The following is a 47,037-nucleotide window of genomic DNA, read 5'->3' as shown; positions in this document are numbered from 1 at the left end:
CCATCAATCCTCCTAGCAAGGGGACCACCGGCTTTAGCCGGTGGGGGAATTGCTTCTTTGGCCCGCTCTGACCTCGACTGTGTGCACGTATCTGCACTGTTCACCTCGGCCACGGCGCGACCTCCCTGTTAGACACGCGCCGCATATATAATCGACGCGTGACCGTGACCAGGAAGGTTCGCCGGTTCTCCGGCGGCGTGTACGACCTCGGGCTCCACATCGTGTGGTGTCCGAAGTACCGCCGCCCGGTCCTCGGCGGACGGGTCGCGGCACGCCTGGATGAACTGATCCGCCAGAAGGCCGATGAACGGGGGTGGGAGATCGTGGCACTCGAAGTCATGCCCGACCACGTGCACCTGTTCGTCAAGCACGACCCGAAGTCCTCGGCGTCATACGTCGCGAACCAGTTCAAGGGCTTCACCTCGCGCGTCCTGCGCGCGGAGTTCCCGCACCTCAAGACACAGCTGCCCACGCTGTGGTCGTCGTCGTACTTCGCGGCGTCGGTCGGCGCTGTCTCGGCAGACACTGTTCGCCGGTACATCGACACCCAGTGGGAACGCCCGTGGAAGAAGCAGAAGGGGGACGGCTCGTGATCCGGGCGTACAAGTTCCTCCTGCGGCCCACGAACCGCCAGGCAGTTGCGCTCGGCGAGATGCTGGCCGACCACTGCTCCCTGTACAACGGCGCGTTGCAGGAGCGCAGGGACGCCTACCGGCACGTGTCGAAGACGTCCGTGCGCCACGGCGACCAGTCCGCCCAGCTCAAGGAGATCCGGGCGTTCGACCCGGAGCGTCAGGGCCGCTGGTCGTTCTCCTCCCAGCAGGCCACCCTGCGGCGCCTGGACAAGGCGTTCCAGGCGTTCTTCAAGCGCGTCAAGGCCGGCCAGAGTCCGGGCTACCCGCGGTTCAAGGGCGTCGGTCACTTCGACACCGTCACCTTCCCCAAGGACGGCGACGGCTGTCGCTGGAACTCCACCCCGCACGACCGGCAGACCCGCGTCCGTCTCCAAGGTGTCGGGCACGTCCGCGTGCACCAGCACCGGCCCGTACAGGGCCGCGTCAAGACGATCACCGTCAAGCGCGAAGGGAACCGCTGGTACGTCGTCCTCGCCTGCGACAACGTGCCTGCCGAGGAGCTGCCGCCCACCGGGGCGATCATCGGCGTCGACATGGGCGTTACGCACTTCCTCACCACGTCCGAGGGTGAGCACACGCCGAACCCGCGCTTCCTTGGCACCGTGGCTGAGGAGCTGGCCGCCGCACAGCAGCACCTGGCGACGTTCCCCAAGCGCACCCGGCAGCGCACCAAGGCCCACCGGGCCGCCGCCCGTAAGGTCGCCAAGCTGCACGCCAAGGTGCGGCGGCAGCGCCTGGACTTCCACCACAAGACCGCCCGCGCGCTCGTCGCCGACAACGACGTGATCGCACACGAGCGGCTGAACACCGCCGGGATGACCAAGAGCCCGGCACCCAAGCCCGGCCCCAGCACCGACGGCGCGTTCCTCCCGAACGGTGCCGCCGCCAAGGCCGGGCTGAATCGAAGCATCCTCGACGCGGGTTGGGGACAGTTCTTCGCGATCCTGGCGAACAAGGCTGAGAGTGCCGGTCGCCTCGTGATCCCGGTGGACCCCCGCAACACCTCCCGCACGTGCCCGCCCAGCCTTGGCGGCTGCGGACACGTGAACGGCAAGAGCCGCCTCACCCAAGCGAAGTTCCAGTGCACGGCGTGTGGGTTCACCGCGAACGCGGACCACGTCGGCGCCTCGAACATCTCCGACAGGGCCGGGCTGGCCCTCTGCGCGGCGGCTTAGCCACCGACGCAGGAAGCCCGCGCGTTTACGCGTGGGTGGAGTCACGACGGAAGTCTGCCGAACGCCTCCGGCGCCCGTCGAGCTGTTCCGCCGCGCGGCGACCGCTCCCGGGAGTCCCCGGAAGCCCTCAGGAGCTGGACCACCCGCGCTCGCACAGCACCAGCCGGTAGCCGTCCGGGTCCTCGACGGTGACGCCCCACCGCTCCCAGTACGGGTTGGGGGACGCCACCCGCCTGCCGCCGTGCTCCGTCAGCCGGGCCACCAGTTCGGCGGGGACGGGCCCGTCGAGGTAGAGCACCAGCAGGTCCTCCTCGGTGGGGCGCGGCAGGACGGGCCGGCCCGGGGCGTGGACGAGCTCCAGATGCCAGGCGGCGTCCGGCCACCCCAGCATCAGCAGATCGTGCTCCCCGGGCCGTTCGCCCGCCGCCCGGTACAGCACGTCCAGTCCCAGGCCGCGGGCCCAGAAGCGTTCCGCCGCCGCGAGGCCGCGGGACGGGCGGGCGACACGGAGATGACTGCGGCCGTCGAGGGGCATGGGCTCCCTTTCGGGTGTCGTGGGTGCGTGCCCGGCAGCGTAGGGGTCCGGCCGCCCCGGCGCCTCGGTCCCGTGTCCCGCCCCGCCCCGCCCCGTCCTGTGGCCCTACGCCTTCCGCCCGCCCGGGAACCGGCCCCGCTCCGGAGCCGTACCGGGCGCGGGGTGTGGACCGTCCTCGGGGCGGGAGCGCCCCAGCCGTTGCCGGTGTCGTCGGCGCCGTGGCACGCGGTGGTGGCGGCGGCGGTCGCGGTTCCTACGGCCGCGCGCTCCGCGTCCGCGGCGCGGCGCGCGGCGCGCGGGTGCCGCCCGGCAGGATCTCGCCCGGCAGCAGCGTTCCCGGCGGGGCGCCCTCGGCGCGGCGCACCAGGGCGGCGGCGATGTCGCGGAGCTTGACGTTGGTGCGCTGGGAGATGTTCACCAGGATCTGGAAGGCGTCCTCGGGGCCGCAGCGCCGCTCGGCCTGCACGATGCCGACGGCCTGGTCGATGACCGCCCGCGAACGCAGCGCCCGCCGGAGCTGGTCCACCTCGGCCCGGAGTTCGCCCAGGCGCCGGGCGGCGTCCTCGGCCTGCGCCAGATGGCGCGCGTAGCCGCGCTGGGCGGACGCGGTGTGGGTGCGGGCCGTGGGGGTCCCGGTCCGCAGGTAGGCGCGTTCGACGCGGAGCAGTTCCTCGTGGACGCCGGTGACGTCCTCGACGTGGTGCAGCAGCCCGGTGATCTCCAGGCCGGGGCCCGGCAGCGGGCTGTTGACCGGGCTCCAGTACTTCTCCCGGAAGCCGGTCGGGCTGCCGGCGAAGGGCACGTCGTACTTCTGGACCCGCATCGGGTCCGGGCTGCCCCGCTCCAGGACCCGGCGGAAGGAGGCGCTCAGCCTGCGCACGCCGTCCGCGCCGGGGTCGTGCGGGTTGTCGGGGAAGGCGTCGAAGACGTGCTGTCCGATCAGCTCCTCCCGCTCGCGGAACGTCACGGTCGCGTAGGCCCGGTTGACGTCCCGGATGACCAGATCGGTGTCGAGTACGAGCAGGGGGGCGGCGGTGGAGTGGAAGACGGCCTCGAAGTCCGCTGGTCTCGTGCTGGGGGGGAGGGGCGGCACCATACGGGTATCCCTGCTCGGGTCCCGGCGAACAATGCGGCCCTTTGCGTGTCCTATACCTCACAGTTCCCTGCCCGTGGGGGAGTTGGGCCGTACGGCGGCGGTACGTGCCGCCGTGCCGGGTGCTCCCGGGGCCGCTGCTCCCGGGCCTCCCGTCCGGGCGGGAACGGTCCTCCCGCGCCTTGTGCACACGGGTGTGGGCGCGGGCGGGCGGGCTGCCGGGCCGGAGGCCGGAAAGTCCGCCGGAAAGTCCGCCGTGAGGTCATCGCGCCGCGGTGCCCGAGGGACCCCGCGACGGCGTCAGGAGCGGTGCACCGCCCCGCAACGGCCGGCCGCGCGGTCCTCGCTCCCGGTCGTCGGGCGGTCCCGGGCCGCCCTCCTCGCGCCGTCGCGGTGGACGATGAGGGCGGCGGCGAGTCCGATGCCCAGCCCGAGGACGGTCCGGGGGCCGAAGGGCTCGCCGAAGGCGGCGGCCCCCCACACGGCCGTGACCGGGGCCATGAGGAACATGAGGGTGTTGACCTGCGTGACCCCCGAGCGCCTGAGGAGCAGCCAGTACAGCCCGTAGGCGACGAAGGTGGCCACGGCGGCGAGCCAGCCGACCGCGAACCAGAACGAGGGATCCGCCGGCGGGACCGCGGAGCCGGTCCCCACCGCGAGGGCGGTGAACAGGACGGTGCTGGTGGCGCAGTGCACGGTCATCGACACGGCGGGGGCGACCCGCCGGCGGGAGCGCTCCTGGAGGAAGGTCGCCGCCACCAGCGAGAGCATGCCGAGGAACGGCACCAGGTAGGCCCACCAGGCCGCCCCGCTGCCCGCGGCGGCGTCGGCGGTCGCGACCAGGGCGGCGCCGCCCACCCCCAGCCACAGGCCGAACCACTGCCCGCGTGAGACGTACTGCCGCAGCAGGGGACCGGCGAGCGCCCCGGCGACGAGCGGCTGGATGCCGTCGATCAGGGCGGTGGTGCCGCTGGAGACACCGAGCTGGATCGCGTAGTAGACGGTGAACAGGTAGGCGCTCTGGGACAGCAGGCCGATCACCGCCTGCCTGCCCAGGACACCCGCCGTCATCCCCCGCCAGGCGTTCCTGGTGAGGAGGACGGACACGGCGGCCAGCACGACGGTCAGCGGCAGGAAGCGCCACATCAGGAGGGTGGCCGCGGGGGCGCTCCCCGTCCCCAGCTTGGCGCCGATGAAGCCGGAGCTCCAGCTCAGCACGAGCGCGACCGAGAGCAGGGCTTTCAACGCTGGTCCCTCCGCCGGGCAGACCGGCCCGTCGGCGCACCGGACTGCTGTATACAGATCGGTCTACTCGTCATGAGTATACAGATCGGTCTACTATCGGGGCATGGAGAACGGAACGCAGCCGCGGCGCATCACGCTGACACCCGCCGCGGCAAGGGTTCTGAAGGCGGCGGAGCGGCTCTTCTACGAGCGGGGGATCCACGCCGTCGGAGTGGATCTGATCGCCGCCGAGGCCGGGGTGGCGAAGAAGACGATCTACGACCGGTTCGGTTCCAAGGAGCAGATCGTCGTGGAGTACCTCGCGGCCCGCGACGAACGCTGGCGGGAGTTCCTGGCCGGCTTCCTCGACTCGGCCGCGCCGGACGGCGACCCGGCGGCGCGCCTCCTGGCCGTCTTCGACGCGTCGCGCCGGTGGGCGCGGGAGAACAACTCCAAGGGGTGCGGCATGGTCAACGCCCATGCCGAGATCAGCGACCCGTCCCATCCGGCGTACGCCGTCATCACGGGCCAGAAGCGCTGGATGCTCGCGCTGTTCACGGACCTCGCCCGCGAGGTCGCGGCCGGGACGGGCGGGACGGCCGACGGCGCCGGTGCGGCCCGGGACGCGGGGCACGCCCTGATGCTGCTGCACGAGGGCGCACTCGTCGCCCACGGTCTGCGCGTCCTCCCCGAGCCCTTCCGCCGTGCGCGGGAGCAGGCGGAGCGTGTGCTGGAGGGCCTTTACCGGCCCGTCACGCCCACGGCGGCGGAGGCGGCGGGGACGGCGGGGACGCCCGGGTGACGGCCGCCGCCCGCCCGACCGGCGCCGCGGCCCGCCACCGCGCCCCCGGCGAGCGCACCGTGCCGCCGCTCAGCGCGCCGTTTCCCGAGGCGGGTTCTTCCAATGGGACGGGCACTCGGTGCCCGCCGCCCGGGGCAGGTAGTACTCGAGCTGTTCGCGCTGGTCCGCCAGGGCGTCGCCGGTGAACACGTCGGCCGCCAGGTCGTCGCGGGTCGGCACCACGACCAGCGCGCGCCGCCCCTCGCGCCACGGCTCGCCGACGCCCGCCACCGACGGGTCCACCACGTCGAGTTCGACGCGCTCGGCGCCGCTCGCGGGCTTGATCCACTCCCGGACGTCCAGGGTGACCAGCAGCCTCCCCTCCTCCGGGGACCGGCGCACGTCGGCGATGCCGGCGTCGGCGATCATCCGGGCACAGGCGATGTACTCCTGGTAGGTCTGTCCCTGTCCGGCCCCCTCCCGGCCGGGCCCCCCGGAGCCGGACGAGCCGGCCCCGCCCGGTGGGCCGAGAACCAGCAGGAGCGCGGAGACGGCCGCCGCCGTGCCCAGCGCCCCGGCGAGCACACCGGGCCGTCGCCACACGGCCGTTCGGCGTGCGGTGTGCGGCGCGGGGGGCTCCGGCCGCCCGGCCTCGTCGCCGATCATCCCGAGGGCCAGCCGCAGTCGTTCCTCCTCCCGCCGGGTCGGCTCCACCGCGTCAGGTGTCTCGGGCACTTCAGATCGCCTCCATGTCGCGCAGTACGGTCCGCAGGGCCGCGACGGCCAGGTGGATCCGGCTCTTGACCGTGCCCTCGGGAACGTCCAGCAGCCGGGCGATGTCACGCACGGGCAGGTCGGCGTAGTACCGCAGCACCAGCACCTGGCGCTGTGCCGCCGTCAGGCGTTCCAGGCCGTCCGCCACCGTCAGTGCCAGGGCCCGGTGCTCCTGGGGGTGGTCGGCCGGGGGGCGCCGCGACCAGCGGGCGGCCAGCCGTTCACGCAGCCCCGTCTCCCTGGTCCTGCGGCGGTGCCAGTCGATCGCCACCCGGGAGGCGACCACCGCCAGCCAGGCGTCCCGGTCGCGGATCCCGGGCCGGTCCGGCCTGGCCCGCTCCTCCAGCAGCTTCAGCCGGACCTGCTGCACTCCGTCGTCGAGCTCGTCCCAGGGCAGCCCGCCCATCAGGAGCACCGCCCGTACGCGGGCGGTGCCGAAGGCCTCCTCCGAGGCCGGCGGGCCGTCCGCCGCGGACCGCCCGCCGCGCCATCCGTCCATCCGCAGCCCTTCCTCGTTTCCCTGACGACGGAGCCGCCCCCGGAAACGTTCATCCGGGCCGGGGGCGGCAGGGCACTCCCCGCCGCGGTGGCCGCGAACCGTCCGCCGCGCGTCGCCGGGCCGCGCGGCCTTCAGCTCCGCGACCAGCCCGGCGGCGTCCCGTCCGGCCGACCGCTCCTCCAGCCCGTCGCCGGCACCCGACGGGGACGGACTGCGCTACCGCCTGTCCGCACAACTCCTCGACACCGACCGCACCATGGCCGGAAACCCGGCCCCCGGACACCGCCGGACGGAGAAACCCACTCGGGGGACATTCCGCCGTGCGGAGGGCCGGCGGTTCTCCGTCTCCGGGATCCTGTCTTCCACCCGGGCCGGGGCCGTGACGGGTGCGGTGATCAGTGCGGGGGACGCTTTTCTCACCGAGGGGAAGGTCACGTCATGGGCATGGCAGCATTGGACGGGCCCGCCGGGGCGGGACTCGCCCTGGACCGGCCGGAGGACAGATTCCCGCTGGACCGGGGTACGGCACCGGCTCTGCCGGATCTGACCGGTCACCGCGGCCCGGCGCCGCTCGCGTTCCGGTTCCTCACCGTCGCCCGCGGGACGGGCGGCGTACTGCCGGGCGATGTCGAGTACGACGAGGAGACGCAGACCGGCACCTATCAGGGGCTTCCCCCGGGGGTGTTCATGACGAAGAACCCGCCCAAGACCTACGGGCCCACCGAGCCCGCCGGGCAACTGGACGCCCCGGACGACCCGGGGCCGAGTGACGACTGACGCCCGGCCACCGTGACGACCGCAGACCGGGACCGGCGACCCGTGACGGACCACCCATGACGGACGACGACCCATGACGGCGGCCGGGACCGTCCTGGTGCTGGCGGGCCGCTTCGACCCCACCGCCGACCTGGTGGTCGGGGAACTGAACCGGCGCGCCGTCCCCGTCTTCCGCACCGATCTGGCGGACTTCCCGCTGCGGCTGGCGCTGGCCGCCGACTTCACCGGCGGGGCCTGGCACGGCACGCTCCGCACCGAGCGCCGGACCCTGGACCTGCGGGCCGTGCGCTCCGTCTACTACCGCCGCCCCACCCGCCCGCGGTTTCCGCCCGACATGTCGCCGGACGCGCGCCGGGTGGCGGAGCGCGAGGCGCGCCGGGGCTTCGGCGGGCTGCTCGCGGCACTCCCGGCCCGGTGGCTCCCGCCCCCGGGCCGGGCGGCCGACGCCGAGTACAAGCCGCTGCAACTGCGCGTCGCCGCCGAGGCCGGGCTGACCGTCCCGCGCACGCTGATCACCAACGACCCGGCCGCGGCACGGGAGTTGGCGAGACGGTGGGCGGGCCGCTGGTGCACAAGCCGTTCACGCCCGTGCGCGGGACGGTCGGCGGGCGGACGGTGGCGGTGTACACCAGCGTCGTCCGCGCCGAGCACCTGTCGCATCCGGACATCGCCACCACGGCACACCTGTTCCAGGAGTGGGTGCCCAAGGCGTACGAGGTGCGGCTGACGGCCGTCGGCGGGCGGCTCTTCGCCGCGGAGATCCACACGGACTCGCCGGCCGGACGCGTGGACTGGCGCAGCGACTACGGCAGCCACCGCTACCGGGTGTGCGAGCCGCCCCCGGCGGTGGCCGCCGGGGTGCGCCGGACGCTGGACCGGCTGGATCTGCCCTACGGCGCGTTCGACTTCGCCGTCACGCCCGGCGGTGAGTGGTGCTTTCCGGAGGTGAACCCGAGCGGGCAGTTCGGATTCGTGGAACAGGCGACGGGGCTGCCGATCACGGCCGCCGTCGCCGACTGGCTGGAAGGGAAAGGGATGTGAGAGCGGCCGAGGACGCCGAGGAGGAGCGCATCCTCACCGAGGCGCGGGTGGGTCTGGTGCGGCGGATGGACGAGGGCGGCACCGTCCTGTCCTCCCGGCTCGCGGAGGCCTTCCTGAACGTGCCGCGCCACCCGTTCGTCCCGGTGTTCTACCGCCGGGACGGGGAGCGCTTCGTCCCCTGGCCCCGCCCGGACGGCGGCCTCGCGGCGTGGGCGGCCCAGGTCTACGCGGACGACTCCCTCATCACCGAGGTGGACGGCCTGCACGCCGAGGACGCGGGACCGGAACCCGTCACGGGCGTGCCCACCTCGTCCTCGACCGCGCCAAGCCTGATGGCCGACATGCTCGACGCCCTCGACGTGGAACCGGGCACACGGGTGCTGGAGATCGGCACGGGGACGGGCTGCAACGCCGCGCTGCTGTGCCGCCTCGCCGGGGCGGAGAACGTCGTGACCGTGGACACCTCCGAACGCCTCGTCGCCGCGGCCCGGGAACGGCTGGGCGCGCTGGGTCCGGCGCCGGTGGTGCGTACGGCCGACGGCGCGGCGGGCGTACCCGGCCACGCGTCGTTCGACCGCGTCATCGCCACCTGCTCGGTGCGGCGGGTGCCCGCCGCCTGGCTCGACCGGTGCGCGGTGGACGGGCTGCTGGTGGTGCCCCTCAAGGGGACGCTGGCCGGTGGGGTGCTGGCCCGGCTGACGAAGCTCCCGGACGGCACGGCCGCCGGGCACCTCCTGCACACCCCGGCGGCCTTCATGCCGCTGCTCCCGCCCGGCGCGGGCGCGCGGGGGGCGGCGGACGACCCGGGGACGGCGGCGGACGGACGGCACCGCGACTCACCGCTGTCCGGGCGGGTGCTGGACGACTGGACGTTCTCCTTCTTCGCCCAGCTCCACCTGGGTCCGGACACCGAACGCGCGTACCGGCACACCGGCGGCGGCGCGCACACCACCGTGCTGTACGACCCCGGCGACGGCTCCCGCACCCGGGTGACCGACCACGGCGGGCGCCCCGGCGCGGCCGTCACCGTCTTTGGCCCCCGGGACCTGTGGGCACCCGTCGAGCGCGCGTACGAGCGGTGGCGGGCGCTGCACCGGCCCCGCCGCGAGTGGTTCACCGTCCGCGTCGGCCCGCACGGCCAGACCCTCGCCTACACCGCCCCCGGCGGCCGTACGCACCACTGGGACCTGTGACCCGCACCGCCCCGAGGCAGCACCGCACAGCGCGTCCGGGCCACGGCGGTGTTCACCGCCGTGGCCCGGACGCCGCGCACGCGCGGAAGCGTCCTACGCGTCTACGCGTCCTTCGGCTCCTCCAGGCGCGGGAAGAGCACCGCGCCCTTCGTCACCGTCGAGCCCGCCGGGAGCTGCCCCCAGCGGGCGGCGTCCTGGACGCGCTGTTCGGCCAGGGGGCCCAGCGGGGCCTCCGCGCCCAGGGAGTCCCACAGGAGCTGGGAGGTGCGCGGCATCACCGGGTTGAGCAGGACGGCGCAGGCGCGCAGCGACTCGGCGGCGGTGTAGAGGATCGTCGCCAGCCGCTCCTGCGCCTCGGGCGAGGTGTCCTTGGCGACCTTCCACGGCTGCTGCTCGGTGAGGTAGCCGTTGACCTGCTTGACGAAGTCGAAGACCGCCAGGATGCCGCCGGAGAAGTCCAGCTCGTCGCCGATGCGCCGGTCGGCTTCGGCGACGGCCTTCGCCAGGCCGTCCCGGACCGCCTGCTCGGCCTCGCCCGCGCCCTTCGCCTCCGGCAGCGCGCCGTCGAAGTACTTGTTGACCATGGCCGCCACGCGCGAGGCGAGGTTGCCGTAGTCGTTGGCCAGCTCACTGGTGTAGCGGACGGAGAAGTCCTCCCAGGAGAAGGAGCCGTCCTGGCCGAACTGGATGCCGCGCAGGAAGTACCAGCGGTAGGCGTCCACACCGAAGTGCCCGGTGAGGTCCTGCGGCTTGATGCCCGTCAGGTTGGACTTGCTCATCTTCTCGCCGCCGACCATCAGCCAGCCGTGCGCGGCGACCTTCCCCGGCAGCGGCAGGCCCTGCGCCATCAGCATCGCGGGCCAGATCACCGCGTGGAAGCGGAGGATGTCCTTGCCCACCAGATGCACGTCCGCGGGGAAGGTCTCCTCGAACTTCGCCTGGTCCGAGCCGTAGCCGACGGCGGTGGCGTAGTTCAGCAGGGCGTCGATCCACACGTAGATGACGTGCTTGTCGTCCCAGGGGACCTTCACGCCCCAGTCGAAGGTGGAGCGGGAGATCGACAGGTCCTCCAGGCCCTGCCGGACGAAGCTCACGACCTCGTTGCGCGCCGACTCGGGCTGGATGAACTCCGGGTGCCGCTCGTAGTGCTCCAGCAGCTTCGGCCCGTACTCGGAGAGCTTGAAGAAGTAGTTCTCCTCCTTGAGGAGGTCCACCGGCTTCTTGTGAACGGGGCAGAGCTTCTGGCCCGCCCACTCCCCCTCGCCGTCCAGCAGGTCGCCGGGGGCCTTGTACTCCTCGCAGCCCACGCAGTACGGGCCCTCGTACGAGCCCTGGTAGATCTCACCCTTGTCGTACAGGTCCTGCACGAACTCCTGGACGCGGGCGGTGTGCCGCTCCTGCGTGGTGCGGATGAAGTCGTCGTTGGCGATCTCCAGGTGCTCCCAGAGGGGCTTCCACGCCTCCTCCACGAGCCTGTCGCACCACTCCTGGGGGGAGACCCCGTTCGCCTCGGCGGTGCGCATGATCTTCTGACCGTGCTCGTCCGTGCCGGTGAGGTACCACACCTTCTCGCCGCGCTGGCGGTGCCAGCGGGTGAGCACGTCGCCTGCGACGGTCGTGTAGGCGTGGCCCAGGTGCGGAGCGTCGTTGACGTAGTAGATGGGGGTCGTGACGTAGAACGCCTTCGCCCCCTGCTGCTCTTCTCCAGTGGCCGCCATGGAAGAAATCCTAACGGCCCGCACCTCGCCGGATCGCCCGCATATCGGCCGCACACCGTCCGTGCGGGACGGAGGCGGACGGCCGGGGGGTGGTGCAGGCTGTACCCGCGATCCGCCGTCTGGGCCCATGGGCGGACACCCCGCGGATTCCTAGGGTCGAGTACATGAGCACCAGGAATCGGGGAGCGGCCATGAGCAGGGAAGACGCCGTCACGGGCGGGGGCGCCGGGGACGCCGGGCGGGGCGCGTGGGCGCTGCGGCTGGCGGACGTGCACCGCCGCTACGGGAAGGACGACGCGGCCGTCGCCGCCCTCGACGGGGTGAGCGCCGGCTTCGCGCCCGGCACCTTCACCGCCCTCATGGGTCCCTCCGGCTCCGGCAAGTCCACCTTCCTGCACTGCGCCGCCGGGCTGGACCGGCCCACCTCCGGACGGGTCGAGCTGGAGGGGCGGGACCTGGCCTCGATGAGCGAGACCGAGCTGACGAAGCTGCGCCGCGAGCGGATCGGCTTCGTCTTCCAGGCCTTCAACCTGCTGCCCGCCCTCACCGTCGAGCAGAACGTGACCCTGCCGCTGCGGTTCTCCGGGCGCCGCGCCGACGGCGCGCTGGTCGCCGAGACGCTGGCGCAGGTCGGGCTCGCCGACCGGGCCCGCCACCTGCCCGCCCAGCTCTCCGGCGGCCAGCAGCAGCGCGTCGCCATCGCCCGCGCGCTGGTCGTGCGGCCCGCCGTGCTCTTCGGCGACGAGCCGACCGGCGCGCTGGACACCCGTACCGCCGCCGAGGTGCTCACCCTGCTGCGGAACGCGGTGGACGGGGCGGGGCAGACGGTGGTGATGGTCACCCACGACCCGGTGGCCGCCTCGTACGCCGACCGGGTGCTGTTCCTGGCCGACGGGCGGCTGGTGGACGAGATGCGCGCCCCGACCGCCGACGCGGTCGCCGAGCGCATGACCTCCCTGGGCGCCTGGGGCGAGCAGGCGCGGCAGGCCGGTCAGCAGGAGCGGCAGCGGGCGGGGGGCGCGTTCTGATGACGGACCTGGCACTGCGGATGCTGCGGCACCACAAGAGCGCGAACGTCGCCACCTTCCTGGCGCTGCTCGTCGGCACCGCCATCGTGATGGCCTGCGGCGGGCTGATGGAGACCGGGCTGCGCGGCGACGCGGACCCGAAGCGGCTGGTCCGGGCGGACGTGGTGGTGGTCGGGGACCGCTCCTACCAGCCGCCGGTCGAGCGACTGGCCTCCTCGGAGGGCGAGCTCGACGGCTTCGGGGAGGACCTCGAAGGCCTCGGCGAGACGGTCGTGCTGCCCGAGCGGGTGCCGGTGGACGAGCGGGCCGCCGGTGCGGTGCGGTCGGTCGACGGGGCGGGGACGGTCGTCGCCGAGCACACCGTCGAGGCCGCCCTGCTCGACGGCGCGAAGGGCGTGGCGGGACTGACCGGCCTCGGCTGGTCGTCGGCCGCCCTGACCCCGTACGAGCTGACCTCCGGCGGGCGGGCGCCCGGCGCCTCCGGCGAGGTGGTGCTCGACGCCCGTACCGCCCGCGCCCAGGGTGTGCGCGCCGGTGACGAGGTGCGGATCGCGGCGCGGGGCACCTCGCGCGTCTACCGGGTGAGCGGCCTCGCCGAGCCCGCCGCCGGTGATGCGCCGCAGACCCCCCGGAACACCGTCTTCTTCACCGACGCGCACGCCGCCGGCCTGTCGCCCGCCGTGTCCGCCGTCGCGGTGGTCGCGGCGGACGGCACCGACCCCGGCGCGCTCGCGGACCGGATCGCCGACGCGCTCGGCGGACTGTCCGGCGCCGCGCCGGTGAAGGTGCTCACCGGTGGTGAGCGCGGCCAGGCCGAGGACCTGTCGGTGCTCCCCAGTGGAACGGTCCTGGTCGCGCTGGCCGGTTCCTTCGGCGGGCTGGTCACCATGATCGCGGTCTTCACCGTCTCCGCCACCATCGGGCTGTCGGTGCGGCAGCGGCAGCGGGAGTTCGCGCTGCTGCGGGCGACCGGCGGCACCCCGGGCCAGCTCCGCAGGATGCTGCTCGGCGAGACGCTGCTGGTGGCGGTGCCCGCCGCCGCGCTGGCGATGGTCGCGGGCCCGCTGCTGGGCGAGTGGCTGTACGGCCGGCTGGTCGGCCTGGGGGTGGCCTCGGACGCGGTCGGGTACCGGCTGGGCTGGCTCCCGGCGGTGGTGGCGGCCGGTGCGCTGCTGCTCACCGCGGTGCTGGGCGGCTGGCTGGGCGCGCGGCGCGCGGTGCGGGTCCGGCCGGTGGAGGCGCTCGCCGAGGCGTCGCTCCAGCGGCGCTGGGCGGGGCCGTGGCGGATCGGCTCCGGGATCGTCTGTCTGGTCATCCCCGTCGTCCTGGGCGTGCTCAGCCTGGTGCTGGGCCAGGGGATGGTCGGCGCCGTGGCCGCGGGCCCGGCGGTGTTCGTCATGGTCGTCGGCCTGGCACTGCTGGGCCCGGCCGTCACCCGGTGGGCGCTGCGGCTCCTGGACGGGCCGGTGCGGCTGCTGACCGGCGTCGGCGGCGGGCTGGCCCTGCTCAACGCGCACGCCCGCCGTATCCGGATGGCGGCCGTCGTCGTGCCGATCATGCTGGCCACCGGTGTGACCGTCGGCAACGTCTACATCCAGACCACCCAGGTCCAGGCGGGCAAGGACGCCTTCACCGGCAACCTGCGCGCCGACGCCGTGGTGGGCACCGCGGCGGGCGGGGTGACGCCTGAGCTGCTGGAGTCCGTGCGGCGGACCGAGGGCGTGGCCGCGGCCGGTGCGTACGTCACCACCGCCGGATACGTCGAGAAGCCCCTCCCCGGCGAGCTGGACGGGCTCACCACCGGCACGGCGGAACTGCCGCTCCAGGGCGTCAGCCCCGAGGCGGCGGAGCGGACCACGGCCGTCACCGTCACCGAGGGCAGCCTGGCGGAGCTGCGCGGCCGTACGGTCGCGCTGCCCGAGGCGGCCGCCGGGCACATGGAGCGCGGTGTGGGCGACACGATCCGGGTGCGGCTGGGCGACCGCGCCGCCGTGGATCTTCGGGTCGTCGCCCTCTTCGAGAACCGGCGGGGCGGCCAGGCCGCCCTCGCCCCGGCCGACCTGCTCGCCGGGCACACCACGGGCGGGCAGCCGCAGCAGATCCTGGTGCGCGCCGCGGAGGGGGTGCCGGACGAGCGGCTCACCGCCAACCTCGCCGCCCTGGCCGAGGACCACCCCGAGCTCGTCGTCGCCGACCGGGCCGCCCTGATCAGGGAGAACACCCGGCAGCTTCAGACCCAGGCATGGGTCAACTACCTGGCGGCGGCCGTGATCGCCGGATACACCGCGCTGGCCTTCGTCAACACCCTGGTGGTCTCGGTGAACGACCGGCGCCGCGAGTTCGGTCTCCAGCGGCTGTCCGGCGCCACCCGCGCCCAGGTGCTGCGGATGATGACCGTCGAGGCGCTGCTGACGGTGGCGATCGGGGCGGGGCTCGGCACCGTCGCCGCGCTGACCTCGCTGGTCCCGTTCAGCTTCGCGCTGACGGGCAGCCCGGTGCCGGCCGGCCCGGTGTGGATCTACGGGCTGGTGGTGGGGACGGCCGCGGTGCTCACCCTGGCCGCCACCCTGGTGCCGACCTGGAAGGCGCTGCGGGTCCGGCCGGCCGCCGCGGCGGCGGTCGCCGACTGAGCCGCCGGCCGGATCACCGACCGAGCGCCACGGCACGTATCCGGGCCGTAAGGACGGTTGCCCACGTCAACCATCCTTACGGCCCCGGTCCCCTCCCGTTCACCGAGCGGTCGTCCCCCGTCACATCCGCGCCCATACCGTCCTGAGCTGCACGGACATGGGAAATACGGAGGGGACCATGCGCAAGCTGCTGCCGCTGATCGGTACACACCCGGGCGGGAGATCCGCCCTCACCTGTCGCTACCGCTGCGGCGACGCCTGCTTCCACGAGGTGCCCAACACCAGCGGCAACGAGTACGCGGGCGACATCATCGCCGAGGCCCTCTCCCGCCGCTCGGTGCTGCGCGCCGGCGCCGCGGCCGGGGTGGCGGCCGCCGCCGGAGCGGCCGTACTCGGCGGCCGGCCGGACCCCGCGGCCGCGGCCGTCCCGGGACACGGCAAGGACTGGGACAAGGGCTGGGACAAGGGGCGCGGGAAGAACCGCCCCGCGCGCGGTCTGCGCTTCACCCCTGTCGCGCCGAACACCGCCGACGCGGTGACCGTCCCCGAGGGCTACGCCCAGAACGTCGTCATCCGCTGGGGCGACCCCATCCTGCGCGGCGCCCCCGCCTTCGACCCGGACCGGCAGAGCGCCAAGGCGCAGGCCGGGCAGTTCGGCTACAACAACGACTACCTCACCCTGCTGCCGCTGCCCGGCGAGCGCGGCCGGCAGGTCCTCTTCGCCAACCACGAGTACACCGACGAGCAGCTGATGTTCCCCGGGTACGACGAGGACGACCCCACCCGCGAGCAGGTCGAGATCGCCTGGGCCGCGCACGGCCTGTCCGTCGTGGTGGTGCAGGAGGAGCGCCGCACCGGTCGCCTCACCGCCGTCCCCCGCCACCACCTCAACCGCCGCTTCACCGCCACCAGTGAGTTCCGCCTCACCGGCCCGGCCGCCGGCAGCGAGCTGCTGCGGACCTCCGCCGACCGCACCGGCCGGAAGGTGCTGGGCACCCTCAACAACTGCGCGGGCGGCACGACCCCCTGGGGCACGGCGCTGTCCGCCGAGGAGAACTTCAACCAGTACTTCGCCCACGCCGACGCCGTCGCCGACCCGGACACCAGGGCGCGGCTGAAGCGCTACGGCATGACCGGCGGCGCCTCGGACCGCAAGTGGGAGCGGTTCGACGACCGCTTCGACCTGTCCAAGGAGCCCAACGAGGCCAACCGCTTCGGCTGGGTCGTCGAGGTCGACCCGTACGACCCGCACTCCGTCCCGCGCAAGCGCACCGCGCTCGGCCGCTTCAAGCACGAGGCGGCCCAGCCGCGGCTGACCGCCGACGGCCGCCCGGTGGTCTACATGGGCGACGACGAGCGCTTCGACTACTTCTACAAGTTCGTCTCCAGCCGGCGGATGATGCGCGGCGGCAGCCGCCGCGCCCGCGAGCACAACCTCACCCTGCTCGACGAGGGCACCCTGTACGTCGCGAAGCTGACCGGCGACAGCGCCGCCGACCAGACCTTCGGCGCCGGGGACCTCCCCTCCGACGGCGAGTTCGACGGCACCGGCCGGTGGATCCCGCTGGCCACCGGCGACGTCTCGCACGTCCCCGGCATGACGGCCGAGGAGGTCTACGTCTTCACCCGGCTGGCCGCCGACAAGGTCGGCGCCACCAAGATGGACCGTCCCGAGGACGTCGAGCCCAGCCCGCGCACCGGCCGCGTCTACGTCGCGCTGACCAACAACTCCCGCCGCGGCACGGACGGCAACCCGCTCGCGGACGAGGCCAACCCGCGCAACGCCAACAAGCACGGCCACGTCCTGGAGCTGGCCGAGCGCCGGAGCGACCCGGCCGCGGACACCTTCGCCTGGCGGCTGTTCCTGGTCTGCGGCGACCCGGAGGACCCCGCCACCTACTTCGCGGGCTTCCCCAAGGACCGGGTCAGCCCGATCTCCTGCCCGGACAACCTCGCCTTCGACACCTTCGGCAACCTGTGGATCTCCACCGACGGCAACGCGCTCGGCTCGCACGACGGCCTGTTCGGCGTCGCCACCACCGGCGAACGGCGCGGTGAGGTACGGCAGTTCCTGACGGTGCCCACCGGTGCCGAGACCTGCGGCCCGATCGTCCAGGACCGCCGGGTGCTGGTCGCCGTCCAGCACCCGGGCGAGGTGGACGGCGCCAGCTACGAGCAGCCCGCCTCCGCCTGGCCCGACGGGCCGGGCCGGGCCGTCCGCCCGTCGGTCGTCGCCGTCTGGCGCCGGGACGGCCGGGACATCGGCGTCTGACGCCCTGCCCGCCTTCCCGTCCTCCTTTCCCCACCCTCCCCTCTCGTGCGGGTGTGTCCCCCCGTACGGACGCCGCCGCCCCGCCCGTTCCCGGGCGGGGCGGCGGCGCTTTCCGCGCGGCGGGCCGCCTGCCGGGCCGGGCTCCCGTCCCCCGCCGAACCGCCGCCCGCCCCGCGCACCGGCTCGCCGGGAACGCCGCGGCACCCGGCAGGGCGACCCGCTGACCGGCGAGAACACCACTCTTGACATGTCCTCGGTATGCATGCTCCGGGACCGGGAAGGAGGAAACCAAGCAACCGTCCCGAAAAGGTGAAGTCATGGAGATTACCGGCATCATTACCGCGATCATCATCGGTATCGTGATCGGTGTGCTGGGACGTCTGGTCGTACCGGGACGTCAGCGGGTGGGTGTGCTGCTGACCATCGTCGTCGGTATCGTCGCGGCCCTGATCGGTACGTTCATCGCCGCCGGTCTCGGTGTCGCCAGTACCGGGGGTGTCGACTGGATCGAGCTGCTGATCCAGATCGGGCTGGCCGCGGTCGGTGTCGCCGCCGTGGACCGCGCCAAGGTGCGTGCCTGACGTCCCGCAGCCCCGGACACCGGTAACCCCCCACGCTTCCCCCGCCTCCGGCGGGTACCCGGCCCGGCGGGAGGGCGGCCCTCGACGGCCGCCCTCCCGCCGGGCCTCCGGCTTGCCCGGGACCGGGACGTCCCCCGGCCGGGGCGGCGGTCGTGCCGGACGACGGCCGCGTGCTCCGGCATGTCCTCCACGCGGCCGTCGGGGCGCCCGGCCGAGATCTGCGCCGGTACGGCCATCCGCCGGTCCGGCAGGAAGCCGAGCCCGCACGGTGCGGACCTCCGGCGTCCGAAGTCCCTCGTCGAACCGGTGGCATATTCCTGAGGTCCATTCGCGAGGCGGGCCCTCCCCCGGGAATTCCGGAGCTCCCTGCGTAACGATGTTGGCGAAATGCTTTCGGGCGGTCTCGTGGAGTGGTCCGGTGATGTGCTGAACTGGTCGGCGGCGTTCGGGGGGCGTGGCGATGTTGCGTCTGATGACGGTTGTGCGGGTGGGTAACGTCCGTTGTCTCGGCCGTGCTGATCGGCATGTGGGTCAACGTGTTCACCGGCCAGTCAGTCCCGCACCGCCTCACTGTGTGGGGCCGGTCAGGCGGCCGGCACGGTGCCGGGCTGGTCATGCACGTTTGCTACCGCGTTGATCTGATCTGTGCCCGCCTGGGTGAGGAAGACCCACGTCCCGTAGACGCCCCACATGAGGCCGAGCAGCGAACTCGCGGCGTAGAAGCCCATTCCGTTGGTGGAGCCGACGGTGGCGAACAGTCCGGCGGCGGCGATACCTGCCGCGAACACGACGAGCGCGACGACGAGGATGGGCCGCGCATGCTGGGACGTGCCACGGCGGGCTGCGTGGTCGAGCACCGAGAGCAGACTTGCGCTTGCTGCTGCGGCGACCAACAGTTCGACCCCGAGCGCCCAGGTCGGTTGCGGCAGGGTGACCAGCGATGCGGTGACTGTGGTGGTCAGGAACAGGGAGACGGTTTGCGCGGCGCGGTTGCGGTATTCCTGGGAGGTGGCGACGACGTCGAAGCGGAAGGCGACAACGATGAAGGTGAGGCCGGTGAGGCCGGCGGCGCTTCCGCCGACGGTTGCAGCGAACGTGGTCCACATGGCGGTTGCTCCTGTGCGATCCATGCTGGGGTGGAAGGTCCCGGTGCGGTGAAGTGCGGTGGGCGGCGGCCGTCGCGCCGCCGCCCACCTCGCGGAACTACCTCGTTTCGACCTTGGCCATCGGGTCCTCACCGTTCTCCAGGGCGTTCACCGCGTTCTTCCAGGACGGGTCGGCCGAGTAGAGCTGGCTGCGCAAGTAGGCCCACACGAGAGCCCGCAGAGTCGCCACGCGCTCGGGATTTTCGTCGTCCGTCTCTGCCGCGTCGTATCCGGATATGCCACCGAAGATGTGACCAGCGCCGTACATGGTCACCATGGTTTTGTTGCCGCCGGGGCTGGCCGAGTAAGCGTCAGCACGGTAGCTGAGCCGATTGGAGAAGTTGGGGTTGAGGTCCTGATCGCCCACGATGATCAGGCCGGTGCCTGTCATCTGCTCGAAGTCGGTGTAATACAGCACCGGGTAGTTCGTCTTGGCCCACTCGGCGAAGTGCTCGTCGTTGCCGATGCCCGGAGCTCCGATGAGCACTCCCGCCTTGACACGAGAGTCGGAGAGGTCCTTCGGCCGGTCGTCGTCCGGGTCCAGCATCTGGGCTCCGAGGAGGAGGGAGACGGTGTTGCCGCCCAGGGAGTGTCCTACGGCACCGACACGGTCCCTGTCGATCCGCCGTTCGGCAAGACCAGGGACGGCGGCCTCGATGTCGTCGAGGCGGTCGAGGATGTTGTGCATGTCGGTGGCGCGGTCACGCCAGAACAGGGGCGCGTCCTTGAGGTCGGTGTCGCGCAGACCGAGGGCCGTCGAGTCCAGGTGGGTCGGCTGGATGACCGCGAACCCGTGGGCGGCGAAGAAGTTCGCCAGCGGCCCGTAGCCGTTGTAGGAGGACAGAAAGTTCGCCGGCCCGTGCCCGTGGGACAGGAGGATGAGCGGCAGGTCGGTGCCGGTCGCGGGGATCGACACCTTGACCTCCAGCGGCACGGGCCGGCCGGGAACGTCGAGGGTGACCGGGTGGTAGGTGAGGACGGGTTGCGACGCGTTGACCGGGATGTTGGCGGCGTCGCTGTACGGCTTGCTCATCGGAGCCCTCTTTCGAGATCGGTGTTGACATGGCGCCTGTCGTAACTGGCGGTAGGCATGGAACTGGCGGTCGTGGCCGCGAGCCTGATGGGCCAGGAACGGCCGCCCGGCACCTGGGCTGGTGTGGACGGTGATCTCCGCAGCGGTGCACAGATCTCGTCAGGTGCTCGTCCCGCGGTCTGACGGCAGGGGGAGGGCGACTGACTCAACCATCGACTGTCATGACTCCCTAGCCCGACGGATGCACTTGTCTTGCCGGGAACTGTAAGATCAACTGGACAAACCGAACTAGGGCGAAAGTGACATGACTGGGTCCGCAATCGATGGGCGTCGCAGAAGAGCACGGTTCGGAGTCGAGAGCCTGGTTGTGCGCGTTGCCGATGGTGACTTCCCGACCGTTGTGAACAGCGGGTTCACTGTCAAGATCACGCATGGCGGCTCTGCACCCCCTTTTCGGTACCTCGGGCGAACCCAGGGTCCCCCTGTTCCTGGCGCGGTGACGGTGATCGAGCCCCATGAGGTCGTGAGCTGCCTCGATCAGGACAAAGCCGCCGCTGACGGCCAGGCCATTGTGCAACTGATGTTCATTGACGCCGATCTCATGCCGGCCGGCACAGGCCGGCCGCGCTTTCATGAGGTGACCTATTCAGACCGCAGCCTCTTCAACGGCATTGCTGCGCTGCACAGGGGTCTGGCGCACGGCGAGGACGAGTTGGATCTCGAGTCGTCGCTGATCCGCCTGCTGAACGTCCTGCTCACCAGGCATGCGGATGCTCCCGGCGCAGTGAGTCCGACACTTCGTCCTCGAGCGCTTCGTCAAGTACGGGAGATACTCCACAGCCAACTGAACTCCAACATCAAGCTCGACGACCTCGCGGCAGTCGCCGGTTGCAGCAAACGCCACTTGATCAGGAGTTTCCAGCAGGCTTACGGGGTTCCACCGCACCATTACCGGACCCTGTTGCGCATGGCCCGCGCCAAGTCCATGCTGGCAGCGGGACGATCCGTGGCAGAGACCGCCGCCGAGCTTGGTTACTGTGACCAGAGCCAGCTCAACCGGCACTTTCGGCGGGAGTTCGGCATGAGCGCAGGTGGCTATGCCAGGACCGTGCGGTAGACCTGCGATGTCTTGGCTCAACTGCCACCTTGCCGGCCCCCATGGGAAAGCGCTGACCGGTGGGCCGGGTCACGTCCGCTGGAGTGGTGTATCGACGGCCACTCGGTGATCTCGGTCTGAGGCTATGCGGTGAGTTCGGTGGGCAGGGCCGGGTCGTCGGTTTCTGACTCGATCGGGTGGAGTCGGGCCTTGGCGAGGAGTTCGCGGCCCATGTAGCGGCGGGCTTCGGTCCACTCGTCGTTCTGCTCGGCCAGGACCGCCCCGACCAGCCGGATGACGGCGGTGCGGTCGGGGAAGATGCCGACCACGTCGGTGCGGCGGCGGATCTCCTTGTTCAGCCCGCTCAGACGCGGGTCGGCGAGCATCGTGAGGACCTGGGCCCTGGTTCGGTCGCGATCATTGATGCCGGGCGCGTTGTCGTCGGCGTCGGAGGTGGCTGAGATCGTGTAGTTCCAGGTCCCGTGCTGGTCATGGGGTGTGATGGGCAGGGAGTGCAGGTGGTCGCGGCTGACGGAGATGCCCACCGGGTAGGTGCAGGTGTCCAACTCGGCGTGTGCTCGCAGGCCCGTTCTGGTCCGGGTTGCGGCGATGCTGTTGACGACGACCTCGTGGCTGGTCAGGGGCCTTCCTCGCCAGTTCATGGTGATGTGGGAGAACAGCCGGTGCTCGATCTTGTTCCATTTCGAGGTGCCCGGTGGAAAACGGCAGACGGTCACGGTCAGGCCCGTCTGGGCGGCGAAGGCGGCGAGTTCGGCCTTCCATAACCGGTAGCGGTAGCTGTTGGATCCTCCGCAGTCCGCGGTGATCAACAAGCGTTCGGCGTTCGGGTGGTCCGTCAGGCCGCGAGCCTGCCACCAGCGGCGGATGGACTCGACGGCGAACACCGAGGTGTCGTGGTCGGTGCCGACGTTCACCCAGCCGCTGTCGTTGGCCAGGTCGTATATCCCGAAGGGGATCGCCACCTCGACGTCGGGGCCGATGAAGTAGAAGCTGTGATCCTCCACTTGCACCGGATCGCCTGCCGGGCGCCACTGCCGACCGGGATTGGGCAACTGCCCCAGCTGTTCCTTCTTCTCGGCATCGATGCTGATCACCGGCTGGCCGGCGGACTGGTGTTCCTTGACCTGCTCGTTGAGGTAGCGGCTGCGATCCGATCGGCCATCCCGAGATGGAGGCCATTCGCGCGGCCGCCGAACGCACCGGCTCCCGCTACCTCACCGGCGCCTACCTGCTGACGACGCTCGAGCCCTGCCCCATGTGCACCGCCGCCGCGATCTGGGCGAAGATGCGCGGCGTCGTGTTCGGCGTGACCCAGCTCGACGCCCGGCAGTGGGCGGCCGAGCACCCCGACCGGACGTTCACCTGGCGGCAGATCGGCATCCGGGCCCGGGACGTCGCGCGGGCCGGGCACCCCCGGCTGGACGTTCACGAGGAGGTCTGCCGGGAGGAGTGCCTGGAGCTCTTCCCGCTCACGGCCCGGCACGCCCCGGTGGGCGGCGGGGCCAAATCCGGCTGACACCCGCGCCGGGCCCGGCCGCACCGGCGTGCGGCGTGGAGCGGTCAGCCCCCGGCCGGGCCGCCCCGCGCGAAGGCGTCCAGGATGCGGCCCACGGCGCGCTCGAACGCCGCGTCGTAGTCGGTCGGCCCCGGGTTCTCCGCGAACGCCGCGGCCAGGTGCGGGTAGTGCCCGCTGCCCAGCTCACCGGCCAGATACGCGCCCCGTACCGCCTGCTCCTCCTCCGGCGACCAGGGCACGGCGCGGGCGCGTTCGGCCACGGCCAGCTCGTCGGAGACGAACGCGAGCACACTGCTGTTGATCATCGCCAGCAGTTCCAGCTTGGTGCCGCCGGGCGCGTCCAGCCCCTCCAGGGCCGCCATGCACCGCTCCAGGTAGCGCAGTGAGTGAGGCGTGAAGCCGTACGCCGAGGACAGCAGCCGGGTGAGCCAGGGGTGGCGGCGCAGCAGGGCGCGGGTGTCGCGGGCGACCGTCAGCATGTCCGCGCGCCAGTCGCCGGTGGGCAGGGACGTCAGGTCGTGCTCGGCGGAGACCGCGTCGACCATCAGCTCGTACAGGTCCTCCTTGCGCGGCACGTAGTTGTAGAGCGACATCGTGCCGCAGCCCACCTCGGCCGCCACCCGCCGCATGGAGACCGCCTCGATCCCGTCGGCGTCGGCGACGCGGACGGCCGCCCCGGCGATCTCGGCCCGGGTGTGGGCGGGGCGTGGTCCGCGGCCGGTCCGCTCGGGACGGGCCCAGATCACCTCGGGGCGGGGGGAACGTCCGCCGGCTGCCATCGGTCATCACCTCGCCCCCATCGTAGTTACGTACGACGTACGTAGTGGTGTACCGTGACGGCATGACTACTACGTACGCCGTACTTAGTGAAGGACTGGAGAAGCGTTTCGGCGAGGTGCACGCCCTGCGCGGGCTGGACCTGGCCGTCCCCGCGGGCACCGTCCGCGCCCTGCTGGGCCCCAACGGAGCGGGCAAGACCACCGCCCTGCGCGTCCTGACCACCCTCACCGCGCCCGATGCCGGTACCGCCCGCGTCGCCGGCCATGACGTCGTGCGCGAGGCGGCGGCCGTACGCCGGGCCATCGCCGTCACCGGCCAGGAAACCTCGGTCGACGACGACCTGAGCGGACGCGAGAACCTGCACCTGTTCGCCCGGCTGCGGCGGGTGCGCGGCCCGGCGGCCCGGGCGCGCACCGACGGTCTCCTGGAGCGCTTCGGCCTCGCCGAGGCCGCCGACCGCCTGGTGCGCACCTACTCCGGCGGCATGCGCCGCCGCCTCGACCTCGCCGCCGGACTGCTGCTCCCGCCGGAGGTCCTCTTCCTCGACGAGCCCACCACCGGCCTCGACCCGCACAGCCGCAACCGCATCTGGGAGGCCGTCGGCGAACTCGCCGGCGAGGGCACCACGGTGGTGCTCACCACCCAGTACCTGGAGGAGGCCGACCGGCTCGCCGACGGGGTGGTACTCCTGGGCGGCGGCCGGGCCCGCCTCCAGGGCAGCCCGGCGGAACTGAAGGCGCGGATCGGCTCCTGGGCGGAGATCGTCGTCCCCGACGAGACGGCGCTGTCCGCGGCGGCCGTCGTCCTCGGCCCGCTCACCGGCTCCGAACCCGTGCTGGACCGCGAACGGCTGGCCGTCGGAGCCGTCGCCACCGATCCCGCGCTCACCCTGCCCCGCATCGTCCGCGAACTCGACGCCGCGGGCGTGCCGCTCGCCGACGCCGCCCTGCGCCCGCCCACCCTCGACGAGGCGTTCCTGCGCCTGACGGGGGAGCACGCCGAGTCCGCCGGGAAGGGGACCGCCGCATGACCGCCCTCGCCCACACCGCGTACGACACCCGCGCGGTGCTCGGCCGCCATCTCGCCCGTGCCCGCCGCGCTCCCGGCCTGCTCGTCGTCACCCAGGCCATGCCGCTGGCCCTGCTGCTGTTCTTCGGGTACGTCTTCGGCCCCGCCGTCTCCCTCCCCGGCGGGGCCGACTACCGCGCCTACCTCGTGCCGGGCCTGTTCGCCGTCACCGCCGCCGGGGGCCTGGTCACCGGCATGCTCCAGGCCGCCCAGGACGCCGGGCGCGGGGTGACCGACCGGCTGCGCACCCTGCCGATCAGCCGCGCCGCCGTCCCCGCCGGACAGGCCGCCGCCGACGTCCTCACCACCGCCGCCGGACTGCTGCCGCTGCTGCTGGTCGGCTACGCGGTCGGCTGGCGGCCCGAGCGCGGCCCGGGCGCCCTGGCCGGGATGCTCGGCATCCTGCTGCTGTTCCGGCTGGCGACGGTCTGGGTGGGCATCCACCTCGGCCTGGTCATCCGCGACGAGGCGGCGGCCGGGCAGCTCGGCAGCTCCACCTTCATGGTCCAGCTCCTGTCCAACGCCTACATCCCGACCGCCGGGATGACCGACTGGCTGCGCGCCGTCGCCGAGTGGAACCCGATCAGCGCCGTCGCCGCCGCCTGCCGCGAGCTGTCCGGCGGCGAGGCCGCCGCGGCGAACGACGTCCCGGGCGCCGCCTGGCCGGTGTCGCATCCCGTGGTGGCGGCGGTCGGCTGGTCGGTGCTGCTGCTGGCGGTCTTCGTCCCGCTCGCCGTACGCCGCCACGCCCGCGGCGCGGACGGCCGCTGAGAGGCGGAGGAGGAGGTGCGGACGGCCCGCCCGGGGGGGTGGAGGCGGGCCGTCCGCAGCATGGGGTCGAGCGGGCGTCGCGCACCCGGGTGGACCTCGTCCATGGATTGTGGGCGCCGGAGCTCCCCGCGCCCGTGTCTCTGGTGTGCTTTAACCCGAAAGAGGCGGGTGTTCGAGGGAGGCGCCGGTGGGCGGGGGGCGAATTCTCCGCCCGAACCGATGAGTTGTGCGGCGCGTGGTGATCGAAGTGGGGGAGGGTGGTGGTAGCAGTGGTCCGGCCGCTCGCACGCCCTGCCGGACCAGGAACGGAGGCGCCCGTATGTCCACCCGCAAGGCCGTCGTCGAGAAGTACCTCGAAGGGTTCCGCCGTGGGGACCACGACATGATCCTGTCCTGCCTCACGGACGACGTGGTGTGGGACATGTACGGCTACACCACGCTGCAGGGCAGGAGGGCCTTCGCCGCCGAGATCGACAACGAGGCCTTCACGGGGCACCCCACGATCACGGTCGACAGCCTGGTCGAGGAGGGCGACACCGTCGTCGCCGCCGGCGGGGGCAGCGCGGTGCGGAAGGACGGCGATGTGCTGCACTTCCGCTTCGCGGACGTCTTCCACTTCGACGGCGATCTCGTCGGCCGCCTGGAGACGTACCAGGTCAACCTCGGCTGAGCGGGCCCGGGCTGCGCCCGTGCCCGGGGTGCGGGTGGGTGCGGTTTCTGTGGGGTGGTGGGGTCGGGGCCGGTCCGGGGCGGCCGTTCCGGACGGTACGATTTACGGCCGTTGCCGTGCCACGTTTCCTCGCCCGCTCATTGGCCGCAAATCGCTCCCCTGGCCTTCGGCATGGGGGACCCCAGAGTGTCCGGAACGGCCGCCCCTCCCCGTCCCCTCCCGCCGTCCCCCGACTGCGCCCGGTCACCCGGTGCGGACGCACCGGCGGCAGGCGCGGGCGGAGGCCGCCACCACGGTGTGCGACACGGTGGCGAGGACGCCGCTGACCGCCACCAGCGGCCAGTTCGCGGTCAGCGGTGAGGACACGACGAGCGCGAGCGCGGACAGACCCAGGGTCACGCCGGTCGCGGTGCCGGTCCACGCGGTCGCCAGCGGCAGCCGGCGTGCCGCGGACAGCCGGGCGGGCAGCCGGCGGGCCAGGGTGCCGGTGGTGATCAGCGCCGTCGCCGCGAGCAGTGCGGCCCCGGCGGCGGCCCCGGCCAGGGGCAGAGCAAGGAACCGCGCCACGGGCGGCAGTTGACCCCCCTGGCCGGTGACCAGGAACAGCCACCAGCAGGCGGCCAGGAGCGGCGCGGTCAGGGCGACGGCCCGCGCGGTGTGCCGTACCTGGGCGACGGTCAGCTCCCGCTGACAGGACGGCGCCACCTCCTCGACGGTGCCGAACTCGGCCACGGCCCGCCGGACGGCGAGCCGGTGCGGCAGTCCCTCGGCGGCGTACGCCGTCACCGTGTCCGCGAGACCGTCCCGCAACTCCGCGACCAGCCGCGCGCGGGCCCGCTCCGGGCCGTACAGGGCCGCCGCCAGCTCGGCGGCGTACTCCTCGACGTCTTCGATCTCCCCGGCCGTCCTCATGCGGTGGCCTGGCCCCGTCGTACGGGGGCGGGGTTCAGTACGGAGCCGATCGCCGCCGTGAACTCGCGCCAGGCCGCCCGCTCCCCGTCCAGGGCGCGCCGTCCGGCGTCGGTGAGCTCGTAGCGGCGTCGCCGCCGCTCGCCGACGGAGTCCCAGGTGCTGCGCAGCAGGCCGGTCCGCTCCAGCCGGTTCAGTGCGGGATAGACCGTGCCGGTGCGCAGTTCGAGCGTTCCGGAGCTGCGCTGCTGGACCGCGGTGATGATCGCGTAGCCGTGCAGCGGCCCCGGCTCGAGCACGGCCAGCAGCAGGCCGTCCAGGTGTCCTCGTACCGCGTCCGCCTTCATGAGTGGGCAGCCTACACAAGGGTTTTGTAGGCGTGGTATCTATTGGCAGCCAACATATTCGTCGTCGGTACGGGAGAGTCCGCGATGACCAAGTTCCTGCTGTCCGTGCACGTCCTCGCGGCGATCCTGGTGGTCGGGCCGATCGCCGTGGCCGCCTCGCTGTTCCCGCGTTACGCGCGGCAGTCGGCGTCCGGGGGCGGGGATTCGGGGGAGCGGGACGCCGGGGTCGCCGTGCTCCTGCACCGGATCTGCCGGAGTTACGCCGTCGTCGGCGTCGCCGTCCCGGTCTTCGGGATCGCCACGGGCGCGCAGCTCGGTGTTCTCACCGACGCCTGGCTGCTCGTCTCGATGCTGCTGACCGCGCTCGCCGCTGCTCTGCTGGTGCTGGCGATCGTGCCCGGGCAGCGGCGGATGCTCGCGCCGGTGGCGGGTGTGGAGGGCGCGGGGGACGGGGGCGGGACCGGCGTGGCGGTACGTCCGGCGGCGGCCCGGCTGGCCATGCTCACCGGCGTCTTCAACATCCTGTGGGCGATCGTCGTCGTCCTGATGATCGTCCGGCCCGGCTCCACCACGGGAGCGTGAACGTGATGCGCATGCTGCGGATCGCCGCCGGCGCCGAGGCCGCTTCGCTGGCCGTCCTGCTGCTCAACCTGCTCACCGTCCACGCGGAGCCGGTCAGCTCGCTGATGGGTCCGCTGCACGGCATGGCCTATCTGGTCACCGTCATCGCCGCCTGGCAGGCCACGACCGCCGCCGCCCCGGCGGCCCGCTGGTACTCCCTCGTGCCCGGTGTCGGAGGGCTGCTCGCCCTGCGCCGTGTCGGGAGGGGCACGGAAGGCAGTCCCGCGGCGGGGTGAGGGTGTCGTGCGGTGGGTGCGGGTTGGGTGGGTGGTGGGGTCGGGGCCGGTCCGGGGCGGCCATTCCGGACGGTACGATTTACGGCCGTTGACGTGCCACGTTTCCTTGCCCGCTCATTGGCCGCACATCGTACTTGAGTGTCCGGAACGGCCGCCCCTCCCCGTCCCCTCCCCGCCGTCGCCGGGTGCATCATCGCCGTGCCTGTGGTCCTCCACCCCCGCCGGTTCGTACACGTCGGGTGACGCCCCGCCCCGCGGCCGCACTGCCGGCCACTCGCCCCCGCACGTGAGGGCGGCCGAGGCACACCTTCCGTCGTGGGGCGGGGCGACGATCCCGTCCGTGGCCGGACTGCCGACCACTCGCCCGTGCACAAAGGGCGACCAGGACGCACTGCCACCGTGGGGCGGCCGGGGTGCTGCTCGTCCCCGGTGTGTGGCGGTGTCCCCTTGGGAGAACCGGGGCGACCTGCGGGCACGTCCGGCGGGCCGGCCGGTATCGGCTCCGGGCGGTCATCCCGGGAGTGGGCTCGGCCCGGGAGTGGCCCTGTGGGGAGCGGGTTCGGTCCGGAGGTATGCGGGGTGTGGTCGGAGGAGCGTCCCGGGGACGGGTTCGGTCCGGGGTGTGGCCGGGTGGCCGTTTCGGGGGTGGGCCTGGTCCGGGGCGTGCGGGGGATGTGGTCCGCAGCCGGGGGACGGCGGGAGGGGACGGGGAGGGGCGGCCGTTCCGGACACTCAAGCGTTATTTGCGGCCAATGAGTGGGCGACAGAACGTGACACGATCACGGCCGTAAATAATGCCGTCCGGAATGGTCGCCCCGGACCGGCCCCGCCCCCCGCACCCACCCAACCCGCACGTACCCCGCGCACGCCTCCCTGTGGGCGGGGAAGGGAAAGGTGCGGGGCGGTTCCCCGCGGGGCTTCGGCCGGTACGGTGGTGCGCGCCTCGCTCGAAACATGTTCCGGAAGAATTGCTGCGATGTACCGGAAAGTGGCCGGAAATTTCCATCGGGTGGTGGTGTGAGGGGCGGGCCGCAAGGTCGGTTTCCCCTCTTCTGACCGGCTGTGGCGGGTGCTGTGACTGCCGGTGGGGGTGTGAAAAAGGCCAACCTGGGACGGCCGTTGTTCTACAGGTTGTCAGGCGTGGAACCCCGTTCTTAGCCTGGGAGCGCTCCCGAGCTTGGTCCGGCACCCCGTGATCCGCGCAACACCCCACCGTCGCGCTTGCGTCGGCCGCTCCGCCGCCGGTTCGGCACACCCCCCGCAAACCGGTGTGCACCGGCGAGTGAACGGCTTTCTGCCGGTCGTGGCAGAGGGCCGGTCCCGCCGATCGCACGCCTTCACGATGGAGGTCCCCCCACATGCGCTCCCACAGACATCGGCCCTGGACATGGGCGGCCGCGGCCTTCGTGGCCGTCGCGAGCCTGACCGTCACCACTCTCGGTGGTGCACAGGCGGACACCGCTGAATCCTTCCAATCCGCCGCCGTGCTGGCTGATCCCCCGGTGGAGGACGAGGGTGCGGACTGCCGGGTGGGTCAGGGTGGTTCGGCCAACACCTCGATGCTGCCCGACCCGTTCACCAAGATGGACGGCACGCGCGTGGCCACCAAGGAGGACTGGCGGTGCCGGCGCGCGGAGATCAGGGAGCTGGCCGAGCGGACCGTCTACGGTGACAAGCCCGCCAAGCCCGACAGTGTGACCGGCACGGTCACCTCCTCCCGGATCACCGTCAACGTCAGCCACCAGGGCCGCACCGCCAGTTTCTCGGCGAGTGTGCAGCTGCCCAGCGGGTCCGGCCCGCACCCGGCGGTGATCGTCTACGGCGGGTTCGGCGCGGACACCGCCACCATCCGCAACTCCGGCGCGGCCGTCATCAGCTACGACCCCTTCGCGGTCGGGCAGGAGGGCACCGGGCGCAACAACAAGTCCGGGGCGTTCTACAGCATCTACGGCGCGCAGAGCGGCACCGGGCTGCTGGGGGCCTGGGCCTGGGGCGTCAGCCGGATCATCGACGTGCTGGAGGCCTCCGGCGGCAGCGTGCTCAAGGCCGACGCCACCGGGGTGACCGGCTGCTCGCGCTACGGCAAGGGCGCCTTCGTGGCCGGCGCGTTCGACCAGCGCATCGCGCTGACCATGCCGATCGAGTCCGGCAGCGGCGGGGTGGGCGCCTTCCGCTCCATCGCGCGCGAGAGCGGCGCGCAGCCGCTGAGCAGCGCCTACGGCGAGCAGCCCTGGCTGGGGGACGCGTTCGGCTCCTACACCGGCAACCCCAACTCGCTGCCGGTGGACACCCACGAGGTGGTGGGCATGATCGCGCCGCGCGGTCTGCTCATCATGGACAACCCGCACGTGGAGTGGCTGGGTGCCCAGTCCGGGGCGGTGGCGGCGCTGGGCGGCGCGGAGGTCTACAAGGCCCTGGGCGCGCAGCAGAACATCAGCTACTGGTCCGACGTCAGCGACGGCACGCACTGCGCCAACCGCAGCGAGTGGCGCGGCCCGATCCAGCAGAGCATCCAGAAGTTCCTGCTGAACACCGGCAGCGCCCCGGGCGTCTTCCGGATCTCCGCCAAGAAGTCCGCCAGCCTCTCCCAGTGGCGCAACTGGCAGACCCCCACCCTCACCGACGGCGGCGGTACCGGCGGCACGACCGCCGGTACCGACGGCGGCACCACCGCGGGTACCGACGGCGGCACCACCGCCGGGAACAATGGCGGGGGTGACAACGGTGGTACGACTGCCGGTACCAACGGCGGCACCAACGGCGGCACCACCGCGGGGAACAACGGCGGTACCGGCAACGCCACCTGCACGGCCACCCTGGAGGAGTCGCAGCGCTGGGGCGACCGCTTCAACGTCCAGGCCACCGTGCGGGCCGGCTCCACCTCCATCAGCAACTGGACGGTGAACGTCCAGCTCAACGGAGGACAGTCGATCCAGAACTCCTGGAGCGCCTCCTTCTCCACCAGCGGCAGCAACATGACCGTGCGGCCCAGCGGCAACGGCACACTGGCCGCCGGGGCCTCCACCGGCTTCGGCTTCACCGTGATGGCCAACGGCAACTGGAACCTGCCCCGCGTGGTGGGCTGCACCGCCTCCTAGCACGGCCTCGTACACCCGGTGGCGTGGCGGCTTCGAGCCGCCACGCCACCGGCGCGTCGGTCAGGAGCGGTCGGCCGTGACGGTCAGGCCGCGGATCTCGTAGCCGTCGATCGCGTCGTTGAAGGTGACGCGGGGCGGGACGGCCAGACGGATGCCGGGCAGGGCGAACAGCCGGGCCAGGAGCGTGTCGGTGGCCAGGACCGCGATGCCCGCACCGGGGCAGCGGTGCGGGCCGTCGCCGAAGGACAGGCCCGCGCCGATCTCCCGGCCGGGGCGGACGGACAGCGGGCAGGGACCGGTGGCGGCCGGGTCGGTGTTGGCGTCGGCCAGGTGGATCTCGACCGGTGCGCCGGCGGGGACGGTGACCGGTGCTCCGCCGCCGTCCAGTTCGAGGGCGGCCGTCGTACGGCGCTTCAGCCGGGACACCACCGGCTCCAGGCGCAGGATCTCGTGCAGCAGGGCGAGGCGTCCGGCCTCGTCGGCGGTGCGGTACGTCTCCAGCAGGGTCTCGTCGGCGAGCAGGTGCCAGGCTGCGGCGGAGACGAACTCGCGGGTGGTGACCATGCCCGCCGCCGCGAACGTGAGGCATTCGCCGAGGATCTCGGCGTCCGTGCAGCCCTCGTCGATCAGGTGCGAGATCAGGTCGTCCCGGGGTTCGCGGCGGTGGGCGCGTACGGCCGGGCGGACGTCGGCGAGGTGGACGGCGAGCCAGGAGATGTTCAGCCGGACGAGCCAGTAGAGACCGGAGGGGCTGGTCAGGCCGGGTCTGCCGAACTTCTCGGGGAAGAAGCGCTCCAGCCGCCGGCGGACGCCGGGCCTGCTGTGGGTGAGGCCGATGACGGTGCTCACCGTCTCGACCGCCATGCCGAAGCCCAGGTCGCGGAGCTCGGCCCGGCCGGTGGCCCGGAGCGCGGCGAGCTGCCTGTCGGCGGTCCGGGCCATCGCCTCGCGGTACCGCTCGTCCACTCGGCGGGGAGTGAAGAAGCGGGCGGTCTGCCGCCGGTGCTCCCGGTGCTCGGGGCCGTCGCGGTACAGCACGGGGCGCCGGACGCCGGGGGGCAGCTTCTCCACGGTCTCGATGCCCAGGCCCGCCTGCACGGTGTCGGTGCCGCGCAGCACCTGCCGGGCCTGCGCGTGGCCGTGGACGTGCCAGGTGCCGTCGTCGGCCCGGCCGACCGGGCAGGCGGGGCGGGGGCCGCCGGGTAAGGCCCGGCGGTCGTCGTGGTTGCCGCTGTCTCCGCTCATGCCCGTGCAATGCCCCGCCGCGCGGGGGCGGCAATCCTCCGTTCCCGCACGGCGGGGCCGGTCAGCCGCCGGGAGCGGGGCAGAAGGTGTCGTGCATGCCCCGCACTCCCGCCGCCGACCGACGGTGCCCGTTCCGGAGGCCGAGACGACCGCCTACTGTGCGCGGAGCGGTTGCGGCGGGCCCGTCCGGGTCCCCGCGATGGGGGGAGAGCGGCGGTGCGGAAGCCGGAGACGGTCCGGGTGGCGGCGGGTGTGCACCTGGTGGCGGGCAGCAACACGAACTGGGTGATCGTCCGGGAGGGCGACACGGTGACCCTGGTGGACACCGGTTACCCGGGGGACCGCGAGCTGCTGCTCGCCTCGCTGGCCGCCGTCGGGGCGGCGCCGGAGGCGGTGGCGGCCGTGCTGATCACGCACGCCCACAACGACCACCTCGGCTCGGCGGAGTTCCTGCGCGTCCGGTACGGGGTGCCGGTGCTGATGCACGAGGCCGAGGTGCCGCACGCCCGGCGGGACTTCCTGCACCAGGTCACTGTCGGGAAGGTGCTGGCCAACGGCTGGCGTCCCGGTGTGCTGCCCTGGGCCGTGCACGCGCTGCGGTCCGGCGGTACGGCGAAGGTGCCGGTCGCCGCGCCGGAGGCGTTCCCGGTGGCGGGGGCGTTGGACCTGCCGGGCGCCCCGGTACCGGTGCACACCCCCGGCCACACCGGCGGGCACTGCGCGTACCTGCTGCCGGAGACGGGTGTGCTGATCACCGGGGACGCGCTGGTCAGCGGCCATCCCACGTCCCGGGTGCGGGGGCCGCAGCTCCTGCCGCGGATGTTCGACCACGACCGGGAGCGCGCGGTGGCGTCGCTGGCCGTGCTGGAGCGGGTCGATGCCGGGGTGCTGCTGCCGGGGCACGGCCCGGTGCACCGGGGCCCGGTCCGTGAGGCGGCGCGGTGCGCCCGGGAGTCGGCGGGCTGAGCGGACGGGCCGGGGGCGGGCACGCGGAAGCCCGCGGCCGGTGACCGGGGTGGGGTCACGGGCCGCGGGCCGTCGGGGGGAGGGGAGGCGGGGGCTCAGTCGGTGGTCAGGAACTTCAGCAGGGCGTCGGTGACCTCCTGGGCGTGGGTCCACAGCAGGCCGTGCGGGGCGCCCTCGATCTCGACGTACTCGGCGGCGGGGAGCGCCCGGTGGAACGGGCGGCCGGTGGCGTCGATCGGCAGGATGCGGTCGCCGGTGCCGGCGACGATCAGCGCGGGGACGTCGATGCGGGGGATGTCCTCGCGGAAGTCGGTGGTCCAGGTGGGCACGCAGGCGGTGGAGGCGTGGAAGGAGGAGCGGGAGGCGGTGTTCCAGCTCGCCCGCACGGCCTCCTCGCTGATGCGGCTGCCGAGCGTCTCGTCCAGGTTGTAGAAGTTCTGGAAGAAGTCGCTGAAGTAGGCGTACCGGTCGGCGGTGACCGCCTCCAGGATGCCCTCGAAGACGCTGCCGTCGACGCCCTCGGGGTTGTCGTCGGTCTTGAGCAGGAAGGGCTCCAGGGGCGCCAGGAAGACGGCCTTGGCGACCCGCTCCGTGCCGTGGGAGCCGATGTAGCGGGCGACCTCGCCGGTGCCCATCGAGAACCCGACCAGCACCGCGTCGTTGAGGTCCAGGGTCGTCATCACGGTGTTCAGGTCGGCGGCGAAGGTGTCGTAGTCGTAGCCGGTGGTGGGCTGGGAGGACTGGCCGAAGCCGCGGCGGTCGTAGGTGATGACGCGGTGGCCGGCCTTCAGCAGGGCCGGGATCTGCTTCTCCCAGGAGTGGCCGTCGAGCGGGTAGCCGTGGATGAGGACGACCGGCTGCCCGGTCCCGTGGTCCTCGTAGTACAGCTCGATGTCGGTGCTGTTCTCCTGGCCGACGGTGATGTACGGCATGGTGATCGGTCTCCTCGGTGGTGTGGTGCGTTCGTGGTGTGCCACGGTGGGCGGGGGGCCCGGGTTCACCGGGTTCGGGCGGGTCCTACCGGGTGGGACGGGGAGGGGCGGATCGAGGGGTGGGGCTCACCGGGTGCGGGTGGCGGCGTCGGTGATGACGCGGGTGACGGCGTCGGGGCGGGAGACGGACACCGCGTGGGAGGCTCCCTCGACCTCGACGGTGCGGGAGCCGGCCCGCTCCGACATGAAGCGCTGGGCGGCCGGCGGGATGTTGCGGTCCTGGGTGGCGATCAGTGACCAGGAGGGGATCGTCTTCCAGGCGGCCTCGGTGGACTTCTCCTCCAGGGCGGCGGCGGCGATGGGGCGCTGCCCGGCGGCCATCAGCCTGGCCTTGCCGGCGGGCACGTCCGCGGCGAACTGCTGCCGGAACCTGTCCTGCCTGATGTAGAGGTCGGTGCCCTGCTGTCCGTCGGGCAGTGTGTGGGGTGCGGGGTCGAGGACGTCTCCCAGGGTGCTGCCGGGGAACTTGTCCGACAACTCCAGCGAGGTCTCGCCGGTGTCCGGGAGGAAGGCGGCGATGTAGACCAGCGCTCTGACCTGGTCCTCCCGGCCCGCGGCGGCCTGGCTGATCACCGTGCCGCCGTAGGAGTGGCCGACCAGGACCACCGGTCCCCCGATGTTGTCCAGGACACCGCGCAGGTGGGCGGCGTCGCTCGCCGGGCCGCGCAGCGGGTTGGCGGCGGCCACCACCGGATATCCCTCGCGCTGGAGCCGCTCGACCACACCGTCCCAGCTGGAGGCGTCGGCGAACGCGCCGTGCTCCAGCACCACCGTGGGCTTCGCTCCCTTGCCCGGGTGCTGCGGGCCCTTGTCGGCGGCGGCCTCGGCCTGCCGGCCGGGGAGGGCGACGGCGGCCGTGGCGAGCGCGGCGACTCCGGCGGCGGCCAGGACGGCGAGGCGGCGGGGGGTGTCGGCCGGGGACGTGGCGTTCATCGGGTGCTCCTTCGTTTCCGGTGGGCCGGCGGGGTGTTCCCGGGGCCCGGCGGGGGTCTTCCTCCGCCGGTCTCTCCCGGCGATGAGAGAAACATAGCGAGCTACTGAGTCGTGCGCAACTTAAGTCCTCACGATTGAGTTGTTGGCGACCGTATGAGGCGGTCTTATGTGGGTTTCTGGGGCGGTTCGCGGGGGTGGGGCAGGGGGTGCCGGGTGACGCACGTCACCGCGGACCGGCCCCGGAAAGCGGCGACCCGCCCGCCGGGGACCGGCGGGCGGGTCGGTGGTGCGAGGGCGGTACCGGTGGGTCAGTGGCTGCCGGAGACGTTGGCGATCAGCTTGCGCAGCAGCTTTCCGGCGGCCTCGAACTCCTCGTCGGTCAGTCCCATGGCGTCGCCGATGACGGGTGGCACGGCCAGGATCCGCTCCCGCAGGTCGAGTCCGGCCTCGGTGAGGGTGACGGACACCGAGCGCTCGTCGTCCGTGCGCCGCTCCCGGCGGACCAGGCCGGCCGCCTCCAGGCGCTTGAGCAGCGGGGAGAGCGTGCTGGACTCCAGGTGCAGGGCGGTGCCCAACTCCCGTACGGAGACCGGCCCGCGCTCCCACAGCACCAGCATCACCAGGTACTGGGGGTAGGTCAGGTTCAGCTCGTCCAGCAGCGGGCGGTAGCGCGCCGTCACCGTGCGCGAGGCGGTGTAGAGGAGGAAGCAGAGCTGGTCGTCGAGGAGCGGGGGAGCGGCCTCGCCGGACGGGGCGGCCGGTCGTTCCGCGGTTTTCTCCGTGCCCATGGTCGTGGTCCTTCCGGGGCGGCGGCGGTTCGCGTCAAGAGATCGATACTACGCTACTTGCTGGTAAGCGACTTTATCGCCTGCGATTCATCTCCGTGCGGCAGTCGGCGGGCGGTCCCGGGCACGGCACTGTGCGGCGGCAGGGCCGCCGCTCTCGCCGCCTCCGCCGCCGCGGGTCTGCCCACCCTGCCGGGATTCGTCCTGACCACCGCCGTCAGCCGCCGGGTCGATGCCGGGACCGATCCGGCCGACGAGTGCGCCCGGTACCGGGAGGAGTGGTCGGAACTGGCCGGGGACGGGAACACGCCCCTGGTGGTGCGGTCCTCCTTACCGCACGAGGACAGCGGCGAGGAGTCGATGGCCGGCCGTTTCGAGTCGGTGGTCGGCGTACGGGGCTGGGCGGAGTTCACCGCGGCGGTGGAGCGGGTGCCGACGAACCGCGGCTGCGGCTGCTGCTCGCCCCCGTGGCGGCCCCGGCGGGTCCGGCCGCCGTACCGGACCCGGCCGGGACCGCCGCGGCGATGGCCGCGTTCCCGACGGCCGGGGAAGCCCGCCGGCGGCAGCGGGACCCACAGCCACAGACGCCGGGGGCGATTGATCCTTGACATGCGTTTTCCTTCGATCGGGGACCTCCCCACCGGGGACGGGCGGAGAGGGAGAGTTGCTCCATGGTGGGGAGAAGAGCCGGATACGTCCGTCCCGGTTTCGCCGGCCCCGCACGGGCGACCCCGCACGGTGCGCGACAGCCGGGCACTCGGTCTGACCGGCGAGAGGAAATCCGTGACCATGCGCTCCACAGCCCGGCACCGCCGTGTGCGTCGACGGCGCCGAGGCCGCCGGGAGCGGGGAGTACGAGTTCGTGTACGAGGACCTGGCGGAGAGCGAGTTCTGGAACGACGTCAGCACCTGGGTGGGCAAGGAGGTCACCGTCAGCGCGGACGTCAGGGAGATCATCAACGAGAACTCCTTCACCATCGCCGGCACCGAGAACACCGACGTCGACGAGCTGCTGGTCGTCTCCGCGAACGCCGCCAAGGTCTCCGAGGACCAGGCCGTGAAGGTCACCGGCACGGTCCGGGAGGGCTTCGACGTCGTGAACGTCGAGGAGGAACTCGGCGTGAGGTGGGACGACGAGATCTACGCCAACTGGGACGACCAGCACTACCTCGAGGCCACCGGCATCGACACCTCGGTCAGCGAGAACGAGGGCTGACGGGGGCCGCAGCGGTCAACCCGGCCACCGCACCCCCTACGGGCCGCGCCGCGGACGCGGCGCGGCCCCGTCGTGTCCCCGGCCCCGCCGCAGGCCCGCGCCGTACACGTGCCCACCGCCCGGCTCGGGCTCCGGCTCCGGTCCGGGCCGGAGCCGGCCACCGGAGTCGGCGTCCGCCGGGGACGGCGGCGGCTGTTCCTCGCCCCGCGGCAACCGGGTCACCCACCAGCACACCGCGACCCAGCACCCGGCCAGCAGTACCCCGGCCAGCACGTCGCTGAGGTGGTGCACCCCGGCGTACAGCCGCTGGAACCCCACGGCCGGCGGCACCAGCACCACCGGGACGACCGCCGCCAGGCGCCACCACCGGTTCCGGGTGGCCCGGAAGACGACGACCGCGGTGCACAGCACCAGCACCGTCGCGGCGGCCACATGCCCGGAGGGGAAACTGGCCGCCGGCCGCAGGTCGGGGTTGAGCTGGGGGACGTCCGGCCGCTCCCGGGGCAGGGCCAGCGTCGTGACCAGGTACAGGGTGAGCTCCCCGGCGAGCCCGAGGGCCAGCAGGACCAGGGGCCGCCAGCTCCGGGCGACGGCGACCCCGAGCGGACCGATCACCAGCGCGCCGGTGACGATGCCCGGCGTCCCGCCGACGACCTCCACCACCGCGGCCGCGTCGTCCAGCCACGGGCCGCGCTGCTCGACGGCCCACCGCACCGCCGCGCTGTCCCAGCCGGCCGGCCGCGCGCCCGGCCCCGCGCCGCGCAGCAGCAGCCCCAGGCCGTGCAGGAGACCGGCGATCAGCACCCAGACCACCAGCAGCTCCACCGCGGCGAGCGCCGGGCGCGGCAGCGCGGGCGCGTGTTGCCGCGGGACGGGCCGCAGGCCGTCCTCCGGCGCGGGGTCCAGCCCCGCGGACAGCGGCGGCTGCCCACGCCGCCAGGGCGGCGAGCCCCACCGCCACTGGCGGAAGGCGACGGCGCTCAGCGCCAGCCACACCACGCCCAGCAGCCACCCGGCGAGCACATCGCTGAGGTAGTGCACCCCCAGCGCCATCCGGGTGAAGCCCACGGTGAGGACGGCCAGCACCATGACGGCGGCGAACCACGGGCGCAGCCGGGGGCGGACCACGGGCAGGAACACCAGCAGCAGCACCCCGTACGTCACCGTCGACCCCAGGGCGTGCCCGCTGGGGAAGCTCATCCCGGACTGCTCGGACAGCGGTACGTCCACCACCGGACGCAGCCGCCCGACCAGCACCTTGACCAGCGCGTTGAGTCCCATCCCGCCGAGCGCGGCGACCGCGGCGTACAGGGCGATCCACCACTGACGGCGTATCAGGAACCACAGGACGCCGACGCCCAGCAGCCACAGCATGATCGGCGTGCCGCCCAGGTCGGTGAGGACGCGCAGGGCGCCGACGCCCACCCGGTTCCCGGCGAACAGCCCGTTCAGGGCGTCGGCGACGGCCCGGTCGGCGTTCCGCAGCGGCTCCCACCGGGTGCGGACCAGGACGAGCAGCAGGGCGAAGCCCGTCCCGGCCAGCAGCGTCACCCCCCAGGCGAGCGCCTCGCGGCCCGCGAACCTCTCCAGACGTCCCGGCACGGCGCTCCTCTCCTCGGTCCTCCCCGCCGACGGCGAGCGCCGTCCGTGATCTCCGGGCGGCGGAACGTCCGCGGTACCCGGTCCCGCCGACGGGAATCCCACCGAGGCCGCAGGGCCGGCCGATGCGGGGGTTGCCTCCTCCGCCTCCCGGTTACCCGGACCCCATGGACCGATCGACCACCGCCTTCGAACGCGGCTGCCGCGTCGCCGCCGACCTCGTCCGGGTGGGGGCCCTGGTCTCCGCGGCAGCGGCGGCGTTCCTCCCCCTGGAAGGGGTCATCCGCTTCCTCCTGCTGTTCCTGGCACTCCTGGTGCCCCGGCTGGCCGGTATCCGCAGCCCCGTCGACCTGCTGGTGGGGATCGTGCTGTCGGTGGCCGCCTGGTCCTCCCCGGCGCACTGGTACGAGCTCGCCGTCTGGTACGACACGGCCCTGCACGCGGTGGTCCCCGGCATAGTCGCCCTGACCCTCCATCTGCTGCTGATCCGCTGGCTGCTGCTGCCCCCGCTGATGGCCAACGACCTGCGAATCTTCTCGATCCCGCTGCTCACCACCCTCCTGGGCTGCACCGTGGCGCTGGTGTGGGAGCTGTACGAGTGGTTCGGCAAGGACGTGCTCGGCCTGAAGATCGCCGCCCACTACGACGACACCATCGCCGACATGGCCGCAGGCCTCGTCAGCTCCCTGGTCGCCGGTGTCCTCCTCGCCCTCTGGGCCCGCCACCGGGCCCGCACCCGCCGCCGGACCCGGTGGTCCGCCCCGCTGGCCTGACCGGGGGCCGGGGGCGGAAGCGGCGAGGAGGTGAGGGGCCCGTGGAGCCGGTGCTCAGCTCGGCGACGCTGCTCCCGGCGCTGTTCCTGCTGTACCTGGCCGTACTCGGGGTGGCGGTCCGGCGCGGTGCGGTGCCGCGGGATCCCCGGCGCCTGCTGCTGTTCACGGTCTTCGCCGGGTACGTGCTGGGCGTCCTCCACTTCACGCTGCTGCCGGTCGAGGCGGGCGGCGGGCCCGACGCGGGAAGGGCCGTGCGGGACGCCATGGAGGGCGCCGCGACGGGACCGGCGCCGGACCCCGAGACGGGCGGCGTCAACCTCAGCCCGCTGACGGCGGGCGGCGTCACGTTCTGGCTCAACATCCTGATGACGGTGCCGCTGGGGTTCCTGCTGCCGCTGCTGTCCGCCCGGTGGGGGTCCGCACTGCGGATCGGTCTGTGCGGTGCCGCCGTCAGCCTGGGCATCGAGCTGACGCAGCTGCTGCTGCTCGCCCTCGGCGGCGTCCACGTCGTCGACGTCAACGACCTGATCGCCAACACCTCGGGCGCGCTCCTGGGGTACCTGCTCTTCCGCGCGGTGGCGGGCACCCGCCCCGCCAGGGCCCTGCGGCCGGCCTCGCCGGCCGGCCGCCGAAGGCCGCCGCACGCTCCCGCACCCACCGGGCGAAGGGGCGGGCCGGGCGGCCGGTGACCTCCGCCACCGCCGGCCGCACCGTGCGGCCGGTCTCCGGCGGACCGGCCCGCATCGCCGGGAGGGACTCGACGTCCGGCGCCGCTCGGCCGAACGGCTGGACACGCGCCGCTTCCGGTTTCGCGCCCTCCGCACCGGCAACCCCGCATGCTGCACGAACCCGCTGTCCCCGGGTGGAAGGAGCCACGAGCATGCGCCCTCCGGTACGGCACCGCCGCCTGCGCGGGAGCACGCCCCTGGCGTCCGCGCTGTCCGCCGCCGTCCTCGGGGCCGTGTGCCTGACCGGATGTGGCGGTGGCGGGGAGGACGCCCCCGCTCCCGAGGCGTCCGTACGCGTGCAGGACGCCGGGGAGGGCGGGGTGCAGGACTACGTGTACGAGGACTTGGCCGAGGACGGCTTCTGGAACGACCTCGGCACCTGGGCGGACAAACGGGTCACCATCACCTCAGAGGTCCACGGCACCGTCAGCCCGAACTTCTTCACCATCGCCGGTACCGACGGCGGTGAGCCCCGTAGCCTGCTGGTCTTCTCCCCGCAGGAGGCCGAGGTGGCGCAGGGCGAGCCCGTCCGGGTCACCGGCACGGTGCGGGAGGCCTTCGACATCGCGGCCCTGGAGGGGCGGACCGGCCGTGACTGGCAGGACGACCGCTTCACGGACTGGGCGGGCGAGCACTACGTCTACGCCACCGGCGTCGGCGCCCCGGGCGACGGGAGCACCCCTGGCGACGGGTACTGACGGGGCCGCCGGACCCGGTGGTCCGCGCCGCCGGCCTGACCGCCCGGCCGTGTCCGGCCCCGAGCCCGAAGTCGTCGAGCCACCCGAACCGGTGGACCACCTGCGGGCACCGACCACCCGGCTGATCCGGGCGGTGGAGCGGCCGACACCAAATCTGTGACGAGCCTCACGTCCGCGCGCCCGGCTCATGTCCTCCCTGATCGCCCTATAGGGGTTTCCCCTCTCATAGGTGCAGGCGGCACATGTCTGTAGGCTGCACTTTCCGCGACGCCCCGCGCACCCTCTGGATCCGCCCCGCCCCTCGGCGAGAACGCCGCGCCGGGCGCCGGGGCCGGACGTACACGAGGGCGTGCGAGGCACGGAACTCGGACACCGCTGTGGTCGTGCCACAGCACGGAGTTCCGCTCCGACCGTGTCGGCCACCGAGGGGAGAGGGGCATGGACGAGTTAGTCCTGCGAGCTCAGAGGTTCATCAACACCACATACGGGGGCGTCTCCGGGATACCCACCGTCGAGGAGAACGGCCGTACGAGCTGGGCCGTCATGTACGCCCTTACCCGCTGTCTCCAGTACGAACTGGGAATAGCCGGCCTGTCGGACAACTTCGGCCCCGGAACTCTCGGTGCCCTGCAGTCCAGACATCCCAGACTCGACGCGTCCACCGTCCCGTCGGCGAACTTCTGCCGCATCATCCAGTCGGGCCTGTACTGCAAGGGCTATGACGGTGGAGAGATCGACGGGAGGTACAACGACCGGGTGTCGGCCGCCGTCCGCCGGCTCAAGGCCGACATGGGGGTCGCCGGGACGTATTCCGGGGACGCGCTCACCCCGAAGGTCTTCAAAGGGCTCCTCAACATGGACCCCTACACGGTCGTCAACAACGGCAGCAGCCGGGTGCGTGAAGTGCAGCGGTGGCTGAACGGCCGGTACGTCGACCGCAGGGACTTCTTCATCATCCCCTGCGACGGCCACCACTCACGTGACGTCCAGAAGGCTCTCATGCTGGCCATCCAGTACGAACTGGGCATGGCGGACGGAGTGGCCAACGGTGTCTTCGGCCCCGGGACCAGAACCGGACTCAAGGAGCACACCGTCCGGGTGGGCACGACGGGCGCCTGGGCGCAGCTCTTCACCGCGGCCATGGTCCTCAACAAGCGCGACACCCCCTTCGCCGCCACCTTCACCGCGGCCCACTCCGAGACGATCGAGGGTTTCCAGCTCTTCGTCAAGCTCCCGGCGACCGGCATCGGTGACTACCAGACCTGGGCCTCCCTGCTGGTTTCGACAGGGGACCCCACCCGTCGGGGCACGGCGTGCGACTGCGTCACCGAGATCACCCCGGCGCGTGCCCGGACACTGGTCGCCGAGGGGTACAAGTACGTCGGCCGGTACCTGTGCAACGTGCCCGGCACCGACCTCGACAAGATGATCAAACCCGGTGAGCTGGAGGTCATCGCCTCCAACGGGCTCCGTGTCTTCCCCATCTACCAGACCTACGGCGGTGCCGCCTCCTACTTCGGCCACCGGCAGGGAACCAGTGACGCGTACAGCGCCCTGGAGTGGGCGAGGTACCACGGGTTCAAGGCGGGAACGCGCATCTACTTCGCCGTCGACTTCGACGCGCTCGACTACCAGGTCACCGACAACGTCCTTCCGCACTTCCGTTCGATAAAGAGCGTGATGGAGGAGCACGGACCGTCGTTCCACATCGGCATCTACGGGCCGCGCAACGTCTGCTCACGCGTCGGGGACGAAGGGCTGACCAGCGCGAGCTTCGTGGCCGACATGTCCACCGGATTCTCCGGAAACCTCGGCTACACACTCCCGCTGGACTGGTCCTTCGACCAGATATCCACGATCACGGTGGGCTCGGACAGCGGGCGGATCGAGATCGACAACAACATCGCCTCCGGCCGGGACAGCGGGGAGAACAGTTTTGCCCCTCCGCAGGTGCCCGACAGCGGGCTCGACGCCGACTTCGACATGTCCCGGCGGGCCGCACTCCTGGAGGACATCCAGAAGTACCTGGTCTCCAAGGACATCCCGGAGGAAGGGGGCTCCCTTCCGGAGGACGTGGTGCAGCCGAACTCCACCACGGACGCCTTCAACAAGATCATGGGCTACGACGCGGTGATCACGAGAGTGGCCAGGCGGCTGCGGATCCGCAAGGCTCTGCTGATGTGCCCTCTCCTGTGGGAGGTCAGAAAACTGACGAACCTGGACTCCTTCGCCGACGACGGCGTCGCCGTCTACCACACGAAGGGCGACTGGGACCCCACGGACCAGTGGATCAAGAGAGACAGCAGTACCGGGCTGGGGCAGATCTTCGCGGTGACGGCGATCAACGCCCGGGCACACGCGGTCCGCCAGGGGGACATCGTGGCGTCGATCCTCGACCCCGACAACGACTCCCACGTCTGGACCGTCTGGAAGCAGCTGAAGGGCGACGACGCCTTCAACATCGCGGCCGCCGCCCACACCCTCATCCACGGGGCGCACGACGTGGGGATCCCCCGTCCGGGCCTCGACTACAGCGACGAGCACACCCGGCGCACACTGAAGCGCTACCGCGGCTTCGGAGACGAGGCGGAGCGCGACAGCCACATCCAGCTCGGCCTCTACCAGGTGCTGGAGAAGCACTTCGCTCCGCTGAGAGGCCGCTGACCCGTGCTGTTGGCCACCGACACAGGGCAGAGCGTTCTCCTTCTTGCCCTCCTTCCGGCCGGTCTGCTGGTCGGCTGTGCGCTGCTCGTGCTGGCCCTGTGGAAGGGAAGGGGGGAGCGCCGGAACGTCTGGGCCGCCCGCTCCGCCCTCCTCCTGGCCGGAGCGGTGGCCTGCCACACCCTGGGTCTGCTCCATGTGGTCCGGCTGGAGAGCGCCTACCACGACTGCACCTACGAGCGGTACGGCGTGCACGACAAGTACGGAGTCCCCGAGTTCACAGACTCGGCGGACCGGCTGTTCCCGGTCGGCTCGGTGTGCTCCTGGGAGGACGGCGTGACCATCGAACTCGTCCCGCGGTACGTGAATCCGGCGGTCATGGTGTTCCTGACGGGCGCGTTCGGCTGCGCGGTCGCCGCGGCCGCCCGCAGGGGCCGGCACGGTCGACCTGTACACACAGAGAGGGTGGAAGACGCATGACGGAAATATCACGGCGTACGGCTCTGAAGCACGCCGCGGGCATCACCGGGGCCGCCGCACTGGGGACGGCGTTACTGCCGGCCGCCCCGGCGGCGGCGGACGACCGGTTCGGAAAAGCCGTCGAGGAGGCCCGCAGGACGCAGAGAAAGATCCGTACCGGCGAGCCCAGCGCCAACGGATGGGAGATGGAGAAGGCCGCCGACAGCGGTGGCGCGGTCTGGACCCGCCCGGTGTCCGGCACGGACTTCGGTGTCGCCACTCGTATCGAAGGCCCGGGAACGGTGCTCGTTCATGTGATACGCCGTTTCCACTACGAGATATCCGCACTTGAGGAAGGAGATGTGACCGGCTGGACCCACCCGGACGCGGTGGAGGCCGGACTCGCCGAGTCCAACCTCGCCTCCGGCACGGCCGTCTCCATCAGGCCCGGACACTACCCGCGCGGTGCCCGGGGTGGTTTCTTCCCCGGAGAGCTCACCGTGGTCCGCGACATCCTCGCCGAGCTCGAGGGAGTCGTCCGGTGGGGTGGTGACGAGCGGACACCTCACGAGGCCCTGTTCTTCCTGGGCGTCCCGCCCGGTGATCCGCGGCTGAACAAGGCGGTGGGGAAGCTGGAGCGCTGGGCGTACGAACCGGAGGCCGGTGCGGGGACGCACGTCGATGTGTTCTCCCCCCAGCGCCGCAAGGAGGCCCGGGCCCTGCGAGAGCGGCAGCGGAGCGTGTAGGGCGGCGCCCTGCGGGCGCGTATCCGGTGGGTGGTGGGCGGTGGCCGCTGTCCGTGATCGGTGCGGGTGGGGTGTGGTGTCCCAGGCTGCGCCCGGGTGCGGGTGGGGTGCGTGGTGGGGTCGGGGCCGGTCCGGGGCGACCATTCCGGACGGTACGATTTACGGCCGTTGCCGTCTCACGTGTTGTTGCCCGCTCATTGGCCGCAAATCGTACTTGAGTGTCCGGAACGGCCGCCCCTCCCCGTCCCCTCCCGCCGTCGCCCGTCTGCGGGCTCGAGTCCCCGCAGGCGACGGGCGGTACGCCGGGTTCGGGAAGGCGCCAGACCCGTGGTTGACGGTTGCTCCGGCTGCGAGGCGTTCGGCTCTGTCCTGAGCGTGTTCACGAACGCTTCCCACTCGCCTGCGGGGAAGACGAACGCGCCCGGGGAACGGTCCTTGCTGTCTCCGACGGCTATCAGGCCGTCGTCGGTGACCTGGATCTCCACGCAGTTGCCGCTCTGTGCGTTGGAGTGGCTGGACTTCTGCCGACGTTCGGTCGGCAGGCCGTATCGCATGGTGTCAGCCCTTACTGTCGAACTCCGCCGCGATACCGGCGATCATCCTCATCGACTCGGGCGACGACAGCGCCTGCGCGCGGAGGTGTTCCGCCGCGACGCGGTAAGGCTCCGGGCCGGTCTCTTCCTCGATGAAGGCCCTGCTCGCCTTCTGTTCCAGGAAGCAGATGTCCATGTCGGCCGGAGCCGGGTGGGTGAAGAGCCGGAAGCTCCCGTCGGTGCCCGCGTGTGCTCCCGAGGTGCAGAGGGTCACCTGGATCGAAAGGCGCGGTGGATTGTTGGACGCCAGTATGCACGCCCCCTTGCGATCTGTAGACCAGAAGCGGAATCGAGCAGTGCTTCGCAGGGCGAATAAACGAGAACCTGCAGTTTCCTGTCTTGCGGCTTGTAGATCGAACAGCTCACTCCGGCGGTGGCGTATAGCGCCGAAATCGTTGCCGAGGGTGTTTGCGCGTCCTGCTGAGGCACGCCATCCCTTTGCTGGAGGCTCCATGGCCATCTCCGCGCGCATCCCTGAGGAGAGGCACTTCCGTGCCTGGGAGATAACCGTTGAGGTGTGGGAGATCGAGGTGTGGTGGCGGGAGGTCGCGGTGGTGGTGCGGGCCATGGGTGGGGGCCGGTCGGCGGTGGAGGTGGCGCGGCTGGGGGTTTCGGAGTTGCTGGCGAACGTGTGCCGGCATGTGGCGGACCGGCGGTGTCGGCTGGAGGTGCGCCAGGGGCGGGGCACGGCGTTGGTGCGGGTCTTCGACCGCTGTGCGCGGGTGCCGGAGGTGAGGGTGCCGGAGTGGGATGCGGAGCGGGGGTGGGGGTTGTGGTTGCTGCGGGAGGTGGCCGGCGGGCTGGGCTGCACGTGTGTGCCGGGTGGTAAGTGGGTGTGGTTCACCGTGCTGCTGTCCGGCCCGGTGGGGGAGGGGTGAGTGGACCGGTGGCGTATCGGGCGGAGGTCGTCGCCTACTGCGGGGTGCCTGGGCCGGGCGTGTGCCATCTGGGGGGCTGCTTCTCGCCGCGGGTGGGGGAGCGGGCGGTGCGGATCGCGGCGAGTCTGGGGCCGGAGGCCGCCGCGCGGTTCCTCACCTGGGCGCACGAGGCGGGCACCGGCTCCACGCGGCGGCTGCTGTGTGCGGGCCGGGCGGTGGTCTACAGCCACACGAGCGCCGGGTGTCTGTGGGAGTTGTCGCTGCGGCCGGTGCCGCAGGTCACGGGAGGCATGTGAGGTTCGGGCAGCGGCGCACTTCAGGCAGCCGGGGACGGCGGGAGGGGACGGGGAGGGGCGGCCGTTCCGGACACTCTGGGGTCCCCCATGCCGAAGGCCAGGGGCGCGATTTGCGGCCAATGAGCGGGCGAGGAAACGTGGCACGTCAGCGGCCGTAAATCGTACCGTCCGGAATGGTCGCCCCGGACCGGCCCCGACCCCA

General features: G+C 72.5%; 49 protein-coding genes and 1 pseudogene. 29 read left to right on the top strand and 21 right to left on the bottom strand.

All coding sequences use genetic code 11. The annotated features are described in order from the left end of the window. The first annotated feature begins 164 nt into the window (after positions 1 to 164). The gene (gene tnpA, locus CUT44_RS31110; protein WP_102248709.1) at positions 165 to 593 is read left to right on the top strand and encodes an IS200/IS605 family transposase; all 429 of its coding nucleotides are present in this window, start codon (positions 165 to 167) and stop codon (positions 591 to 593) included. Beyond that, entirely contained in the window at positions 590 to 1,810 is a 1,221-nt protein-coding gene (locus CUT44_RS31105) for an RNA-guided endonuclease InsQ/TnpB family protein (protein WP_100200528.1), read from the top strand. Before tnpA ends, CUT44_RS31105 begins: the two co-directional genes overlap by 4 nt. Before the next feature lie 127 nt (positions 1,811 to 1,937). Here CUT44_RS31105 and CUT44_RS31100 read toward each other — a convergent pair whose 3' ends face one another. The 3 genes from CUT44_RS31100 to CUT44_RS31090 form a co-directional block, all read right to left on the bottom strand. Next, positions 1,938 to 2,345: a VOC family protein gene (locus CUT44_RS31100; RefSeq protein WP_100205352.1), complete on the bottom strand. Its 408-nt coding sequence runs from the start codon at positions 2,343 to 2,345 to the stop codon at positions 1,938 to 1,940. Between the two features lie 253 nt (positions 2,346 to 2,598). Next, positions 2,599 to 3,441, bottom strand: a complete 843-nt coding sequence (locus CUT44_RS31095; RefSeq protein WP_100205351.1) for an ANTAR domain-containing protein — start codon at positions 3,439 to 3,441, stop codon at positions 2,599 to 2,601. Between the two features lie 297 nt (positions 3,442 to 3,738). Continuing rightward, positions 3,739 to 4,683: a DMT family transporter gene (locus CUT44_RS31090; protein ID WP_100205350.1), complete on the bottom strand. Its 945-nt coding sequence runs from the start codon at positions 4,681 to 4,683 to the stop codon at positions 3,739 to 3,741. 103 nt (positions 4,684 to 4,786) lie between these two features. On the opposite strand from CUT44_RS31090, the gene CUT44_RS31085 reads away from it, so the two are divergent. Further along, on the top strand, positions 4,787 to 5,464 hold the full coding sequence (locus CUT44_RS31085) for a TetR/AcrR family transcriptional regulator (RefSeq protein ID WP_100205349.1): 678 nt from the start codon (positions 4,787 to 4,789) through the stop codon (positions 5,462 to 5,464). A 69-nt stretch (positions 5,465 to 5,533) separates the two neighbouring features. On the opposite strand, the gene CUT44_RS31080 is transcribed toward CUT44_RS31085, so the two are convergent. Continuing rightward, positions 5,534 to 6,178 carry a hypothetical protein gene (locus tag CUT44_RS31080; protein ID WP_100205348.1) on the bottom strand — a complete coding sequence of 215 codons (645 nt, stop codon included), beginning with the start codon at positions 6,176 to 6,178 and terminating at the stop codon, positions 5,534 to 5,536. A 1-nt stretch (position 6,179) separates the two neighbouring features. Continuing rightward, positions 6,180 to 6,716 (bottom strand): RNA polymerase sigma factor, encoded by a 537-nt coding sequence (locus tag CUT44_RS31075; protein ID WP_100205347.1) that lies wholly within the window; start codon positions 6,714 to 6,716, stop codon positions 6,180 to 6,182. A 444-nt stretch (positions 6,717 to 7,160) separates the two neighbouring features. Between CUT44_RS31075 and CUT44_RS31070 the strand changes: the two genes are divergently transcribed. The 4 genes from CUT44_RS31070 (at position 7,161) to CUT44_RS31060 (ending at position 9,727) form a co-directional block, all read left to right on the top strand. Continuing rightward, a complete protein-coding gene (locus CUT44_RS31070; protein WP_199185913.1) occupies positions 7,161 to 7,493 on the top strand; it encodes a hypothetical protein in 333 nt (110 codons plus the stop codon). A 73-nt stretch (positions 7,494 to 7,566) separates the two neighbouring features. Next, entirely contained in the window at positions 7,567 to 8,220 is a 654-nt protein-coding gene (locus CUT44_RS31065) for an MvdC/MvdD family ATP grasp protein (RefSeq protein WP_233221798.1), read from the top strand. Continuing rightward, on the top strand, positions 8,193 to 8,534 hold the full coding sequence (locus tag CUT44_RS34370; RefSeq protein WP_233221797.1) for a hypothetical protein: 342 nt from the start codon (positions 8,193 to 8,195) through the stop codon (positions 8,532 to 8,534). Before CUT44_RS31065 ends, CUT44_RS34370 begins: the two co-directional genes overlap by 28 nt. Beyond that, positions 8,531 to 9,727 carry a methyltransferase domain-containing protein gene (locus tag CUT44_RS31060; protein WP_233221796.1) on the top strand — a complete coding sequence of 399 codons (1,197 nt, stop codon included), beginning with the start codon at positions 8,531 to 8,533 and terminating at the stop codon, positions 9,725 to 9,727. Before CUT44_RS34370 ends, CUT44_RS31060 begins: the two co-directional genes overlap by 4 nt. 101 nt (positions 9,728 to 9,828) lie before the next feature. Here the strand turns inward: CUT44_RS31060 and metG are convergent, their stop codons facing one another. Further along, positions 9,829 to 11,445 carry a methionine--tRNA ligase gene (metG, locus tag CUT44_RS31055; RefSeq protein WP_100205346.1) on the bottom strand — a complete coding sequence of 539 codons (1,617 nt, stop codon included), beginning with the start codon at positions 11,443 to 11,445 and terminating at the stop codon, positions 9,829 to 9,831. A gap of 191 nt (positions 11,446 to 11,636) precedes the next feature. On the opposite strand from metG, the gene CUT44_RS31050 reads away from it, so the two are divergent. From CUT44_RS31050 to CUT44_RS31035, 4 genes are all read left to right on the top strand, one after another. After that, positions 11,637 to 12,473 (top strand): ABC transporter ATP-binding protein, encoded by an 837-nt coding sequence (locus CUT44_RS31050; protein ID WP_100205345.1) that lies wholly within the window; start codon positions 11,637 to 11,639, stop codon positions 12,471 to 12,473. Further along, complete coding sequence (locus CUT44_RS31045; RefSeq protein ID WP_100205344.1) at positions 12,473 to 15,103, top strand: FtsX-like permease family protein; 2,631 nt, start codon at positions 12,473 to 12,475, stop codon at positions 15,101 to 15,103. Before CUT44_RS31050 ends, CUT44_RS31045 begins: the two co-directional genes overlap by 1 nt. A gap of 178 nt (positions 15,104 to 15,281) precedes the next feature. After that, positions 15,282 to 17,375, top strand: coding sequence for a PhoX family protein (locus CUT44_RS31040; RefSeq protein ID WP_100205343.1), 2,094 nt, complete (start codon positions 15,282 to 15,284; stop codon positions 17,373 to 17,375). Positions 17,376 to 17,692: 317 nt separating this feature from the next. Next, positions 17,693 to 17,956 carry a GlsB/YeaQ/YmgE family stress response membrane protein gene (locus CUT44_RS31035; RefSeq protein WP_100205342.1) on the top strand — a complete coding sequence of 88 codons (264 nt, stop codon included), beginning with the start codon at positions 17,693 to 17,695 and terminating at the stop codon, positions 17,954 to 17,956. Between the two features lie 584 nt (positions 17,957 to 18,540). Here CUT44_RS31035 and CUT44_RS31025 read toward each other — a convergent pair. Together CUT44_RS31025 and CUT44_RS31020 are read right to left on the bottom strand one after the other, a co-directional pair. After that, positions 18,541 to 19,062, bottom strand: coding sequence for a hypothetical protein (locus tag CUT44_RS31025; protein WP_085570912.1), 522 nt, complete (start codon positions 19,060 to 19,062; stop codon positions 18,541 to 18,543). A gap of 97 nt (positions 19,063 to 19,159) precedes the next feature. Next, complete coding sequence (locus tag CUT44_RS31020; RefSeq protein ID WP_100205340.1) at positions 19,160 to 20,134, bottom strand: alpha/beta hydrolase family protein; 975 nt, start codon at positions 20,132 to 20,134, stop codon at positions 19,160 to 19,162. Positions 20,135 to 20,630: 496 nt separating this feature from the next. On the opposite strand from CUT44_RS31020, the gene CUT44_RS31015 reads away from it, so the two are divergent. Continuing rightward, the gene (locus CUT44_RS31015; protein ID WP_100205339.1) at positions 20,631 to 21,251 is read left to right on the top strand and encodes an AraC family transcriptional regulator; all 621 of its coding nucleotides are present in this window, start codon (positions 20,631 to 20,633) and stop codon (positions 21,249 to 21,251) included. A gap of 122 nt (positions 21,252 to 21,373) precedes the next feature. On the opposite strand, the gene CUT44_RS34995 is transcribed toward CUT44_RS31015, so the two are convergent. After that, the gene (locus tag CUT44_RS34995; RefSeq protein WP_408646827.1) at positions 21,374 to 21,559 is read right to left on the bottom strand and encodes a transposase; all 186 of its coding nucleotides are present in this window, start codon (positions 21,557 to 21,559) and stop codon (positions 21,374 to 21,376) included. Then, a pseudogene (locus CUT44_RS31010) lies at positions 21,483 to 22,408 on the bottom strand (ISAzo13 family transposase); the annotation flags it as partial. The gene CUT44_RS34995 and the pseudogene CUT44_RS31010, both read right to left, overlap by 77 nt. Before the next feature lie 11 nt (positions 22,409 to 22,419). On the opposite strand from CUT44_RS31010, the gene CUT44_RS31005 reads away from it, so the two are divergent. Further along, a complete protein-coding gene (locus CUT44_RS31005) occupies positions 22,420 to 22,767 on the top strand; it encodes a deaminase (protein WP_100205338.1) in 348 nt (115 codons plus the stop codon). A 44-nt stretch (positions 22,768 to 22,811) separates the two neighbouring features. On the opposite strand, the gene CUT44_RS31000 is transcribed toward CUT44_RS31005, so the two are convergent. After that, on the bottom strand, positions 22,812 to 23,546 hold the full coding sequence (locus CUT44_RS31000; RefSeq protein ID WP_100205337.1) for a TetR/AcrR family transcriptional regulator: 735 nt from the start codon (positions 23,544 to 23,546) through the stop codon (positions 22,812 to 22,814). Positions 23,547 to 23,608: 62 nt separating this feature from the next. Here CUT44_RS31000 and CUT44_RS30995 point away from each other — a divergent pair, with 62 nt between their 5' ends. From CUT44_RS30995 to CUT44_RS30985, 3 genes are all read left to right on the top strand, one after another. Further along, positions 23,609 to 24,577: an ATP-binding cassette domain-containing protein gene (locus CUT44_RS30995; protein WP_100205354.1), complete on the top strand. Its 969-nt coding sequence runs from the start codon at positions 23,609 to 23,611 to the stop codon at positions 24,575 to 24,577. Continuing rightward, entirely contained in the window at positions 24,574 to 25,386 is an 813-nt protein-coding gene (locus CUT44_RS30990; RefSeq protein ID WP_100205336.1) for an ABC transporter permease, read from the top strand. Before CUT44_RS30995 ends, CUT44_RS30990 begins: the two co-directional genes overlap by 4 nt. 319 nt (positions 25,387 to 25,705) lie before the next feature. Further along, positions 25,706 to 26,056 carry a nuclear transport factor 2 family protein gene (locus tag CUT44_RS30985; RefSeq protein ID WP_100205335.1) on the top strand — a complete coding sequence of 117 codons (351 nt, stop codon included), beginning with the start codon at positions 25,706 to 25,708 and terminating at the stop codon, positions 26,054 to 26,056. Between the two features lie 243 nt (positions 26,057 to 26,299). Here the strand turns inward: CUT44_RS30985 and CUT44_RS30980 are convergent, their stop codons facing one another. Both CUT44_RS30980 and CUT44_RS30975 read right to left on the bottom strand, forming a co-directional pair. Beyond that, positions 26,300 to 26,968, bottom strand: a complete 669-nt coding sequence (locus CUT44_RS30980) for a permease prefix domain 1-containing protein (protein ID WP_100205334.1) — start codon at positions 26,966 to 26,968, stop codon at positions 26,300 to 26,302. Further along, on the bottom strand, positions 26,965 to 27,312 hold the full coding sequence (locus CUT44_RS30975; protein ID WP_100205333.1) for a PadR family transcriptional regulator: 348 nt from the start codon (positions 27,310 to 27,312) through the stop codon (positions 26,965 to 26,967). The genes CUT44_RS30980 and CUT44_RS30975 overlap by 4 nt, the downstream gene beginning before the upstream one ends. 84 nt (positions 27,313 to 27,396) lie before the next feature. Here CUT44_RS30975 and CUT44_RS30970 point away from each other — a divergent pair, with 84 nt between their 5' ends. The 3 genes from CUT44_RS30970 to CUT44_RS30960 all read left to right on the top strand — a co-directional run bounded on the left by CUT44_RS30970 (position 27,397) and on the right by CUT44_RS30960 (position 31,267). Continuing rightward, positions 27,397 to 27,894, top strand: coding sequence for a hypothetical protein (locus CUT44_RS30970; protein WP_100205332.1), 498 nt, complete (start codon positions 27,397 to 27,399; stop codon positions 27,892 to 27,894). Positions 27,895 to 27,899: 5 nt separating this feature from the next. After that, positions 27,900 to 28,169: a DUF3817 domain-containing protein gene (locus tag CUT44_RS30965; RefSeq protein ID WP_100205353.1), complete on the top strand. Its 270-nt coding sequence runs from the start codon at positions 27,900 to 27,902 to the stop codon at positions 28,167 to 28,169. A gap of 1,358 nt (positions 28,170 to 29,527) precedes the next feature. Beyond that, positions 29,528 to 31,267 carry a glucuronyl esterase domain-containing protein gene (locus tag CUT44_RS30960; protein WP_100205331.1) on the top strand — a complete coding sequence of 580 codons (1,740 nt, stop codon included), beginning with the start codon at positions 29,528 to 29,530 and terminating at the stop codon, positions 31,265 to 31,267. Positions 31,268 to 31,327: 60 nt separating this feature from the next. Here CUT44_RS30960 and CUT44_RS30955 read toward each other — a convergent pair whose 3' ends face one another. Continuing rightward, positions 31,328 to 32,512, bottom strand: a complete 1,185-nt coding sequence (locus tag CUT44_RS30955) for a cytochrome P450 (protein WP_100205330.1) — start codon at positions 32,510 to 32,512, stop codon at positions 31,328 to 31,330. Between the two features lie 216 nt (positions 32,513 to 32,728). Between CUT44_RS30955 and CUT44_RS30950 the strand changes: the two genes are divergently transcribed. After that, entirely contained in the window at positions 32,729 to 33,478 is a 750-nt protein-coding gene (locus CUT44_RS30950; RefSeq protein ID WP_233221795.1) for an MBL fold metallo-hydrolase, read from the top strand. A 95-nt stretch (positions 33,479 to 33,573) separates the two neighbouring features. On the opposite strand, the gene CUT44_RS30945 is transcribed toward CUT44_RS30950, so the two are convergent. The 4 genes from CUT44_RS30945 to CUT44_RS30930 form a co-directional block, all read right to left on the bottom strand. Further along, positions 33,574 to 34,410, bottom strand: a complete 837-nt coding sequence (locus tag CUT44_RS30945; protein WP_100205328.1) for an alpha/beta fold hydrolase — start codon at positions 34,408 to 34,410, stop codon at positions 33,574 to 33,576. 126 nt (positions 34,411 to 34,536) lie between these two features. After that, entirely contained in the window at positions 34,537 to 35,403 is an 867-nt protein-coding gene (locus CUT44_RS30940) for an alpha/beta fold hydrolase (protein ID WP_100205327.1), read from the bottom strand. 308 nt (positions 35,404 to 35,711) lie between these two features. Beyond that, positions 35,712 to 36,191 (bottom strand): MarR family winged helix-turn-helix transcriptional regulator, encoded by a 480-nt coding sequence (locus CUT44_RS30935; protein WP_100205326.1) that lies wholly within the window; start codon positions 36,189 to 36,191, stop codon positions 35,712 to 35,714. A gap of 53 nt (positions 36,192 to 36,244) precedes the next feature. Next, on the bottom strand, positions 36,245 to 36,799 hold the full coding sequence (locus tag CUT44_RS30930; RefSeq protein WP_100205325.1) for a hypothetical protein: 555 nt from the start codon (positions 36,797 to 36,799) through the stop codon (positions 36,245 to 36,247). A gap of 203 nt (positions 36,800 to 37,002) precedes the next feature. Between CUT44_RS30930 and CUT44_RS30925 the strand changes: the two genes are divergently transcribed. Further along, complete coding sequence (locus CUT44_RS30925) at positions 37,003 to 37,404, top strand: hypothetical protein (protein WP_100205324.1); 402 nt, start codon at positions 37,003 to 37,005, stop codon at positions 37,402 to 37,404. Between the two features lie 36 nt (positions 37,405 to 37,440). Here CUT44_RS30925 and CUT44_RS30920 read toward each other — a convergent pair whose 3' ends face one another. Then, the gene (locus CUT44_RS30920) at positions 37,441 to 39,006 is read right to left on the bottom strand and encodes a phosphatase PAP2 family protein (protein ID WP_100205323.1); all 1,566 of its coding nucleotides are present in this window, start codon (positions 39,004 to 39,006) and stop codon (positions 37,441 to 37,443) included. A gap of 164 nt (positions 39,007 to 39,170) precedes the next feature. On the opposite strand from CUT44_RS30920, the gene CUT44_RS30915 reads away from it, so the two are divergent. The 6 genes from CUT44_RS30915 (at position 39,171) to CUT44_RS30885 (ending at position 45,068) form a co-directional block, all read left to right on the top strand. Next, positions 39,171 to 39,776, top strand: a complete 606-nt coding sequence (locus tag CUT44_RS30915; RefSeq protein WP_100205322.1) for a hypothetical protein — start codon at positions 39,171 to 39,173, stop codon at positions 39,774 to 39,776. Positions 39,777 to 39,817: 41 nt separating this feature from the next. Next, positions 39,818 to 40,465 (top strand): VanZ family protein, encoded by a 648-nt coding sequence (locus tag CUT44_RS30910; protein WP_100205321.1) that lies wholly within the window; start codon positions 39,818 to 39,820, stop codon positions 40,463 to 40,465. 191 nt (positions 40,466 to 40,656) lie between these two features. After that, positions 40,657 to 41,202 carry a hypothetical protein gene (locus CUT44_RS30900; protein WP_100205320.1) on the top strand — a complete coding sequence of 182 codons (546 nt, stop codon included), beginning with the start codon at positions 40,657 to 40,659 and terminating at the stop codon, positions 41,200 to 41,202. Between the two features lie 438 nt (positions 41,203 to 41,640). Then, positions 41,641 to 43,866 (top strand): glycoside hydrolase domain-containing protein, encoded by a 2,226-nt coding sequence (locus CUT44_RS30895; protein ID WP_100205319.1) that lies wholly within the window; start codon positions 41,641 to 41,643, stop codon positions 43,864 to 43,866. Positions 43,867 to 43,875: 9 nt separating this feature from the next. Continuing rightward, positions 43,876 to 44,343: a hypothetical protein gene (locus CUT44_RS30890; protein ID WP_146252331.1), complete on the top strand. Its 468-nt coding sequence runs from the start codon at positions 43,876 to 43,878 to the stop codon at positions 44,341 to 44,343. Continuing rightward, on the top strand, positions 44,340 to 45,068 hold the full coding sequence (locus CUT44_RS30885) for a hypothetical protein (RefSeq protein WP_100205317.1): 729 nt from the start codon (positions 44,340 to 44,342) through the stop codon (positions 45,066 to 45,068). Before CUT44_RS30890 ends, CUT44_RS30885 begins: the two co-directional genes overlap by 4 nt. 194 nt (positions 45,069 to 45,262) lie before the next feature. Here the strand turns inward: CUT44_RS30885 and CUT44_RS34765 are convergent, their stop codons facing one another. Together CUT44_RS34765 and CUT44_RS34635 are read right to left on the bottom strand one after the other, a co-directional pair. Beyond that, the gene (locus CUT44_RS34765; protein ID WP_100205316.1) at positions 45,263 to 45,622 is read right to left on the bottom strand and encodes a DUF397 domain-containing protein; all 360 of its coding nucleotides are present in this window, start codon (positions 45,620 to 45,622) and stop codon (positions 45,263 to 45,265) included. 4 nt (positions 45,623 to 45,626) lie between these two features. After that, positions 45,627 to 46,115: a Scr1 family TA system antitoxin-like transcriptional regulator gene (locus CUT44_RS34635; RefSeq protein ID WP_269846241.1), complete on the bottom strand. Its 489-nt coding sequence runs from the start codon at positions 46,113 to 46,115 to the stop codon at positions 45,627 to 45,629. On the opposite strand from CUT44_RS34635, the gene CUT44_RS30875 reads away from it, so the two are divergent. Further along, on the top strand, positions 46,114 to 46,539 hold the full coding sequence (locus CUT44_RS30875) for an ATP-binding protein (protein WP_233221794.1): 426 nt from the start codon (positions 46,114 to 46,116) through the stop codon (positions 46,537 to 46,539). The two genes, CUT44_RS34635 and CUT44_RS30875, sit on opposite strands and share 2 nt — an antisense overlap. A gap of 8 nt (positions 46,540 to 46,547) precedes the next feature. Further along, positions 46,548 to 46,835 (top strand): hypothetical protein, encoded by a 288-nt coding sequence (locus tag CUT44_RS30870; protein ID WP_100201663.1) that lies wholly within the window; start codon positions 46,548 to 46,550, stop codon positions 46,833 to 46,835. Positions 46,836 to 47,037: the final 202 nt, after the last annotated feature.

The sequence above is a fragment of the Streptomyces carminius genome, from assembly GCF_002794255.1.
Classification (GTDB): domain Bacteria; phylum Actinomycetota; class Actinomycetes; order Streptomycetales; family Streptomycetaceae; genus Streptomyces; species Streptomyces carminius.
The sequence above is the reverse complement of the archived record's forward strand: the minus strand, read 5'-3'. Positions and strand labels throughout refer to the sequence as shown.

Bases quoted from the DNA above. Each gene is read 5' to 3' on its own strand.
- CUT44_RS31020 (WP_100205340.1), bottom strand. From the start codon at position 20,134: ATGAGCAAGCCGTACAGCGACGCCGCCAACATCCCGGTCAACGCGTCG.
- CUT44_RS30955 (WP_100205330.1), bottom strand. From the start codon at position 32,512: ATGAGCGGAGACAGCGGCAACCACGACGACCGCCGGGCCTTACCCGGC.
- CUT44_RS30975 (WP_100205333.1), bottom strand. From the start codon at position 27,312: ATGAAGGCGGACGCGGTACGAGGACACCTGGACGGCCTGCTGCTGGCC.
- CUT44_RS30965 (WP_100205353.1), top strand. From the start codon at position 27,900: ATGCGCATGCTGCGGATCGCCGCCGGCGCCGAGGCCGCTTCGCTGGCC.
- CUT44_RS30960 (WP_100205331.1), top strand. From the start codon at position 29,528: ATGCGCTCCCACAGACATCGGCCCTGGACATGGGCGGCCGCGGCCTTC.
- CUT44_RS30915 (WP_100205322.1), top strand. From the start codon at position 39,171: ATGGACCGATCGACCACCGCCTTCGAACGCGGCTGCCGCGTCGCCGCC.
- CUT44_RS30945 (WP_100205328.1), bottom strand. From the start codon at position 34,410: ATGCCGTACATCACCGTCGGCCAGGAGAACAGCACCGACATCGAGCTG.
- CUT44_RS34765 (WP_100205316.1), bottom strand. From the start codon at position 45,622: ATGCGATACGGCCTGCCGACCGAACGTCGGCAGAAGTCCAGCCACTCC.
- CUT44_RS31040 (WP_100205343.1), top strand. From the start codon at position 15,282: ATGCGCAAGCTGCTGCCGCTGATCGGTACACACCCGGGCGGGAGATCC.
- CUT44_RS31000 (WP_100205337.1), bottom strand. From the start codon at position 23,546: ATGGCAGCCGGCGGACGTTCCCCCCGCCCCGAGGTGATCTGGGCCCGT.
- CUT44_RS30935 (WP_100205326.1), bottom strand. From the start codon at position 36,191: ATGGGCACGGAGAAAACCGCGGAACGACCGGCCGCCCCGTCCGGCGAG.
- CUT44_RS30990 (WP_100205336.1), top strand. From the start codon at position 24,574: ATGACCGCCCTCGCCCACACCGCGTACGACACCCGCGCGGTGCTCGGC.
- CUT44_RS30985 (WP_100205335.1), top strand. From the start codon at position 25,706: ATGTCCACCCGCAAGGCCGTCGTCGAGAAGTACCTCGAAGGGTTCCGC.
- CUT44_RS31085 (WP_100205349.1), top strand. From the start codon at position 4,787: ATGGAGAACGGAACGCAGCCGCGGCGCATCACGCTGACACCCGCCGCG.
- CUT44_RS31045 (WP_100205344.1), top strand. From the start codon at position 12,473: ATGACGGACCTGGCACTGCGGATGCTGCGGCACCACAAGAGCGCGAAC.
- CUT44_RS30930 (WP_100205325.1), bottom strand. From the start codon at position 36,799: ATGTCAAGGATCAATCGCCCCCGGCGTCTGTGGCTGTGGGTCCCGCTG.
- CUT44_RS31025 (WP_085570912.1), bottom strand. From the start codon at position 19,062: ATGTGGACCACGTTCGCTGCAACCGTCGGCGGAAGCGCCGCCGGCCTC.
- CUT44_RS31095 (WP_100205351.1), bottom strand. From the start codon at position 3,441: ATGGTGCCGCCCCTCCCCCCCAGCACGAGACCAGCGGACTTCGAGGCC.
- CUT44_RS30900 (WP_100205320.1), top strand. From the start codon at position 40,657: ATGCGCCCTCCGGTACGGCACCGCCGCCTGCGCGGGAGCACGCCCCTG.
- CUT44_RS30940 (WP_100205327.1), bottom strand. From the start codon at position 35,403: ATGAACGCCACGTCCCCGGCCGACACCCCCCGCCGCCTCGCCGTCCTG.
- CUT44_RS30875 (WP_233221794.1), top strand. From the start codon at position 46,114: ATGGCCATCTCCGCGCGCATCCCTGAGGAGAGGCACTTCCGTGCCTGG.
- CUT44_RS31050 (WP_100205345.1), top strand. From the start codon at position 11,637: ATGAGCAGGGAAGACGCCGTCACGGGCGGGGGCGCCGGGGACGCCGGG.
- CUT44_RS30885 (WP_100205317.1), top strand. From the start codon at position 44,340: ATGACGGAAATATCACGGCGTACGGCTCTGAAGCACGCCGCGGGCATC.
- CUT44_RS30995 (WP_100205354.1), top strand. From the start codon at position 23,609: ATGACTACTACGTACGCCGTACTTAGTGAAGGACTGGAGAAGCGTTTC.
- CUT44_RS31035 (WP_100205342.1), top strand. From the start codon at position 17,693: ATGGAGATTACCGGCATCATTACCGCGATCATCATCGGTATCGTGATC.
- metG (WP_100205346.1), bottom strand. From the start codon at position 11,445: ATGGCGGCCACTGGAGAAGAGCAGCAGGGGGCGAAGGCGTTCTACGTC.
- CUT44_RS31075 (WP_100205347.1), bottom strand. From the start codon at position 6,716: ATGGACGGATGGCGCGGCGGGCGGTCCGCGGCGGACGGCCCGCCGGCC.
- CUT44_RS31100 (WP_100205352.1), bottom strand. From the start codon at position 2,345: ATGCCCCTCGACGGCCGCAGTCATCTCCGTGTCGCCCGCCCGTCCCGC.
- CUT44_RS34635 (WP_269846241.1), bottom strand. From the start codon at position 46,115: ATGGAGCCTCCAGCAAAGGGATGGCGTGCCTCAGCAGGACGCGCAAAC.
- CUT44_RS31070 (WP_199185913.1), top strand. From the start codon at position 7,161: ATGGCAGCATTGGACGGGCCCGCCGGGGCGGGACTCGCCCTGGACCGG.
- CUT44_RS30970 (WP_100205332.1), top strand. From the start codon at position 27,397: ATGACCAAGTTCCTGCTGTCCGTGCACGTCCTCGCGGCGATCCTGGTG.
- CUT44_RS30895 (WP_100205319.1), top strand. From the start codon at position 41,641: ATGGACGAGTTAGTCCTGCGAGCTCAGAGGTTCATCAACACCACATAC.
- CUT44_RS31065 (WP_233221798.1), top strand. From the start codon at position 7,567: ATGACGGCGGCCGGGACCGTCCTGGTGCTGGCGGGCCGCTTCGACCCC.
- CUT44_RS30980 (WP_100205334.1), bottom strand. From the start codon at position 26,968: ATGAGGACGGCCGGGGAGATCGAAGACGTCGAGGAGTACGCCGCCGAG.
- CUT44_RS31005 (WP_100205338.1), top strand. From the start codon at position 22,420: ATGGAGGCCATTCGCGCGGCCGCCGAACGCACCGGCTCCCGCTACCTC.